A 52762-nucleotide genomic window follows, 5' to 3' on the forward strand; every position below is an offset into this window, starting at 1 on the left:
GGGCCCCCGCGGTCCCGGGGGTGGGCGGGGGGCCCGGGGGGGGGGGGTCCGCGGGGGGGGCCCCCGGGGGCCGCCGCCGCCACAACAAACCCCCCCCCCCCCCCCGGCTGCGGTTGGAGGTGGCTTTCCAGGATTCACGCCACGCTGAATGGGCGCTCTGGCAGCTCGCCACGAACGCGGAAGTCCTGGCCCCGCAGTGGTTGCGCACCTCCCTGCGCAACCGCGCCGCCGCGATCGTCTCCTGCTACGGAGTGTCATCCTGAGAGCATCAGGCTGGGAACGGCCGGCAGGTGCCCAGCAGGGTTTTGGCGCCTCCGGATGCAGGGTCCGCTCCGGCGTTGAATGGTGATAACAGACCCGATGACCGCACCGGGCCCGAAGAACTGATCCGGATCCGAGGAGCGAGATGATGCCGACATCCCAGCCCGAAACGTCGGGGCCGTCCGAGGATCGCGTCACCCCGGACGACCTGCTCCACGCCCGCACCGGCACCGAAGTGTCGCCCGAGGACATAGTGCTTGCCTCGGGCAAGGACATCACCCCACGCAACCTGGAATGGGCCAAGCGCAAGCTGGAGGCAGAGGGTCCCTCCGCGCTCGACAGGCTGCTTCCCTAGACAGGCTGGTTCCCCAACCACCCCGGCCATGATTCGCACAGGTCGCCTCGGGTGCGGGTCGGCACCCGGGGCGGCCGGGTGCGGTGACTGGCCCATTCCTCATGGCGCCTGCGGCCTTACCCGGGGTCGCCCCCGGCCCCAGCCCCGTCCCGGTCCGCATCCCCGCCATCGTCTGTGTCCAGGCACAGCACCGGCACCCGCTGTACGAGATTGTTGGCGAAGCCCCCGCGGTTCCAGGGCTGCACCAGTGGCTGGGTGTGGCCCTCGGCGTCGGCGGCCCGGGCGCTCAGCACATGTTCGCCCGGGGTCGCCGTCCAGCTGTGCCCCCAGCGGCGCCATGCCCACCGGTGGCCGGTGTCCGGCTCCAGCCCGGCCTCCCGCCAGGTGCGCCCCGCGTCCGTGCTGACCTCGACGCGCGTCACCGGCGCATGCCCTGACCAGGCACGTCCCTCCAGGGTCACCGTGCCGGGCCGGACGACACGGGCCCGGGACATGAAGTCCGGGAAGCCAGGTGGGACGAGCAGGGCGCGGGGTGCGATACGGGTGACCGGGTCGCCCTCGTCCTCGGGGTTGCGGCGCAGCCGGTAGGCCACGGTCTGCTGGAATCCCGTGAACGGCACATCCGCGACGGTCACCTCCCGCAGCCACTTCACCTGCGCCATGCCGTACCAGCCGGGCACGACCAGCCGCAGCGGACGGCCGTGCTGCGGGGGCAGCGGGGCGCCGTTCATCGCGTACGCCACCAGTACCTCGGGATCGCTGCCCGTGGCCACGTCCAGGGGCAGCGCGCGCTGGTAGTCCTGCTCGACGCCGCGCTCCACGCCGTGGTCGGCGCCGGTGAAGACCACGTCGACCGCGCCGGGCTCGACTCCGGCCTCCGTCAGCAGCAGGCGCAGCGGTACGCCCGTCCACTCGGCGGTGCCGACCGCCTCGACGAGCCAGGGCTGGCTCACCGGCCGGGGTGTCAGCAGGGCCCGGCCGTTGCCCGCGCACTCCAGTGTGACCCGGGTGGTGACCTGCGGGAACGTCCGCAGGTCGGCCAGGTCCAGCCGCAGCGGGCGGCGGACGCGGCCGCCGAGGGTCAGCTGCCAGGGGGTGTCGTCGGGGACGTACGGGATGTCGTAGTGGGTCAGGACGTAGTGCAGGCCGGGCGGGGTGAGGTCGTGGCGGAGGGCTTCGAGCGGCAGGCCGTGGTTGCGGGTCGCGAGCGCCAGTTCGTCCCGGCCGATGCCCTCCTCGGGGGCGGCCAGCCGGGCCGGTGCGCTCGTGTCGGCGAGTCGGTGCCCCATAGCCGCATTATCGACCCATGACGGCGTGTTTGAGCCACGCTCGCAGGATCACGCCACTCCGCCGCAACCGATCACACCACTCCGCCGGAACGGCCCGGACCGGGCACGGGCGCCGCGGCCGTGGCCGGGAGGCGGCCAGGAGGCGGCACAACCTCCGCTCCGCCCGCGGCACTTCACCCGCCGCCGATGGTTTCCCGCTCACCCTTTCGTAAGAGGTCTTCCGGCTGTCAGACTCCGGAGGGTGCCCGACTTCGACATGCTCGTCATCGGATCCGGTCCGGGTGGCCAGAAGGCCGCCATCGCCGCGGCCAAGCTGGGCCGCCGGGTCGCCGTCGTCGACCGCCCCGACATGGTGGGCGGCGTCTCCATCCACACCGGGACCATTCCCTCCAAGACCCTGCGCGAGGCGGTGCTGTACCTGACCGGTCTCACCCAGCGCGATCTGTACGGCCAGAGCTACCGGCTCAAGGACGACATCACCGTCGCCGACCTCACCGCGCGCACCCAGCACGTGGTCGGCCGGGAGGTGGACGTCATCCGCAACCAGCTGTCCCGCAACCATGTCGCCCTGTACGCCGGGACCGGCCGCTTCGTGGATCCGCACACCATCGCGCTGCGCGAGGTCACCGGCCATGAACGGCTGCTGACCTCGGAGCACATCGTCATCGCCACCGGCACCCGGCCCGCGCGGCCGGGCAGTGTGGAGTTCGACGGGCGGACGATCATGGACTCGGACAACGTCCTGGCGCTGGAGCGGGTGCCGCGTTCCATGGTCATCGTGGGTGCCGGGGTGATCGGCATGGAGTACGCCAGCATGTTCGCCGCGCTCGGCAGCAAGATCACCGTGGTGGAGAAGCGGGCCGGGATGCTCGACATGTGCGACGTCGAGGTGATCGAGTCGCTGAAGTACCACCTGCGGGACCTCGCGGTGACGTTCCGCTTCGGGGAGACGGTCGCCGCGGTCGAGCGGCATCCCCGCGGGACGCTGACCATCCTGGAGAGCGGCAAGAAGATACCCGCCGACGCGGTGATGTACTCGGCGGGCCGGCAGGGGCTCACCGACGAACTCGACCTGGACAAGGCCGGGCTGACCGCGGACCCGCGCGGCCGGATCACGGTCGACGAGCACTACCGCACCGACGTGCCGCACATCTACGCCGTCGGCGATGTCATCGGCTTCCCGGCGCTGGCCGCGACATCGATGGAACAGGGCCGGTCGGCGGCGTACCACGCCTGCGGGGAGCCCGTGGGCCGGATGCACAACCTCCAGCCGATCGGGGTCTACACCATCCCGGAGATCAGCTTCGTGGGCCGGACCGAGGACCAGCTCACCGAGGACCGGGTGCCGTTCGAGGTCGGCATCTCCCGCTACCGCGAGCTGGCGCGCGGGCAGATCATCGGCGACTCGCACGGCATGCTGAAGCTGCTGGTCTCCCCCGAGGACCGCACGCTGCTCGGGGTGCACTGCTTCGGTACGGGGGCGACGGAGCTCATCCACATCGGGCAGTCGGTGATGGGGTGCGGCGGCACGGTCGACTATCTGGTCGACGCGGTGTTCAACTACCCGACGCTCGCCGAGTCGTACAAGGTCGCGGCTCTGGACGCCACGAACAGGCTGCGCCAGATCGACCGGATCGGGGACTGAGCCCCGCCCATCCCTCCTCCTGCCCACCCCCGTGGTCAACCCTGTGGTCACGGGGGCTCTTGAAGCCTCAAGAATGTGGCTATCATCACTCGCGCACGCGGCGTGACGGCGCGGCGACGCAACGGCGTACAGTGTCCGCCACCCCTTTCGGCCGCCCCTGCCCCGAGGTCATCCCTCTCCGGTCCGTGGCGTAGTACCACCCGCGTAGTACCACCCACGAAGTACCCACCCGCGTAGTACCACCCCACCCCCCATACGCCGTCGGGGCCAGGTTCGCCTCGCGTCGTGCACGACGAAAGCAGCGCATCCATGAGCAACAACAGGGGCAGAGGGCTGCAGGCCAATGTCCTCGGCACATTCGACACGGTGGTGATGGCGGTCGCGGGCAGCGCCCCGGCGTACTCGCTGGCCGCTACCACGGCGGTCCTCGTCTCGGCGGTGGGGCTGGCCAGTCCGGCCGCGCTGCTGTACTGCGCGATACCCATGCTGGGCATCGCCCTGGCCTTCAGCTATCTCAGCCGCATCGACGTGAACGCGGGCGCCAGTTACTCGTGGGTGGGGCGTACGCTGCACCCTTTCCTGGGGTTCGTCAGCGGCTGGGCGCTGGTGATCTCGGCGACGATCTTCATGGTGGCGGGTTCCCTGCCCGCCGGATCGATGACGCTCGCCCTCTTCGACCAGGACCTCGCGGACAACACCGCGCTGTCGACGCTGGTCGGCGCCGGCTGGTTCCTGGTCATGCTGTTCGTGGTGCTGGGCGGGGCTCGGCTGACCGTGCGGGCGCAGCTGGTGATGTCCGGTGTCGAGCTGGCCATACTGGCGCTGTTCGCCGTACTCGCCCTCTTCCACTCGGGCAGTGCCCGCGCCTTCGACTGGTCCTGGCTCGGCTTCGGGCACTTCGACGGGGTGACGGGGTTCGCCTCGGGGGCACTGATCGCCGCGTTCTACTACTGGGGCTGGGACGTCACCAGCAATCTCAGTGAGGAGACCCGCAACAGCCGTCGTACGACGGGTCTCGCGGGCCTCATCGGGGTGGGCATCGTGTTCCTCCTCTTCGAGGTGTTCACGATCGCGGTGAGCGTCATCCTCTCCTCGACGCAGATCCAGCAGAACGAGGCCAACGTGCTGGCCGTGCTCGGTGAGGAGATCTGGCCGGGCTGGGGCGGCAAGCTGCTGATCGTGGCGGTCATGCTGTCCACCATCGCCACCCTGGAGACCACGCTCATCCAGGTCACGCGCTCGCTGTTCGCGATGGGCCGGGACCGTACGATGCCGTCCGCGCTGGGCAAGGTGCACCGCCGGTGGAACACACCGTGGGTGGCGATCGCGGTGGTCGGCGTGGTGGCGCTGGCGATGTTCATCGCCTCCAACGCCCTGGGCTCGGTGGGCGACATCCTCTCCGACGCCATCTCGGCGATCGGGCTGCAGATCGCCGTCTACTACGGGCTGACGGGCCTCGCGGTGGTCGTCGCCTACCGCCGGATGCTGCTGAAGTCGGTGGGCAACTTCGTGCTCGGCGGGCTGTGGCCGCTGTTCGGGGCCCTGTTCATGTTCTGGATCTTCGTCGAGTCGCTGAGCGAGCTGAGTACGTCCGCGATCGCGATCGGCATCGGCGGCCTTGCGGCGGGGCTGATCCCGATGTTCTGGTACTGGCGGCAGGGCAGTGACTACTACCGGCCGGACAAACTGGATGCCTCCCGGACCGTCCAGGCGGACTACGTTCCCGACGGCGCCGGCGGCCCGAACTCCCTTGTCCACGAGGGTCTTCCCACCGACTTCTGAGGGAGACCGCGATGGCGAGAGACCGCTTCGCTCCCGACTTCGATCCCGACTGCGGGGACGCACCGCTGACCCGTGCCCGCCAGGACATCGTCATCGGCCGCTGGCAGGGGCTGCGGGAGCTGCTGCGGGCCACCGGTCCGGACTGGACGGTGCGGGGCCACCGGGTCCGGTTGCTCGCGCAGGTCTGTGCGGGCAGTTCGACGGTGGAGTCCTGGCTGGCCGCCGAACCGCACAGCGGCGACGCGCTGGTGCTGCGGGCGGCCACGGAGACGGCCCGGGCGTTCAATACGGCCATCGCCGCGGGCCGGGGCGTGCCGATCGAACAGCAGCGCATCGACACCGCGGTGCTGTCCTGTCTGAAGGCCGCGGACTCCTACCCGGACGACCCGACGCCGTGGGTCTCGCTGATCTCCGTCGCACGGCTGTATCAGTCGGGCGTACGGCGGCAGGAACTGGGCCGCTGGTGGGACGAGTTGCACCAGCGCGACCCGTACAGCGTGGAGGGGCATCTCCAGGTCCTGCACTACTACTCCTCGCGCTGGCACGGCACCCACGGCCTGATGTACGACTTCGCCCGTGACGCCGCCGGGGTCGCTCCGCCCGGCTGCCCGCTGCCGGTGCTCGTGCAGTACGCCCGCGTCGAGGAGTACCGCTACGCCCTCGACGCGGCCAAGGGACAGCACGCCTCCATGGGGCTCGGCCAGCACTGGAGTCATGACGGCGCCGTCAGCGACGTAGGCCGGACCTGGGAGCGCTGGATCATGAACCGCACCACCGACGCCGTGGCCCCCGGCGAGCTGCGCGACTTCAACTACCTGGCCCACGCGGCGTGTCAGGCAGGGGTCCACGATGTCGCCGCGTCCCTGTTCCGGATGCTGGGACGCCGCGCCACGCGCGCTCCGTGGACGTACACCGGCGATCCGGAGAAGCAGTTCGTCAGATGGCGCGGGGAGGTGGGGCTGCGTCGGTGACCGGCTCAGGCGCCGGCGGCCGGACTCAGACCCTCGACGGCCGGGCTCAGGCCTTCGGCGGCCGGGCTCAGGCCTTCGGCGGCCGGCGGGGCGAACCCGGCCTCCGCCAGCACCGTCGCCGCGACGCCGCGGCCCACACCGGCGAGGCCGATCAGCAGGTCGGCGCAGTCGATGTGCGCGGACCCCTGCTGCTCGGAGCGGACCTCCGCGAGGGCGATCGCCTTGCGGGAGTAGGGAGTCCAGGCGATGCGCTCGGCGGCCTGGGAAGCTCCCCTGCTGAGTCGGCCGGCCACGGTGCGGTGGACCGTGTCGGGGGAGACTCCGGCGGCTTCCAGGAGCCGGGTGGCGCTGTTCGCCTCCGCCGTCAGCCCCCACAGGAGGTGTTCGGTGCCGATGTAGTTGTTGCGGTGGGACACGGCGGCCTCCTTCACCTGGGTCATCGCCCGGCGCAGGTCCTCGGACATCGTCTCCGGCCCGTAGCGCTTGTGCGGTGCGTGGAAGCGCTGCTGCACCGCCTGCCGGGTCACCCCCAGGGCGGCCCCGATGTCGGTCCACGAAACGCCGTGCATCCGGCAGTGCTCGACGTAGTCCTCGACCAAGTCGTCCGCCAGGGCCTGCAGTTGGCCCGCCAGACCGGCCGCGGTCGTCAACAGGGCCAGCCAGTCCGGCTGTTCCTGCCCGCCGCCGGGGCGGTGCGCGGTCACGCAGGTGCGGTCCACTTCCGCGATGAGGTCGTCCAGATCGGGAATCGCCATGAGGCAAGTACGCCTTGACACTTTGGAATTGTCAAGGCGTACTTGCCTCATGACGGTTCGGCGCCCCGACCGTCCGCCCACTTGTCCTCGATCCGGCCGAGCCGCCACACCAGCAGGGCCACGGCCCAGGTCACGATGAAGACGCCCACGACGACGAAGCCGGCGGTGTTGAGGTCGAGACCGGTGATCCAGTCCCAGAAGGGGCCGTGCAGGGCGAGGCGGTCGGCGAGGAGGGCGAGGAGTTCGACGGTGCCGATGAGCAGGGCGACGGCGACGGAGAGGCCGGTGACGGTGAGGTTGTAGTAGACCTTGCGGACGGGCTCGGAGAACGCCCAGCCGTAGGCGAAGTTCATGAACGTGCCGTCGATGGTGTCCAGCAGTGACATACCGGCGGCGAAGAGGACGGGCAGGCACAGGATCGCGTACCAGGGCAGCCCGGAGGCGGCGCCCGAGCCGGCCAGGACCAGCAGGGCGACCTCGGTCGCGGTGTCGAAGCCGAGGCCGAAGAGCAGGCCGAGCGGGTACATGTGCCACGGCTTGGTGATCGACCTCGTCGCGCGGCCGAGGAGGCGGTTCATGAAGCCGCGGTTGTCGAGGTGCTCTTCGAGGGCCGCCTCGTCGTAGCCGCCGGTGCGCATCCGGCGGAACACCTTCCAGATGCCCGCGAGGGCGACCAGGTTGATCGCCGCGATCAGATAGAGGAAGGCCCCGGAGACCGTCGTACCGATCAGGCCGGTGATGTCGTGGAGGCGGGAGTCGTCGTCACGGACCGGACCTGCGAGGGTCTGCACGCCGAGCGAGAGCAGCAGCGCCAGGGCGAAGACGACGCGGGAGTGGCCGAGCGAGAACCAGAACCCGACCGACAGCGGCCGCCGCCCCTCCCCCATCAGTTTGCGGGTCGTGTTGTCGATGGCCGCGATGTGGTCGGCGTCGAAGGCGTGCCGCATGCCGAGCGCGTACGCGGTGACACCGATGCCGATGCCGAACGTCTGCTGTCCGATGCCGTAGTGCTCGGGCGCCACCACGAAGACGAGGGTGAACCAGCCGATGACATGCAGCGCCAGCACGAACGCGGCCATGCCGCCGACCCTGCTCCACTCCTGCCGCGTCATGGAGCCGCGGACGCGGTGCCAGGCCGTGCGCTGCGCGGGGGCCGTGGCGGGGAGGGTCGGAGTGGAGTCAGGGGCAGCCGTCATCGGGGAGGGAGGGTCTTTCTCGTGGAGGGCGACTGCGCTGTACAGCCTGCGGCCATCCTCCGGTACTTGCAAACCATGTGCAGTAAAGCCCATGGCAGTTCTTCGCCATGGAAGCCAAAGCTCCGGTCATGGCGAGGGAAAAGCGCGGAGGCAGAAGCCGCCGAAGCCGAAGGGTGGGGAACTCCCTGTCAGGGCGCGGCGTTCGGGCCGTCCGGGCGGCTGAGGCGCTGTGCGACCACCTCTCGCGTCAGCTCCTCCGTCTCCGAGTCGGCCAGTCGCTCGAAGCCCTCCTCCGTGACCACCGCGACGCTGGGAAAGATCCGCCGGTTGATGTCCGGCCCGCCGGTCGCCGAGTCGTCGTCGGCCGCGTCGTACAGGGCGTGCAGCGCGGCCAGGACCGCCTCGCGCCGGGACATCCCCGGGCGGAACAGCTTCTTCAGCGCGCCTCGGGCATAGGGCGATCCGGAGCCCTCGGAGTGGAAGTCGTACTTCTCGTACGGCCCGCCGGTGACCTCGAAGTCGAAGATGCGTCCCCGTGCGCCCTCGGGTGCCCTGACGTCGTAGCCGACGAGGAGCGGTACGACGGCGAGGCCTTGCATGGCCTGGCCGAGGTTCTGGCGGATCATGCCGGCGAGACGGCTCGCCTTCGCCTTGAGGGTCATCGGGATGCCCTCGATCTTCTCGAAGTGCTTCAGCTCGACCTGGTACAGCTTCACCATGTCCACCGCGAGTCCGACGGTGCCGGCGAAGGCGACGGCGGTGTGGTCGTCGGCGGGGTGGACCTTCTCCAGGTCGCGCTGGGCGATGAGGTTGCCCATGGTGGCCCTGCGGTCGCCGGCGATCAGCACGCCGTCGCGGTAGGTGAGGGCCAGCACCGTGGTGCCGTGCGGGAAGCGGTCGGCGGCGGCGCGGACGCCGTCGGGGAAGGGGCGGCGCATGGGCAGCAGGGCGGGCCGGTGTGCCGTCAGGAACTCGGTGAAGGACGAGGTGCCCGGAGTGAAGAACTCCTCCCCCAGCCGCCCCTCGTGCTCACTGCCCGCCATGGCGATCCCCCTTCTCCGTCCGGCTCCCGCGTCCGGCCGACAACCGGAGTCCTACCTGAACAGGCCGCCCGGGAAACGCCTTCGGCGCTCACAGGGCCCGGCGCCGGACGAGCACGGCGAGGACCAGCAGGCCGGGCAGGAGCGGCAGCCACACCGTCAGCAGCCGGTAGCCGAGCACGGCGGAGGCGGCCGCCGCGCCCGGGGCGCCCACGGCGGTGAGCGCGAAGGCGAGGGCCGCGTCGAGGGAGCCGAGACCACCGGGGGTGGGCAGCAGGGCGGCCGCGGTGCTGGCGGCGAGGTAGAGCAGCGCGACGCGGGCGGGTGCGAGCGGCAGGGCGACCGCGCGGGTGACGGCGACGAGTACGCCGCAGTGCAGCGTCACGAAGGCCAGCGAGCCGCCCCACAGGGCCGTCGCCCGCGCCGGTCGCCCGTGCACGGCCGCGATGTGCGTCCGCACCGGGGCGAGGGCCGGGCGGCACCGGCCCCACAGCGGGCCCGCCAGCACAGCGACCGCGCAGGCGGTGAAGGCGCACCCCGCGAGCAGGTGTCCCGCGCCGACGTACGGGAGGTGCAGCACTCCGGGGCAGGCCGTGACGAGTACGGCGATCAGGGCGCCGCGCATGACCGCACCGGCCGTGCCCTTGACCGCGAGCGCGGTGGCCGCGCCGGAGAGAGATAAGCCGCAGCGCATCAGGAAGCGCAGGTTCACCGCGCCCGCGCCCAGGCCGGCGGGCAGCATCTGGTTGGCGGCGGAGGAGGCGAACTGCGCCGCCACGAGCCGCCCCCGCGGCAGCCGGTGGGGCACCGCGCCCTGCTGGGCGAGCGCCGCGCACGGCCAGGTAGCCAGGGTGGCCGCGGCGGCCACCAGCAGCCAGCCCTGGTCGGCGACGGCGAGCCGGACGGCGCCCGTTTCGAGCACCGGCCAGTGCCGGCGGGCCAGGCAGGCCACGGCCACCAGCACGGCGAGCGTGAGAGCCGTGTGCCAGTAGGCCCGTCCGCGCCGGGGCTCGGCGAGTACCTGATCCGGTGTCATGCCGGTCCGCCCGCGCCCGGCGTCGGGGCGATGCGGACCTCCAGCCGGTCGAGGCGGTGCACTTCCCAGCCGTCGGCGTACCGGGGCGGTTTGCGGCCGGGCGCGCTGAGGGCGCCCACCGGGATGCTGCGGGCGGTCCGCAGGATCTCGGCTCTCGTGGTGTTGGCGTTGTGGCCGTGGGTCGCTCCGGACGCGCAGCCGGTGTAGTGCGCGACGGGGATGGCCTCGTGACCGGTGAGCAGACAGGGCGGGCGTACACCGAGGCGGTGGAGCTCGGCGGCGGAGCGGGTCCAGGCCCGGCGCTTGGCGGTGGTGCGGTCCACGGTGCGGTCCAGGACGGTGTACTGCACGGCCAGATGTCCGATCAGCCCGACCGCGAGGACGGCGGCGACCGCCGGGCGCCACCGGCCGTTCGGCTTGGTGGCCGCATGGAGCAGCGCGTCGGCGACCGGGACGGCGAGAAGCGCGTAGGCGGGCAGCAGGAAGCGGGGCGCGGCGTATCCGATGAGGAACAGGTAGGGGAAGGCGGCCGTCGCGGCGCAGGCCAGCGGGACCAGGGTGCGGGTGGTGCGCCCGGACCAGACGGCGACGGCCAGGGCGTAGGCGGCGAGCAGGGGCAGGACGAACCACCAGGCGTACACGGCCGGGTCGGGCATCTCGCCGTCACAGGGCCGGCACAGGGTGGTGCCGACCAGGCTGCGCAGCTGGTCGTCGACGGCGAGGTTCCAGCCCAGGTCGCCCTGGATGCGGGAGGCCTGGTTGAGCCGCTCCCGCAGTCCGCCGTAGCTGACGAACGCCTCGATCACCCACTCGGCGCCCCCGGCGACGAGGCCCGCCACCAGGGCGCCGCCGAGCCGCCGGTGCCGTACCGCCACCGCCAGGGCGAGCAGGGGCAGGGTGACCCATACGGCGTCGGTGGGCCGCATCCACGCCATGACCGCGGCACCGGCCAGGACGCCGCACAGGGCCCGTGCGTCGAAGCGGTCCGCGTGGGCGCGCAGGGAGCAGCCGACGCAGAACAGGGCGCCGTAGGCGACCCAGAGGTTGGGCATGGCCTGCGGGCCGTAGAAGAGGGTCACCCACAGGGTGGTGAACAGGGTGCCCGCACCGGCCAGGACGCGGGCCGGGAACAGTCCGCGCCAGGCTCGCAGGGCCAGATACAGGCCGAGTCCGGACAGGACGGCGAGGTAGACACGCAGCAGTGTCGTGGACGACGACCAGGAGGCGACGGGCCACACCAGCAGGGGCACGCCACGCGCGCGTGGTGCGCTGAAGAAGGCGGCCGGCGCCTCGCCGGCGACCTGGCTGACGTAGACCACCTCGTCCCAGCCCAGGCCCATCGAGGGCGGGACGAGGAGGAGTTGGGCGAGGGTGAAGGCGCCCGCCACCGCCATGAGCGAGCCGGTACCGCGTGACCGCCAGGCCCCGTCGGACACGGTCGCCGTGCCGTACCGCTCGGCACTCACGAACATGGGCTTCGTGCCGTGGGCCATCGTCCACCCCTTACCCCTGTGACCAGTACTCAGAAGGAATAGATGCCCCATAAAGCACATAAGACGCAAAAAGCACGGACAAAGTAACCCGCAAGGGAGGGGTGTGCGGTGCGGAGTTCGGCCAGGCGCCTGACCCGGGGACCTTCACCGGCGGGGGGGGGATCGGCGCCGACCGGGTGACAGACTCTGCTGTGTGACCCCGAGCTTCGACGACCTCCTCGCCCGCGCCCGCTCCCTCCCCCGCGACGGCCGCCGTGCCGTGCTCGGCATCGTCGGCAGTCCCGGTGCGGGCAAGACGACGCTCGCCGAGCACCTGGTGCGGGAGCTGAACGGGGCCGGGGATCCCTGGGTCGCGCAGGTGCCCATGGACGGCTTCCACCTCGCCGACGTCCAACTGGACCGGCTCGGCCGCCGGGACCGCAAGGGCGCGCCGGACACGTTCGACGCGGCGGGGTACGCGGCGCTGCTGCGGCGCCTGCACGAGGCCGGCGGTGACACCGTCTACGCGCCCGGCTTCGAGCGGGTCCTTGAGCAGCCGATCGCGGGCGCACTCGCCGTGGAGCCGACGGCCCGGCTGGTCGTGACCGAGGGCAACTATCTGCTGCTCGACACGGGTGCGTGGGCGCGGGTGCGGCCGCAGCTGGACGAGGTGTGGTTCTGCGAGCTCGACGAGCCGGAGCGGCTGCGGCGGCTGATCGCCCGGCACGAGCGGTTCGGCAAGTCGCACGATGAGGCGGTGGCCTGGGTGATGCGCTCGGACCAGCGCAACGCGAAGCTGGTCGCCGCGACCCGGGACCGAGCCGACCTGGTGGTGCCGGGCACCGCCCTGCCCGCCGCGCAGGAGCCGCCGACCGCCCGTGCGGGAACCTGACCGGCGCAAGTGCGGGCTGCTCGGCCCGCCGCGGTGAGTCCCCCCCGCCCCTAGGGCGCCGTCAGCGCGAGCTCCGGCTCCCCGTGCGCGTCGCCCGACGCCTCGCCGATCACGGCGGTGAAGGCCTCGGTGCGGACCGTCAGTCCCGTGCCGTCGTGCCTGAACGTGGGCGCGAACGGGCCCGCCGGTCCGTAGCGGACGGCGAAGACGTGCAGGTCCTGCGGGGCGCCGGGGGCCGGTCCGGCCTCCAGGGCCGTCGAGCTGACCAGGTGACGCCAGCCCTCGTCGGGGTTGCCGTAGCCGCGGGGGTCGGCCGCCAGGGCGAAGGCCGCCTCTTCCTGGGTCCTCTCCGCGCGGGCGTCGAAGTGGTCCACGCCCTCCGACTCCGGGTGAGTGAGGCGCAGTTCACCGGCGGACGTGACCTGGCCCTGCGAGACCCTGCGCACCCGGTCGCCGTCGTCGGCGGCGTACGGCAGGCCGGCCAGCAGGTACGGCGTGCCGGGGAGCCGTTCCACCGCGACCGTCACCCACAGGCGCGTGCCGTCGGTGACGTACAGGGAGCGCACATGGCGCAGGACGTGGTCGCGGCCGACGACCGGCTTGGTGACCAGCTTCGCCGTGAGGCCGTCGGCGCCGAGGTCCCGGACCCGGACCTCGCCCATGGGGCGGCAGTACAGGAAGCCGTCCGTCACCGGGCCGAAGCCGTGCTGCCGGTTCACCGCGGCCGGGAGGTAGTAGGTGCCCGCGGCCTCCACCAGCGACGGCGTCATATGGCTGTCGAAGGCCACCGAGACCGTGCCCGCCCGGAGTTGGTGGCGGACGGGAGCGGGCGAGGGGCTGCGGTGCCAGCGCGTGGTGTCCTGGATCTGCCAGACCAGCATCCAGGCGAAGTGACCGTCGACCCCGCCGTCGGCCTTGACCGCGTGTCGGCCCCACCGGGTGTCGCCCCGGTAGCGGCCCAGGTCGGAGCCGATCCGGGCGCTGAAGTAGCGCAGGCCGAGCACCGACTCGAAGCCGGAGTGCTGCTCGCTGTAGCGCGGTCCGCCGTTGTCGAAGCCGCCGCCCGTCAGCCGGGCGTCGATGTAGCGGGCGAGGGCGTCGCCGTCCTCGGCGAAGATCTCCTCGCCACTGACCAGGTGGGCCTGGGCGAGGAAGGACAGGGAGATCGGGCCGTAGTTGTTGTCGTAGGCGCCGCCGTGCTCGGGAGGCAGCAGGGCGCCCCGGTCGGCGACCCGGTGGGCGCGGATCTTGTCGGCGTACAGGGCGATCGCCCGGGCACGCACCGCCGCGCCCTGGCCCGGCGGGAGATGGCGGGCCAGCATGAGCCCGCCGACCACGCAGCCGATGGCCTGGTTGCCGGCCTCCTGCGGATTGAAGAAGGTCGCCTCGGTCAGCCAGCGCCAGTAGCCGTGCGCCACCGCGACGAGTTCGGCGCGCTGCCCGTCCTCGACAAGACCGTCCGTCAGGTCCAGCACGTCGACCGCCTGGAGCAGCGCCCACACCGTGCTCGGCCAGTCGCCGATCGGGTGCGCGCCCGCCGCCAGGGTGTAACGGGCGTACGGCAGACCGGAGTCGCGCACCTTCAGGTTCGGGTAACCCGGGTTGTCGTCGGTGTACACCCGCTCGCGCAGATGGAAGGCGAGGCTGCGGCCGACCGCCTCCGGCAGCCTCGGGTCCTTGCTCCGCTGCCAGGCGAGGGCGAGCAGGGAGGTGATGCCGAGGGAGGTGTCTCCGATGTCGTCGACGCAGTCGGGGTGTTCGAGGTTGCCCTCGGGCGTGAGGCGGGCGAGGGCCTGCTCGACGACGTCGGCGAGGACGTCGTCGTACGCATGCGCAGTGTCCGGCAGGTCGTGCAGCGGCCCGAGCTGGCGTGGGAGGTACAAGGAGATCAGCCCTTCATGCCCGAGATGTGGCGCGCAGTGTGAGAGTCAGTGTCTGCGGTCCGTGCCCACCGAGGTAGACGCGGTTCCCGGCCGTCGCGTCGGTGCCGCCGACCACGGTGTAGTCCTGCCCCGGGTCGTAGCGCAGCACGTCGGTGCGGTCCGGTCCGGCGAGCGGTTCGCCCGTCTCGACGGCGGCCTCGACCCGGATCTCGTCGTCGCCGACGCGGTAGGTCAACGGCTCGGTCGTCAGGCACCAGCTTCCGTCGCCGAGCGGTACGGCGCCCTGCGGCTCGCCGCCCGGCCGGAAGGTGAGTTCGAGGGCCCAGGGCACCGATGGTCCGCTGATGTCGATACGTAGGTCGGCGCCGTCGTCCCGCAGGTCCACCTCGACGCGGGTCGTGTGGGAGACCTCGTCCTGGGGCCGGTCCGGGAAGGACATCGCGGCGGAGAAGCGGCCCTCGTCCACCAGACGGTAGGCGCCGTCGTCGCGCCTTTGGTCCTTCGGGAGCGGCTGGTAGTAGGCGGTGGTGAGGGTTTGGGTGAGCCGGTACCGGTGGTCGGCGAGCTGTTCCATGTCGGCGGCGCGGAACGGGCCCAGGTCGAAGAACACCCGCGAGAGACGGACCGCGTCGAGGACGGCGGCACCGGCGAACAGGCGCAGGAAGGTGGGGTTGCAGGCGAGGCCCGAGCGGATGCGCCGGTGCTCGGGCACGTCGGAGCCGCCGTACACCACGGTGTGCGCGGTGGCCGAGGCGTGTGCGGCGAGGCGTGCGGTGGGGAGGTACCGGTCGCGCGGGAGCTTCTCCGCGTCCGGGGCCGGCAGGGCGCGGCACAGATCCGGGGTGAGAAGGGTCTGGGCGAGCAGGTCGGGGTCGTCGATGCCGTCGGCGGCCGCCAGCCGTGCCGCACGGGCGAAGTCGCCCCGGCCGGTGCGGATCGCGAGCAGCCGGTAGTGCGGCAGGTAGGGCCACAGCGCGAACGAGAGCTTCTGGTCCTGGCGGCGCGAGTGGACGGTCTCCACCGTGCCGTCCGGCCTGATCAGGTCCAGGGTCGTGGCGAGGTTGCGTTCGACGGCGTCCAGCAGGTCGGTACGCCCGAGCACCTCGGCCAGCAACAGCAGCGACGGGTTGGTCACGATGGACGCGTAGACGGCACTGCGTTCCGAGTACAGGCCCTCCGCGTCGATGTCGACGCCCTCGGCGAGCCACTCCTCGACGCGGTCGAGGAGCCGGTCGTCCGGGAACGACCGGTGCAGCCGGGCCAGCGCCGCGCACAGCTCCCAGCGGTGGTTCGGGGTGTGCACCCCACCGGTCAGCAGACTGCCGGTGGCGGCGTCGGCGATCTCGGCGAGCGCGGCCGTGACGTCGCGCAGTTCCGGCCCCGCGCCGGCGGCGAGGACGTGCGCGTCGCACACGTCGTTGACGGTGAACGCGGAGTCCGGCGGTGACTGCACGTTGTCGCCGCCGGCGAAGAGGCCGGAGGCTGTCTGCACAGCCCGCAGGGCACGCAGGTGGGTGGTCGCGGCGGCGACGGCCCGCCCGCTGCCGTGCAGTGCCGAGTCCGCGGAACGGTAGGCCGCGACCAGGGTCTTCACCCGCCGCGCCAGACCACGGTGCGGCACACCGGTGGGTTCCTCGTCGGGGTCGGCCGTCAGCGGGACGGCCGGCCGGTCGGCGGCACGCGCCGCCGCGCGGACGAACTCGTGGTCCGGCGGGGTGGGCAAGGTCAGTCCTTCAGTCCGGCGTTGATGTCGGCGTTCATGACGTAGCGCTGGAACACCAGGAAGACGATGATCAGCGGAATCATGGAGATGACCGATCCGCCGAGCAGCACCGACCAGTTGATGTTCTGTGCGCCGACGAGGCTCTGGATGCCGATCTGCACGGTGAACTTCTCGGGGTCGTTGAGCATCAGCAGCGGCCAGATGTAGTCGTTCCACCGCCACTGGAACGACAGGATGGCGAGCGTCAGCATGATGGGCCGGGAGACCGGCACCATGATCCTCAGGAAGATCGACAGCTCACGCGCCCCGTCGATACGGGCGGCCTCGATGAGCTCGTCGGGGACCGTCAGGAAGAACTGGCGGAACATGAAGCACCCGGTCGCGGTGAGCACGGCCGGGAGGATGATGCCGGCGAGGGAGTTGTAGAGGCCGAGGTCGCGGACCACCAGGAACTGCGGGGCGAGCATGACCTCGGACGGCAGCATCGTGGTGGCCAGAATGCCGACGAAGAAGACCTTGAGCCATTTGTTGTCGTACTTGGCCAGCGCGTACCCGGTGCAGCAGCTGACTCCCACCGTGAGGATCGTCGCGATCACACACACGATGGTCGTGTTGATGAAGTACTGGGAGAAGTTGGCGCTGTCCCACGCCGCCTTGTAACCCGACACGGTGGGGTTGTGCGGGAACAGAGTCAGCGGAAGGGAGAACAGGTCTCCCGCCGGTTTGAAGGAGCTGAGGACGAACCACAGCACCGGCACCGCGTAGAGGGCCGCCAGGACCCACAGGAGTGTCGTCGCGGGTACCGCGCGCCGAAGCCCACCACCGGCCGCGCCGCTGGGCCGCTTCTTACGGACAGCCCGTCCGGGCTCGGCGCCGACCTTGCGCGGCATGTCTGTGGTTGTCATCGGTTCTCCACCCGCCGGTTGACCATCATCTGGATGATCGCGACGACCATCAGGATGAGCATGAGCACGAACGACGCGGCGCTCGCATAGCCGATCTGGCCCGTCTTGAACCCGGTCTGGTAGATGTACTGGACAAGCAGGTTGTTCGACGTGCCGGGTCCGCCGTTGTTGAGGGAGGCGAACAGCGGATATTCCTTCATCGCGTGGATCGTGTTGAGCAGGATGACGATGAAGGAGGTGGGCGCGATGCTCGGCAGTGTGATGCTGATGAACTGGCGCCACGGACCGGCGCCGTCGAGCGCGGCCGCCTCGTAGTACGACGTCGGTACGTTCTTGATCGCCGCGATGAACAGCAGCATGGAGAAGCCCGTCCAGGCCCAGGATGCCGCCACCACGACCACGATCAGCGACAGGTCGGCGTTCGACTGCCACGGAACGGCACTTCCGCCGAGCTTCTCGATGAGGTAGTTGACCAGTCCGAAGTTCTCACCGAACAGCCACCGCCACAGGACACCCACGACGATGGGCGACAGCAGCCAGGGGATGAAGAAGAAGACACGGGCGACCGACACGCCCTTGGCGTGCTTGCTCACCAGCACGTTGGCGATGAGCAGCGAGAACACGAAGTTCAGCGGAACGAAGAGCACGGTGTACAGCAGCGTCCGGGACAGCGCGTCGAAGAAGGTGGAGTCCCCGAACAGGTTGCTGTAGTTGTCCAGTCCGACGAACTGGAACGCCCCTACGCCCGTGTAGTTCGTGAAGGAGTAGACGAGCCCGATCACCGCCGGCCAGAGGAAGAACAGCGCGAAGAGCACGACATTGGCCGCGATGAGGACGAGCGGCGCAAGCGTGTACTTACTGCGTCTCCTGGGCGGGCTCGCGGTCACGTCCGAGGCGCGTTTTTTCATCTTCCTGACTCCGTGCTGGTGGATTGGGTCGCGGTGGGCTCACGCCATGAGCCCGGCATCACGTGGGAGTCCAGGGCCGGGCGGCGGCGTCGCATCCCGCCGCCCGGCCCTGTGGCCTACGATGCGCCGCCGACCTGCTGGTTGTAGCCGGCCACGATGTTCTCCAGGGCCTTGTCGGCCGACTGCTGGCCGTTGATCGCCTTGCCGAGCTCCGTCTTGGTCGGGTCCTCGGTGAGGCTCTTGCCCTTCAGCACCCAGTTCGTCTGCGCGCTGTTGAAGTAGCCGGAGATCGGGTCGTAGAGCGGGATCGACTCGTTGTACAGCTTGAACGCCGCCTGCGCCGCCTCGGACTTGAAGGGGTACTTCGGGGTCAGACCGGTCTCGACCGGCAGGAACCCGGACGCCTCGCACAGCGCCTGGTAGTGGGCCGGCTCGTACAGCCAGGACAGGAACTTCTGCGCTGCGGTGGCCGCGTCGGCGTTGTTGTTGAAGCCCACCGTCATGCCGCCGCTGTTGACGTCGCTGGCCTGCACCGGCTGGGCGGGAGTCGGGACGCTCGCCCAGTCGAACTTCTTGATGCTCTCCGCGAAGGCGGGAACCTGCCACACGCCGGACCAGTAGGCGACCACGTCACCGCTCTGGAACATGGCCGACGGGTCGGCGCCGCTGGTCCACACCGACTTCGGCATGGTCTTGTCGTCGTTCCATCCGACGAAGGTGTTCACGGCCTTCTTGGTCGCCGCGTCCACCGAGAACTTGCCGGAGTCGTCCGCGTGGACGTACTTCCCGCCCATCTCGTACACCATGGCGCGCAGCCGGGACGGCGACTGGTCGAAGGTCAGGGAGTACTTGGCGCCGGTCTTCTCGCGGACCTTGTTCGCCGCCGCGATGAATTCCTTCCAGGTCCAGGTCTTCGAGGGCGAGGTCGGGAAGGAGACTCCGGCCTTCTCGAAGAGCGACTTGTTGATGAACATGCCGGACGCGGTGACGTCCGAGGGGATGGACAGCACCTTCCCGGACGAGTCCTTGGCGACGAAGTTGGCGTTGATCTTGTTGGTCTTGTTGTTGGCGATGTCGCTGAGGTCGATCAGCTTGTTCGACCAGATCGGGTCCAGCGCCGGCACGGTCGCCACGTCGGGCAGGGAGTTCGCCTGCGCGGCGTTGTGCAGCTTCGTCGTGTAGCCGTCGTAGGGGATGTTGACGAGCTTGACCTTGACGCCGGTTTCCTTCTCGTACTGCGCCACCATCTTCTTCCAGCCCGCGTCCTGGCCCGGCACCGTGGAGATCCAGAACGTCAGCGACTTGGAGGTACCGCCGGAGTCGGATCCCGACCCGCAGGCGGAGAGGAGCAGGGCACCTGCCGTGGCCACGGCAGCGAGGGGAACCAGGCGGCCTATGGCGCCGCGGCCGAGTCGGCGGGAGCGCCGCACACCCACAGTGGTCATCTTCGATCCTTCGTGGTTGGGGACGGAGCACGGCGCCGACCAAGGCGGCACGGGTGCATTTTGCAGGAAAAATCACTTTCCGGGGGCACGGCCTCGCCCGGCCGCGTCATCCACGCGGGGCGAGATCCCCGGCCTCCTGGCCGTCACCGCACGGGCACGCCCTCGTGCGGCCCCGTACGTCGAGTACGGGCGGGATGTTCGCCCCAAGCCGGCGTCCCGGCCGACTTAGAAAGCGCTTGTCCGGACATTGGCAGACCGAGTCCGAAACCGTCAATCCTTCATTCGCGCCGCCTCGGTCACGTTTTGGACTCCTCTGGCGACCGCCAGGCGGGCCGCGCCGACCACGGTGCCGAGCTCACCGACCTGGCTGCTGACCACCTCGGTGGGCCAGCTCAGCCGCTCCAGCTCGGCCCGCACACCGGGCAGGAGCTGCGGAAACGCGCCGGTACTGCCGCCCAGCACGAGCAGCCCCGGGTCCAGTACGGCGGTCACGGCGGCGGCCAGCCGGCCCACGTCCACGGCGTGCCGGGAAACGACGGCACAGGCCGGGGCACTGCCCTGCCCGGCGAGCGCGAAGAGCTGCTCGGCCGTACGGGGGCCGGCGCCGTCGGCATCCGGCCATGCCTCGGCGGCCCGGCGCAGCAGGGAGCGGGCACCGATGTACTCCTCCAGGGCCTCGTGGCGGGGCTCCACGTCGTCGTCCCAGGGGTAGGGCAGCCGGGCGAGCTCTCCGGCGGCTCCGTTCGCCCCGGCCAGCACCTGTCCTCCCACGACGATGCCGAGACCGATACCGACGCCGATCCGCAGATAGCCGAAGGTGTGACGGCCGCGTGCCGCGCCCTCGTGCAGTTCCGCGAGCGCGGCGCAGTTGACGTTGTTCTCCAGATGGACGGGGACTCCGGGCGGCAGCGCGACGGCCACCGCGTCGAAGACGGGCCCGGCCTTGGCGGTCGCCGGGCGCATGCCGGAGCCCTCCTCGGCCCGGGCGGTGACGTCACCGACGGCCACGACGATGGTGCGCAGCGGGGCGTCGGCGGGCAGCGCGCTCAGCGCGTCGCGCACCACGTCGGCCGCCTCGGCCCGGGGTCCGGTGGCCTCGGCGAGCAGGGTGCCGTCCAGGGCGCACCCGCGGACCCGGGTGAGCGCGGGGCCGAGGTCGACGGCGAGCACGGCACCGGCGGCCGGGCCGAGGCGATATACGGCCGCGTTGCGGCCCGTGCCGCTGGACGCGGTGCCGGAGTGGGCGGCCAGACGGACGCCCTCCAGTTCGGCGACGGCGGCGGAGACCGTCGGTTTGGACAGCCGCGCAAGGCTGGCGAGCTGCGGCCGGGTCGCGGTGCCGGCCTGGGCCAGCACGGCGAACACATGGCTCGCGCTCTCGGTCAGACGGGGGGCTCTTACCACGTCGTGTTCCACAGTTCCCCCAGGTGACAGGCCGCTCTCCCGGACCGGTCGGCTCGACGGAAGGCGGCGATGGGTTGCCTTGGCGGCACGCGTCGCCGACCCGGGCGAAAGGCCCGGGTAGCCGACTGCGGGACGCCTATTGACACGCACTGTACTTCGTTAGTTAACTTCCTAACGAACGTCACGGTACTCGCCTGCCGTGGTCCGTCCAGAGGCCCGTCCCGGGGCTTCCCCAGCTCTTCAACTGTCTTGCCCTCCGGCACGGTTCGCCCGCCGTCGCAGCACTCAGCGCATCGACGAAAGAGGATCCGTGCAGGTCACCCCTTTGTCTGGCCCTCTGGTGGTCGGCATCGACGTGGGCGGCACCAAGACGCATCTCCGCGCGCATGCGGGGGACGCCCTGGTCGCCGATCACATCCGCACGAGCAGCGGCTGGCGGCCGCACGACCCGGTGGCCGCCGCGGGCTGGCTGGCCTCACTGGTCGCCGGCGCCCTGCCGACGGGTGCGCGGCCGTCCGCGCTCGCCGTGGGCGGGCACGCCTGCGAGACACCTCGCCAGTGCACGCAGATCCGCACCGCGCTCCAACTCCACTTCGACGCGCCCGCGTCGGTGGTGGGCGACGCCGAACTGCTCGTCCCCGCCGCCGGGTTGGACAAGGGGGTCGGCCTGGTCGCCGGCACCGGTTCCGTCGCGGTGGGGCGGCTGGCCGACGGCACACCGGTCCAGGTCGGCGGCTGGGGCGCGGTCCTCGGCGACGAGGGCGGCTCCGCGGGCCTCGTGCGCGAGTCCGCGCGGGCCGTGTGGGCGGCGCACGACCGCGGGGAGGAACCCGACCCACTGGCTCGCGGGCTCCTCGACTCCTTCGGTGTCGCCGAAGTGCCCGCGCTCGGCGCGGCGCTGGAAGGCGCCAAGGACGTGTCCGCCGAGTGGGGCCGCCATGCCCCGGTCGTGTTCGAGGCCGCCGAGGCCGGTTCGGAGCTCGCCCGTACGGTGATCGCCGAGGGCGGGCGTTCGCTGGCCGCGCTCGTCACCCGGCTCGCCGCGCGCGGGGTCGCGGTGGACGACGTCGTGGTCGCCGGCAGCACCGTGCTCGCCCAGCCCGTCCTGTACGACGCGTTCGCCGCCGCTCTCGCCGAGAGCGTGCCCGGGGCGCGGCCGCGGCCGTTGCAACTCCCGCCGGTCGAGGGTGCGGTGACCCTCGCCCGTTCACTTGTGTGACACCTGCCGGACGCCGGGCCATCCCGAGTCCGACACGACCCGCCCGTAGATCTTCGCTCGTACGACTCGGCCCCAAGCGCTTTCATTACGTCTCACGCGTCTCACGCGTCTCGTGCGCACCCGGGAGTCGAGTCGATCGTTTCGATCTCCTCCCGGCCGTACGGCCGTAGAGCTCAAGAGAGGCACTCATGCCGTCAACCGCCGGGCGCCACGCCACCTCGTCCCTGAACAGAAGGCGCTTTCTCCTGACCTCCGTCGGCAGCGGCGCGGCCCTGGTGGCCGTCCCCGCGTTCGCCGGCTGGCTTCCCGCCGCGGACGCCAAGGCCGCCGTGAACGCCGCCGCGTTCGTGGACGACTACAAGACCAACGTCGTCGCGAACCAGACGCCCGAGACCAATGCGGTCATCCGCGTCCTCGGCGGCTTCGCGAGGGTGTGGAAGACCGGCGGTGCCTGGAACACCGGCATACCGCTGATGCCCGAGGTGCTGCGCGCCAACATGCGCTACTGCGCCCGCATCACCGCCGCGCGCACGGACGCCCAGGCGAAGGAATCGTTCATCATCGACCGCCAGCACCAGAGCTACTCGGTGATCGCCGGGCTCGGTCCGCTGGCCGAGCTGTACAAGTCGGGTGCCAAGGCGGTCACTTCGATCACCGGCGCGCCGGACGGCACCCCCGCCGGGAAGATCAGCGACGCCCTGCCCGCCGACGCCCCGGCCGGTTCCGCTATCGGCGCGGGGTCGTACGACTCGGAGCTCGGCAAGGTGGCGAAGCTGGTCGACACCGTGCGTGGTCCCTTCGCCTCCGGCAACCCTGCCAAGTTCGCCTTCCAGTACCCGCGTCCGTGGCGGATGAACGAGGACAGCGAGGTCGTCGACACGGGACAGAAGGACGCGTTCGGCTTCCCGGTCTACGAGTCGCAGGTCGTCGTCGCCCCGCAGCTGCTGCGCCAGCGCGGCGAGAACGCGGCCGAGGACGGCGGCTTCCCCAGCGGGCACACCAACGCCCTGCATCTGGCGGCCCTGGCGTACGCCTACGCCGTGCCCGAGCGTTTCCAGGAGCTGGTGACCCGGGCCTTCGAGCTCAGCCACACCCGCATCGTGGCGGGCATGCACTCCACGGTCGACGTCCTCGGCGGCCGCGTCATGGCCACCGCCCTGGCCGCCGCCGCCCTCGCCGACCCGGCCAACGCGGACCTCAAGGCCGCGGCTCGCGCCCAGGCGCTGGCGTACTTCACACAGCGGACGGGCTCGACGTCCGACACGCTCTTCGCGTACGCCCACGCGGCCGGCACCGCCACCGACCCGTACGCCGACCGGGACGCCAACGCCCGTACGGTCGCGCCCAAGCTGACCTATGTGCTGACCCGGCAGGGCCGCGACGAGCCGCTGACCGTGCCCAAGGGCGCGGAGGTGCTGCTGGAGACGCGCCAGCCCTACCTGACCGCCGCCCAGCGCCGCGAGGTGCTGCGGACGACCGCGCTGCCCGCCGGGTACGTGCTGCTGGACGGCTTCGAGCAGTGGGGCCGGCTGAACCTGTTCGCCGCGGCGGACGGGTACGGCGCCTTCGACTCCGACGTGAGTGTCACGCTCGACGCGGCGGCCGGGGGCTTCGGCGCGGCCGACACCTGGCGCAACGACATCCGCGGAGAGGGCGCTCTGACCAAGCGCGGCACCGGCACGCTCACGCTGACCGGCCACAACCGCTACCGCGGCGGCACGGTGGTCGAGGGCGGCGTGCTGGCCGCCGGGTCCGCGAACGCTCTCGGTCAGGGCGATGTCCGGGTCGTGGGCGGCACGCTGCGCGCGGACAAGGTGCTGCGGGTGCGCGGCGCCTACGTCCAGGAGGGCGAGTCGCGCCTGGAGCTGCTGGTGCGCAAGAACCACGGTCCGGCGCTCGAAGTGTCCGGCCGGGTGGTGCTGGGCCGGGGCACCGTGCTGTCGCTGCGGCTGGACGCCGAGCGCCCGCCGGTCGCGGGGACCACGGTCCCGGTCATCGAGGCGCGGCGGCTGCGCGGCCAGTTCGACGAGGTGGAGCTGAACTCCGACACGCTGCGGGCCGTACCCGTCTACACGACGGAAGGTCTGTCGGTACGACTCCTCAAGCGGTAGCGGCGCCCCGGGCGGGAGCTGATGCAGAGTAGCCCTCATGGGTCGGCTCTGGATCAGCTTCCGCGACCGTGGGGCCGACGGCACCGCGGAGCGGATGATGGCGCTCGAACAGCACCCGGCCCCGACCACGGCCTCGGCCCCGGCCTCGGCCCCGGAGACGGTCCCCGACGCACGCCCCGCGCAGCGGCCTCCCAGGCGCTGGTGCGTGCCGCTCCTGGTGGTCGTGCTGCTGGGGCAGATGGCCGTCGCGATGGTCACGACCGCCGTCCAGCAGACGCCGACGATCGACGAACCCGTGTACGTGGGCACGGCGGCCGAGTACCTCCACGAGCACCGCGTGGTCCACAACCCCGAGCATCCCCCGCTCGGCAAGCTGGTCGTCGCCGTCGGAGTGGCGCTCGCCGATCCTCGGGTCGATGCGTCCTTCACCGGCGATCAGGGCCGGTTGGGGCGCCATCTGCTGTACGAGTCGGGGAACGACCCATGGCGCCTGATGCTGTTCGCCCGGCTGCCCGTGATCGCCCTGACACTCGGATTCGGGCTGGTCGTGTTCGCCTTCGCCCGTGAACTGGCCGGATCGTCGGGGGGGTTGGTGGCGCTCGGGCTGTACGCCTTCTCCCCCGACGTCATCGCGCACGGCTCGCTCGCCACGCTGGACGTCCCGGCGGCCGGGTTCGTGCTGACGTCGGCCTGGCTGCTGTGGCGGGCCCGGCACCGGCCCCTCCTGTACGTGCCCCTGGCCGGGGCGGCGCTGGGGGCGGCCCTGGCGACGAAGATGAGCACCCTGGCGGTGGTCCCGGTGCTGGTCGCGCTCGCCGGGCTGTCGGTGTGGAGCGCGCGACCGCCCTCCGGGTCCCGGCGCCGGGCACTCGGGCGGGCAGCCGCCGGGGCGGGTGTCGTGGCGCTGGTCGCGATCGCCGTCGTATGGGCGTCGTACCTGGTGGTCGACCCGCGGCTGCGCTGGGCGCCGGAGCAGCCGGTGCCCGATGTGCACGGGCTGCGGGGGCTCGCCGTGGATCTGCTGCCGTTCCCGGAGGCGTACCGGGACGGGATGCGGGTCCAGTTCGACTTCGAGGACTACCCGTGGCAGGGCTTTCTGTTCGGTCGGCTCTACACGGGATCGCTCTGGTACTACCTGCCGGCCGCACTGCTGGTGAAGACGCCGCTGGGCATGCTCGCCCTGTGGGCGGCGGGGGTCGTGGCGCTGGTGGCGGTACGGCGGCTGTGGCCGGTGGCGCCGTATCTGCTGGTGCCCCCGGCCGTGCTGCTGGCCGCGGCCATGCTCGGGTCGCGGGACTTCGGCACGCGGTACGCGGTCTTCGTGCCGATGTTCCTGGCGGTGGCGGCGGGTTGTGTGCTCGCGCTGCGCCGGCGGTGGGCGCCGGTCGCGGCGGGCGTGCTGGTGCTGTTCGTCGCGGTCAGCTCGCTGCGCACGTATCCCTACTACCTGCCGTACTCCAACGAGGCGTTCGGCGGGCCGGAGAAGACCCATCTGCGGCTGCACGACTCCAACGTGGACTGGGGACAGGACCTCGGCCGGCTGGCCGACCGGCTGCACGAGCGGTACCGGGGCGAGCGGGTCTGGCTCGTCTACAAGGGCAGCGGGGTGCCGTCCTTCTACGGCATCCACGGCGCCGATCCGCGCAGGGTGCCCGTCCGCGAGGTGCGCGGGCTGCTCGTCGTGTCGGACTCCGCGGCGGCCAAGGCGACCGGGCGACTGGCCGAACTGATCGACAGCAGCCGTCCGGTCGACACGGTCGGACATTCGATGACGATCTATCGCCGCTGAGCCCGGCCCGGGGAACAGCCCTGGTCGGCAGGGTGTGTGAGCTATGTTGAAGCACTGTGGGAGACAAAGAAGGCGCACCGATGTCGTCGGCTCAGCAGGCACGCGCACAGGCATCCGCCATCACCTCGGGAAAGTCGGTTCCGGAGGCCGAGGCGTCCCCGACCTCCCAGCTCAGGGCGCTCTTCGACCAGCCGAGGCTGTCGCCCGGGCAGCGGCGTATCGCCCAGTACCTGATCGAGCACATCACCGAGGCCGCGTTCCTTTCGATCACCGATCTCGCGGAGCGGGTCGGCGTGAGCCAGCCGTCGGTGACACGTTTCGCCGCGGCCGTCGGTTTCAGCGGCTACCCCGCGCTCCGGGAGAAGCTCCAGACGATCGCGCTCGGCAGCTTCGCCGGGGGGACGGCGGCGGCCGAGGAGAACGGCGCCAATGAACTGCAGGCCGCCGTGGACGCCGAGATCGACAACCTGGAGAACCTGCGGCGCGACTTCGCCGACCCCGACCAGGTGATCGACATCGGCCGCAAGCTGTCTCAGTCGACGCCGCTGACCATCCTCGGGCTGCGTATCTCCGGGTCCCTGGCCGAGTACTTCGCCTACGCCGCGCGCCGTATCCACCCGGACGTGCGGCTGGTGACCCGGGGCGGCAGCGTCGCCTACGACGCGCTGCTGCAGTCGCGCGAGGCCGGCGGCACCTGGGTGCTGGCGTTCTCCATGCCGCGGCACGCGCAGGAGACGCTCACGGCCGTGCGGGTCGCGCGCAGCGCCGGACTCAAGGTCGCCCTGATCACCGACCTGGCGCTCGGTCCGGTGGCCGACACCGCCGACGTCGTCTTCGCCACCGGCACCGGCTCCCGCCTGGTCTTCGACTCCTACGCGGCGCCCGGCGTGATGGCCGCCGCGCTGCTGCAGGCCATGACCGACGCCGACCCGGAGCGGACGCAGGCACGGCTGGAGGAGTACGAGCACATCTCCGACCAGCACCAGTTCTTCCTGCGGGACTGATCCTTCGCGCCGTCCGGCGGCGCGGGCCTGTCGCACGCCCTGCAAACCGGGCCACAGAGGCACCATTCAGATCAAAGCACGCATGAATGTTTTCATGCGCCTTGCAAAGCGGACGGCATATATAAATACTGCTCACGCGTCACCCCGGACACCCGAAGCCGCCGTCTCCTACCCGCGTCGGCGCCCCGGTTGTCCGGTCGGGCCTCGTTCCGTGCGATGGCCCTTGGCGGCCCCGGTCATCCCCTAGGCCGGGGCCGCCCGCCCCTGTCGGACACCCTCCCGACGCCGCACACCGGAAGCGACGATCCATGCAACTGACGACCACGCGCATCAGCCCCGACTGGCCGTGCCAGGTCAAGCAGCCCGGTTCCTACGACTGGGAGCGCTCGGCGGCCAAGTGGCTGCGCGAGCTGGTGCCGGCCCGCTACGCCAGTTACCCCGCGCTGATCCGCCACCCCGTGCTGCTCGCCCGCCACGCCCAGATCCAGGTCCAGAACGAGATCCGGGTCGCCCGCACCGCGCTGCAGACCGCACGGGCCGACCTGCCGGCGCTGGGCATGCCGGAGTCGGTCATCGAGCACACGATCAAGCTGTACGCGGCCGAGGTCATGCAGTTGCAGCACATCGCCCGCAGTGTGCGCGCGGTGTCCCAGGCGCTGGTCGAACACGGGCGCTGAGCCCTCGCTCCGCCCCTGCCCCTCACTCCGCCCCGGCCGTCGCCGCGCAGGTGACCTTCGCCGACGGTTCCCCGGCCGAGTCCGAAGTGGCGGCGAGGAAGCCGAAGGTGACGCTGGCTCCGGGCGCGAGGGTGCCGTTCCAGGACGCGTTGGAGACCGTCGCCCTGCCGTCCGGGGTGTTGGAGAGGGTGCCGTCCCAAACCTGGGTGAGGCGGGCTCCGTCGGGCGGTACGACGGTCGCGGTCCAGCCGGAGGCCGAGGACGCGGGCGCGTTGGTCACCGTCACCTCGCCCTGGAAGCCGCCCTGCCAGCTGTTGACGGTCCGGAAGGCCGCCGTGCAGAGGGGAGAGTCACCCGGCTCGTCCTCCGCACCGGGTGCGTCCGGCTCGGTGGGTGCGGGTTCGGCCGGTGCGGACGCGGTCGCGGACGGCGCCGGGTCCCGGGCCGCGGAGTCCCGGGCCGCGGAGTCATCGTCGCGGCCGGTCAGCAGGAGGGCGCCGCCGAAGCCGACGACCGCCGCCGCCGTCACGGCGACCGCGATGGCGGTCCGGCGGAATCCGGGTCCCGGTGCACCCGGGCCGGGGCGGGCGCCGCCGTTCCACGCGTTCCCCTTGTCCTCGGCGACGGCCGGGAGTTCCTGGGTCGCGTCCTCGACGACGGGCAGCGCACCGGGCACGGCCACGGTCTCGTAGCCGGCGTTGTCCTCCTCCCACTCCCGGAACAACTCCGCGAGGGCGTCGGTGCGGCGTGGGCGCAGGACGTGGATCGGTTCCAGGGCCGGACTCTCGTCCGGTTCCTCGGGGTCGGGCCGTGTGGGCACACCGCTCTCCTTCCGTCCCCGTCGGCACGGGGCTTCGCCAATCCCCGGGGAGAGATACGGGGTTGGCGTCCCGCCGGTTCAGCGGGGCGCGGTGAGCGTGCGGCGCGGTCAGGCCCCGGCGGCGAGGAAGCCGTGCAGGGACGCCTTCAGCGCGGCGACGAAGCCGTCGCGTCGTGCGTCGTCCAGGGCGTCCAGCGACAGATACGGGTTGAGGTCCTCCAGCTCGACCAGCAGGAGTTCGCCGCCCGGCGCACGGCAGGCGTCGACGCGCTGGATGCCGTGGGCGATGCCGTTCCAGTCGATGAAGCGCCGGGCGAACTCCAGGTCGGCGTCGGTGGGTTCGTAGGGTTCCAGCTGCCAGCGCCGGTCGGGGTACGGCGCGTACAGGGCGTACTGGAAGTCGTGGTCGACGAAGCAGAACGACACCTCGTAGGCGAAGTCCACGCACGGCTGGACGAGGACGTCCCCGTCGGCCGAGGCGCGCGCACCCTCTTCGGAGACGATCCGCAGCCCTATGGAGTCGGCGCCCAGTCTGGGCTTGACCACATAGCGGTCGCTCTGGGGCAGCAGGCTCAGATCCTCGGCACGGTCCACGGTGGGGATGACCGGGTACCCGGCGGCGGTCAGATCGAGCAGGTACTGCTTGCCGGCCATGTCGGCCTTCCCCGTGAGCGGGTTGTACACACGCGTCCCGGCGGCGGTGGCACGCCGGCGGAACTCGTCGTACGCCTCCTGGTACGCCAGGACCGGACCGCTGTTGCGGACGACGACCGCGTCGAAGGCGTCCATGAGCGCGGCCGCGTCCCGGGGATGGCACAGGGCCAGGTCGAAGTCGTCGCGCAGCCGGGAGGTGAGGAAGATGTCCTCGTCGCAGTAGCGGCGCCCGCGCGCCTGGTAGGCCAGGTCGGTGACGTACAGGATGCGGGGGCGGGCGGACGGCATACGGGACTCCTCGGCTGCGGGCGGCAGCCGAATCGTACGGGGACCGGCGGCACCGGACGATCGCCGGGTCGACGGGCGTGCGGGCGCGGTCCGGTCAGCTGCTCGGGTCGGTGAGTTCTCCGCGCAACCGGCGTGTCCGCAGGACCAGTTCGAGTTCGAAGCGGCGGTCGGGGTCGTCCAGTTCGTCGCCCCACAGATCCCTGATCTGCCGCAGGCGGTTGCGTACGGTCTGGGGGTGGACGCCGAGCCGGGCGGCCACCTCGGGTGCGCCGCCCTGGGTCTGCAGCCAGGCGAGCAGCGTCTCGGCGAGGCGGCGGGCCTGCTCCGGTCCGGCCTCGGTCAGCCGGGCCAGCCGGCGGCGGGCGAGGTCGTCGATCAGTGCCTCGGCGGGGAGCAGCACGAGCGCCTCGGCGTGTTCGCTGCAGCGCAGGAGGCGGCCCTGGGGAAGGAGACCCTCCTGGATCATGCGGGCGGCGGCCGTCGCCCAGTGCAGCGACGTGGCGGCCCGGGTCACCGGAACGGCGGGGCCGATGGCTCCGGACCAGCCGGTCATGGCGCGGTGCAGCCGGTCGACGCGGCCGGGCGCGTCGGGGTCGGCGAGCACGAGTCGGGGCTGTTCGCCGTCCATGTCGAGCAGGACCTCGTCACCCAGGGCCGGTGTGACGTGCTGCTGGGCGGGGCGGAGCAGGACGGCCACGGCGACCTCGTCGGGCAGGGGCCAGTCGACGGCGGCGGCGCGTTCGGTGAGGGCGGCGGACGGGTCGGTGCGGTGCTCGGTGAGGAGGAGGTCGACCAGCAGGCGCTGACGGCGGATCCGCTCCCCCGCCTGGCCGGCGGCGACCTCGGCGTAGCCGTGCAGGGAGTGGGAGACGAGTTCGTCGAGATACTCGAACGCGGACTCGGCGAGTTCGTACATCGCCGGTGGCGGGATCTCGACCTTCTGCCCGATCTCGGCGAAGCTGCGCCAGGCCAGCCTCACATTCAGCCGGTAGATCGCCTGGAGGGAGTCCAGACGGCGGCCCTTGAGGGCCTGGTTGCGCCCGAACTCCCGGAAGACCTCGGGGAGTTCACGGGGCCGCTCGATGTCGGTGGTCAGCTGTGCGACGAAGCTCTCCAGGGCGAGCCGGGTCGCCACGAGTGCCTTCGGCTCGCCCGTTTCGCCGGCCGTCAGCTCCAGGTTGGGGAACTCCTGGCGCATGGCCCGCAGGATGTCCTGCGCGATCTCCGGCACCCGTTCCATGGCCAGATCGGCGAACCGACGTACCTGGTCCGGCGGGACCCTGTGCCAGGCGGGGGGCGCGGGCACGGCACGACCTCCTAGTGTTCCGCGGCCGGTGCGGGCGGCGCGGACGGGGCGGGCGCGGACCGGTCGGCGGCCTGGTCGGGGAAGGTGACCAGCGGCACGTTCGGCTGCTCGGGAGTGGTGTTCAGGGCGGCGACGAGGCCGAAGGCGGCGCCCGTGGCGAGGGCGGCGGAGAGTAGGCACGTCAGCAGTGCTGCGAGGGTTCTGGGCATGGGGACGAGGAGCCTCTCGGTCGATGAGGTTGTCACCCAGCGTTCCGGCCCGGACCGGCACGATCAGTATTAGGTCACTGTTGACACCGGGTCAATAGCGGCCTAATTTCGCCGTTCATAACTACTTACTCCCCGGTAGGCCATCTTCGCCCCGGGTGACCCGGACTGCCCGACACCGTGCGCACAGTCCGTTTCTTTCCGCTGCCACCGGAGTGCCCTCATGCGCCGTACAGCTTCCGTTCTTCCGCTGATTTTGCTCGGTTTGGGCGTGTTCGCGCTGGTCTTCGGCCAGCTGCTCGACCGGTATGTGGAGCCACGGGTCAAACGCACGCCGGTCGACGTCCAGACGGACTCGGTACTCACCGGGACAGGTAGCTTTTTCGACACCGGTGCCCTGGAGACCGTGCACGGGAAGCGGATCACGGTCACCCGCCGGATCGTGGGCGACGTGGCCGCCGCCGAGCGCAGCGGGAACGCGGTGTGGAACGTCTCCACGCAGATCGACACCCCCGCCACGCTGGCGCTGCGGGACCCGCGCAGGTCGCTGCAGTGGACCACCGAGCGCTGGGTCACGGACCGGCGGACCAACCAGCCGGTGCACTGCTGCGGCGAGCAGCCCTCGTTCCGGGGCGACGCCTATCTGAAGTTCCCGTTCGACGTGCAAAAACGCACCTACCGCTGGTGGGACGGCGTGCTCGGCGCGGCCGTGCCGCTGAAGTACTCCGGGACCGAGAAGGTGCTCGGGCAGGCGGGCTACCGGTTCACCGGAAGCGTGGCGCCCAGGCGGACGGAAGTCACCCGTGAGGTGCCCGGCACGCTGGTGGGGCGGCCGAAGCAGCGGCAGGTGACGGCCGAGGAGTGGTACGCCAACGGCCGGATCGAGCTGGTGGTGGAGCGGCGCACGGGCCGGATCATGAACGCCCGGATCGCGCCGAGGATCACACTGCGCGCACCCGGGGCCCAGCTGGACGCGGTCACGCTGCTGGCGAGCGACCGGCTGGAGTTCACCGAGGCGACCCGCCGCACCCAGGTGGCACAGACCGCGCGGGACAGCCGCCGACTGGAGGTGCTGGGCGAGACCGCGCCCCTGCTCGCCACGGCCGCGGGCGGTGTGCTCACGGCCGCGGGACTGGCCTTCCTGGTCCGTGAGCGTCGGCGGCGGGCGGCGACGGAGGACCCACAGTGAGCCGACAGTGCTCACACAGGTGACTGCTCCGGGGGCATGAGCGGGGAGAAATTGTCACCTTCGTGCGTAGTCAGATGGAGCCTTCCATCCGAAAACTTACGTTACCAACCAGTACCTCCGCGTTCTCCCGGAACCGGCCCAACCGTCACACAACGTCCCCGCCCAGCGTGTCTCCCCCGGACGCCCGGCTCCCGCCCCCCCTCGTTCGACGAGTTGGAGCAACGATGCCCCCGCACGCTTCCTCCCTGCTCTCCGGCCTCGTCCCCGGCCTCGTCCCCGGCCCGGTCCGCGGCCAGGTCTCCGGCCAGGTCTCCGGCCAGGAGGACATCGCCCCCGCTCATCCCCGCACCGCTCGCCGCCGTGGCCCCGGCGCCGATGTCACCACCTCCGGCTCGTCCCCGTCCCCGTTCCCGCGCCGGATCGTGTTCCTCGCCCGCCGCGATCTGGGCAACCCCGCCGCCGGCGGTTCCGAACTGCTCATCGACCGCATCGCCGACGGACTCACGGCGGCCGGCCACCAGGTCACGCTGCTGTGCGGCGGTCCGGCCGCCCACCGCGACTACCGCGTGGTCTCGGCGGGCGGCGACGCCGGTCATTTCCTGCGCGCCAAGCGGGCGTTCGCCCGTCAGGTCGGGGACTGCGACCTCCTGGTGGAGGTGTGCAACGGCATGCCGTACCTGGCTCCGCTGTGGCATCGCGGTCCGACGCTGTGCCTGGTGAACCATGTGCACACCGACCTGTGGGACATGCGCTACCCGGGCCCGATGGCCCGGCTCGGCCGCAGGCTGGAGCACTGGGCGCTGGCCGGCCCGCACCGCGACAGCCTGACCGTCGCCGTGTCCGACTCCACGGCCGCGGCACTGCGCGCCATCGGTGTCGGCCCGGACCGGATCAGGGTGGTCCACAACGGCGTGGACGCGCCCGGTCCGCTGCTGCCCAAGGCCGCCGAGCCACTGTTCGTGGCGGTGGGGCGGCTGGTCGAGTACAAGCGGATCGATCTGCTGCTGCGGCTGTGGGAGCGGGTGCGTCCGGTCACCGGCGGGCGGCTGGTCATCGTCGGGGAGGGCCCCGAACGCGGTCGGCTGCAGGCCATGGCCGGCCCCGATGTGGTGTTCACCGGCCATGTCTCCGAGGCGGAGAAGCACCGGCTGCTGTGCCGGGCGTGGCTGCTGCTGCATCCGTCCCTGGTGGAGGGCTGGGGCCTGGTCGTCACCGAGGCCGCGGCGCGCGGCACCCCGTCCGTCGGCTTCGACATACCCGGGCTGCGGGACTCCGTCGTGGACGGGGTGACGGGTGTGCTGGCCGGGGGCGAGAGCTCGTTCGCCGCGGCCTGGTGCGCGCTCGCGCTCAGCCCGGAGCGCCGGGGTGTGATGGGCCGTGCCGCCGAGGCGCGCGCCGAGAACTTCCGGTGGAGCAGCACGGTCCGGCAGTTCCGGGAGGTGGCCGCGGAGGCCTGCCGTACGGCACGGTCCGCACCGGGCGCCGCGCCCGGTCTGCCGCACCCCCGCGTGGCGCCAGGACCGGCCGTCCCGTCGGTGGCCGCCACCACCCTGCCGCCGCCCGCCCCGCCCGTGCACGAGGTGACCGCGCATGACTGAGGTCCTCGGAACCGAGATCGCCGAACGCCTGCTCAGGGACCCGTCCCTGCGCCGCTCGCTCACGCTGTTCCGGGCCTTCCTGCGGGAGCAGTCGGACCCCGACCGGTGCTACTCGCTGCTGGCGCGGGACGCGGTGGCCCAGGTGGCCCGCCATACGGACCTGCGGGGCCGGACCGTCTTCGACGTCGGCGGCGGACCGGGGCACTTCACCGAGGAGTTCCGCCGCCGGGGCGCCCAGGTCTGTCTCTTCGAGCCCGACGCCCGGGAGTTGGGGGCGCGGGGCCGCCCGCCGGAGGGCGCGGTGGTGGCCGACGGCTATCTGCTGCCGGTGGCCGACGGTGTCGCCGACGTGTGCTTCTCGTCGAACGTGCTGGAGCATGTGGCGGACCCGCAGACCTTCCTCAGCGAGATGGTCCGGGTGACCCGGCCCGGCGGACTGATCTACGTCTCCTTCACCAACTGGCTCTCCCCGTGGGGCGGTCACGAGACCGCGCCCTGGCACTACCTCGGCGCGGACCGGGCCCGTGCGCGCTACCGGCGACGCACCGGCCGCGAGGCCAAGCACACGGTGGGCGAGAACCTCTTCCCGCTGCACATCGGCTCCACCCTGCGGCAGGTGCGCGCCCGCGAGGACGTGCACATCGTCTCGGCCCGCTCCCGCTACTGGCCGTTCCTCCCGGGTGCCGTCACCCGGGTCCCCGTACTGAGGGAGATCGCCACCTGGAATCTGCTGCTGATCCTGCGTACCGGTCCGGCACCCGCTAGCGAGGCACGCTCATGACCACCACCATCCAGGCTCCCGCGCATGCCGCCCCCGCACCCGCGCCGACGGACCCGCCCGTGCGACGGCGCGGACGACGCCTGCTGTTCGGGTTCTGGGCGGCCGTACTGACGGCCTTCCTCCTGGTGTCGCCGGGGCGGATGACCTTCGAGACGAAGCTCGGCGTGGCCGCCGATCCACTGCGGTTCCTCGGCGACCTGGGGCAGTTGTGGCACGACCGGGCGGGCTTCGGCGGCATCTCCGACCAGCACGTCGGTTACGCCTTCCCGATGCTGCCGTACTACGCCCTGACGGACCTGCTGCAGCTGCCGGTGTGGCTGGCCGAGCGGCTGTGGCTGTCGATCGTCGTGACCACGGCGTTCTGGGGTGCGCTGCGGCTGGCGGAGCGGCTGGGCGTCGGTTCGTCCGGGACCCGTGTCCTGGGCGCGGTGGCCTATGCGCTGTGGCCGACCTTCACGATCGTCGTGGGCTCCACGTCCGCCGCCGCGCTGCCCGGGGCGCTTCTGCCCTGGGTGCTGCTGCCGCTGACCTCGGCGACGCTGAGCCCGCGGATCGCCGCCGCCCGTTCCGCGCTGCTCGTGCCTTTCATGGGCGGGGTCAACGCCGCCTCGACTCTGGCCTCTCTGCTACCGGTCGGGCTGTATCTGCTGAGCCGGCCGAAGGGTCCCCGGCGCCGGGCGCTGCTCGGCTGGTGGCTGCCGGGTGTGGTGCTGGCGACCGCCTGGTGGACGGTGCCGCTGCTGCTTCTGCGCGCGCACGGCGAGGACTTCATGCCGTACGTGGAGCAGGCGGACACCACCACCGCCACCATGTCGGCGACGGAACTGCTGCGCGGTGCGGGCAACTGGGTGGCGTATCTCAACTTCGGCGATGCCTGGCTGCCGGCCGGCTGGACCGTCGCCGCGTCCGTCGTCACCGTGCTCGGCTCGGCGTTCGCCGCCGCGCTGGGCCTGGCCGGGCTGGCCCGACGGGACGTCCCCGAGCGGCGCTGGCTGCTGCTGACCGTGCTGGCCGTCACGCTGATCGCCCTCGCCGGATACGGCGGCACGCTCGGCGCGCCCTTCCACGGCACCGTGCAGGGGTGGCTCGACGGCACGCTGCGGCCGTTCCGCAACGTCTACAAGTTCCAGCCGGGACTCGCCCTCGCGCTCGCCCTCGGCCTGGCACACCTGACGGCGGTCCTGGCCGAGCGCCGGGGCACCCGGGCCTCGCGCGGGCGCCGGTACGTCCCGGCGATCGCCGCGCTGCTCGTGCTGCCGGGTCTGGCGTGGCCGTATGTGAACGGCACCGTCCTGCAGCCGGGCGCGTTCACCAAGCTGCCCTCGCACTGGGAGCAGGCCGCCGGCTGGCTGGACGAGCATGCCGCGGACAGCCGTGCCCTCGTCGTACCGGCCACCGCGCACGGCGTCTACACCTGGGGCTCCCCCGTCGACCAGCCCTTCGACGTGCTGGCGAAGACCCGGTGGGCGCAGCGGGACTTCGTGCCCTTCGGCACGGCGGGTTCGCGGCGGGCGCTGGACGCGGTCGAGCAGTCGCTGCTGTCGGGCGGTGAGGTGCCGGGCCTGCGCGCGTATCTGGCCCGGGCGGGGCTGCACGAGGTGGTCGTGCGCAACGACCTCGACCCCGACCAGATCGGCTACGTGCCGCCGCAGACGGTCAGGCGGACCCTGGAGGCCTCCGGCTACCGCAAGGCCGCCGGCTTCGGCCCGCTGGTGACCGCCGGGCGCATCCCCGCCGACACGCCCGTCCAGGTGCAGGGCCTCTACCCGCGCCTCCAGGCGGTCGAGATCTACGAGCCCGAGGGGGCCGCCGAGCGGCCAGGGCGCGTCGGGATCGCGGCGGCCGGTGACACGGCCGTGGTGAGCGGCGGCCCCGAGGCACTGCTGCAGCTGTCCGCCGACCCGGCGCTGCGCGACCGGCCCGCCGTGCTGGCCGGGGACGCCCATCCGGGAGTCGACGCCCCCGCGGTCAAGGCCGAGGCCGACGGACTGCGCCGTACCGACACCCGGTTCGGCCTGGTCAACTCCAACACCTCGTACACCTACACCGCCACCGAGCGGATCCCCTCCGGCAGCCTCCAGGACCCGGGCGAGCAGCCGAAGCAGATCCTGCCCGTGCGGGGCACCGGCCACCAGACGACGGCCGTACTGCGCGGCGCCGCGTCGGTGACCGCGTCCAGCAGTGGCAACTGGCTGTTCCCCCTCCCGCAGTACGACCCGGTGAACGCCTTCGACGGCGACCCCGACACCGCCTGGGCTGAAGGCAGTCCGGGCCGGCCGTCCGGCCAGTGGCTGCGGGCGGAGTTCACCCGGCCCGTGGACGTGCCGTCGACGCTCCAGCTCACACCGCTGCCCGCCGACGCCACCCGGCCCGCCCCCACCGGGGTGCGGATCGAGACCAACCGGGGTTCGGCCGACAGCACGCTGCGGACGGACGGTGAGCGGCAGTCGGTCCGCGCGCCCGCAGGCCGGGCCAAGTGGCTCAAGGTGGAGATCCTGGGCGCCGAGTCGGCGCGGCCCGGGCTGTCCGGCGCCGGGTTCTCGGAGGTGTCCGTGCCCGGGGTGAAGGTGACCCGGCTGCTGGCACTGCCGACCGACGCGGAGAGCATCGACGCCGACGCGCAGGTGTACTCGCTGCATCGCGGCATCGACCCGGGCGGCCTCGCTCCGGCCTCGGCGGAGGCGGGACTGCACCGGCAGTTCCACACCCGGGGCGACACGAGCGCGTACGGCGTCTCGGCCCAGGCCTTGGCCGTGCCCGGCGACGAACTGGACCGCCTGCTGGACCGCGTCGCGCCGCAGCAGCGCGCACGGATCACCGTGTCCGCCGACTCCACCAGCCGCAACGGCATGGCGCTCGGCGCGCGGAACCTGGTCGACGGCGATCTGACGACGGCCTGGATCGCCGGGGACCGGCCCGTGATCCATCTGAGCTGGCCGGGCGAGCGGAAGATCGACGAGATGGTCCTCGGGGCCGCGGGCGGCCTCTCCGCCCGCCCCGAGGAGGTGCGGATCAGCTCGCCGCACGGCACGGTGACGGCCGCCGTGGACTCCGACGGGCTCGCGCGGTTCGACGCGATCACCACGGACCGCCTCGACATCACGGTCACCAGGACCGCGCCCCTGACCCTCTACAACCCGGTGGCAGACGAACGGCTCCGGCTCCCGGTGGGCCTGAGCGAGGTGTACGTGCCGGCGCTGGCCGATCTGCGGGCCCCTCGTCCGAATCCGGACGCCCGCTTCTCGCTGCCGTGCGGGCAGGGCCCGGCGCTCGACGTCGACGGCACGCTCCACGCGACGAAGGCGTCCGGGCTGGTCAGCGATCTGACGGAACGTCGGCCGGTGACCGTCGAGCTCTGCGGCAAGGAGGCGCGGGGCGGCAGCCTGGAGCTGGGCTTCGGCAGGCACCGCGTGGACGCCGCCGACGCCGGGCCGCTCGCGGTCACGGACGTCACGCTGTCCCGGGGCGAGCCGCGCGCCCTCTCCGGTACGGCGGACCGCGCCGTCACCGTGCGGGAGTGGAGCGGCGACAGCCGGACCGTCTCCGTGTCCGCCGGGTCGGGCGAGGCGGCGTATCTGCGGACGTACGAGAACGTCAACGACGGCTGGAAGGCCACGCTGAACGGCCGGGACCTCACCCCGGTCCGGCTCGACGGCTGGCAGCAGGCCTGGCTGATCCCGGCCGGCCAGTCCGGCACCGTGCGCATGGAGTACGAGCCCGCGGGGCTGTACCGGGCCGGGCTGATCGGCGGCGCGGTCGGTGTCGCCGCGCTGGTGGCACTGGCCTTGGTGAGGCGTCGGCGGGCCGTGTCAACTGCCGTCGGGGACACGGGAGTTCCGCCCCAGCCCGGTCCGGTCCTCGGCACGGTGGCGCTGACCGCGGTCGTGGCGCTGGTGGCGGGTCCGCTCGCCCTGGTGGTGCCGGTGCTCGCGCTGGTGGCCCGGCGGTGGCCCGGCGCCCTGGTGCCGGTCGCGGCCGCGGCCATGGCGGGGGCGGGTATCGCCGCGGCCATGGGCGCGGGCGTGCCGGTCGCGGCGGATCGCGGCGCGTTCGGCGCGGTCGCACAGGTGCTGGCGATCGTGGCCCTGTCGGCGGCCGTGGTGACGACCGGCGCGAGTTGGCCGGGATCGCGCGGCCGTGAGCGGGCGGACGGGCCAAGGACCCGCCCCGGCCGGAAGGGGGGCGAGCGGTGACCGCGCTTCCGGCCGACCCCCGTGTCGGGCGCGGCAGGGTCCCGTTGCCGACGCGGCTGGCGTTCCCCACCGTCGACGAGGTGTCCCGGCACTTCCTCAGCGACGACGAGCCGGAGACCGTCCATATCGAGGTCCATCTGCCCGGCCGGCCTGAGCCGCGGCGGCTGCGGGAGGCGTTCCACCGGGCGCTGCTCCTGCACTCCCGGATCCTCGTGCGCCAGGCGCCGCACCGCTGGTACCGGCGGTCCTACGAGTGGGAGCTGACGGGCACACCGGACGTGGACCCGGTGACCTTCGCCGGGCCGGGCCCGGACGCGCTGGCCCGCGCCCGCGCCCGGGCGCTCGCGCTGTGCCCGCCGCTGTCGCAGTCGCCGCCGGTGCGGCTGGAGGTGGTGGCGGTGGACGGCGCACGGTCCGTGCTGCTGCTCACCGTCCACCACACCGCGCTCGACGCACCGGCCGCGCTGCGGGTGCTCGCCACGACGGCCGCGCTCTACGGAGGGGAGAGCACGGCCGCGGGGCGGATCCCGTCCCCGCGCGGGGCGTACGACGTGCCGCAGGGGGACGGCCGGATGCGCTGGGCCCGGCCCGCACGGCTCGCCGCCTACACCGTCGCCGCCCGACCGCAGCGCGCGGGCACCGCGGCCAACGGCATGCTGCTGCGGGAACTGCCGCTGCCGCAGCCGGATCCGGCGGCTCCCTGGACCGTGAACGACCGGCTGCTGGTCGCCGCCGCCCTGATGGTGGGCCGCTGGAACCGGTCCCACGGCAGATCCGGCCGCCCGGTGCGGATCACGATGCCCGTGGACGAGCGTTCCCGTGACCTCGCGATGCCCATCGGGAACGGGACGCGGCTCGTCGAGGTGCCGGTGACCCCGCAGGACCGCTCCGACACGGAACTGCTCCTGGCCCGGCGCCCCGATCCGGCGGCCGTGGCCCGGCTGCTGCACACCACCGCGCGGCGCACCCGGGTGCTGAAGTCACAGTCGCGCGCACAGCTCGGCGGGGGGGCGTCCCTGCTGACGGCGCCCGTGCTGCCGGTCGGGGTGCGCGGCGCGCTCACCCGTGGGGTGCGCCGGGCCGTCGCCCCGTGGACGTCGACGCTGCTGCTCAGCAACATCGGGCGGGTGCCGTATCCGCTGGACTTCGGCGATGCGGGGCGGGCCCGTGCGGTGTGGTTCTCGGCACCCGCGCGCATGCCCCGCGGACTGAGCCTCGCGGCGGCCTCCACCGGCGGCCGGCTGCATCTGACGCTGCGCTGGTCGCACGACCTGCTCGACGACGCGGCCGGTGCCGCACTGGCCCGCCTCTTCGAGGAGTGCCTCTCCCTGACGTACGGCCTTCGGAGCGAGCCATGACCACCTCCCCCACGACCGCGCCCGCCCCCGCCACGGGACTGCGCGACTTCTACGAGGACCCCGCCGTCCCGGTCGCCTCCGGTGAGGAGCGCAGCCTGCGGCAGGCCCGGATGCTGGCCCGCGCACTCGGTCCCGTACGGCCGGGCCACCCGCCCGCCGTGGTGCTCGACGTGGGCTGCGGGGACGGTTCGGCGGCGGCCGTCGCGGCGCCGGTCCTGGACGGGCACCGGATCGTGGGCGTCGACTGGTCGCAGGACGCGCTGCGCCGGGCGGCCCGGCGACTGCCGCAGGTGGTGCGGGGCGAACTGGCGGGCGGCGGGCTGCCGTTCGCGTCGGGCAGCGCGGACGCGGTGCTCTTCAGCGAGGTCGTCGAGCATCTCGTCGACCCCGACGGCGCCCTCGACGAACTGCGCCGGGTGCTGCGGCCGGGCGGCCATCTGATGCTCTCCACGCCGAACCTCGCCGCCTGGTACAACCGTGCGCTGCTGCTCGGCGGCGTCCAGCCCGTCTTCTCGGAGGTGAGCCTGCGCCGGGTCCACGGCCGACCGGGCAGCCAGGTGGTGGGCCATCTCCGGCTGTTCACGGCGCGCGCCCTGCGGGAGTTCGTGACCGCGTCCGGCTTCGCGGTCGTACGGCTGGAGGGCGCCCCCTTCCACGGGGTGCCGGGCCCGCTGCGCCCGCTCGACCGGCTGGCGTGCCGGGTGCCGTCGCTGGCCTCCATCCTGCTCGTGCACGCGCGCCGGAGGTAGCGCGATGGTGTGGGGAGTGGCCGCGGCGCTGCTGGCGAACGTCCTCTACAGCACCGGTTTCGTGCTGGAGAAGCGGGCGCTGGCCGGGCTGCCGCCGCTGCGCGCCGGACGGCCGGGCCGGGCGGTGCTCCTGCTCGCCGGCAGTCCGCTGTGGATCGGCGGCGCGCTGGCCCTGGCCCTGGGCTTCGCCGCTCAGCTGGCCGTATACCGGGTGCTGCCGATCGCGGCCGCGCAAGGGCTGTTCGTCTCCGGCCTGGTGCTGCTGCTCCTGCTGTCCTCGCTGGTGCTCGGCGAGCGGCTGACGGCTGCCGAGCGGCGCGGTGTCGCCGTCATCGGCGTCGCGCTGCTGATGCTGGTGGCGTCCCTGTACGACGGCGCCGAGCCGGTCGCCCGCACCGCTGCGGCGGGCACGCTGCTCGCCCTGTGCGTTCCGGCGCTGGTCCTCGGCCTGTGGCTGTTCGGCACCGCCGAGCGGCGGGCCCGGCGGCGTCACCGGCCGTCGCCGACGGGTGTGGTGTACGCCGTGGCGATCGGGCTGCTGTACGGGGTGAGCTCGCTCGCGATCAAGGGTGTGTCGGGACGTCTCACCACCGCGGGGCCCGGCGAGGCGCTGCCGGCTCTGCTCGCCTCCCCCTACCCCTACCTCCTGCTCATCACCGGAGCCTTCGGCCTGGTGCTCTCGCAGACCGCCCTGCAGCGCTGCCGGGCCTCGCTGATCGTGCCCGTGTGCACCACCGTCACCTGTGTGTTCGCCGTGGCGGGCGGCACGGTCGCGTTCGGCGAACCGCTCCCGCAGGACCCGCTGCGGCTCACCCTGCGCCTGGGCGGCACCGCGCTCGCCCTGGCCGTCGTACTCACCCTGCCGCGGCACGACACCGACCGCCCCGCCCCCGAAGGGAACCGCTCATGAGGCACGACGACCCGCTGCTGAGGATCCTGGTCTGTCCGCTCGACAAGGGCCCGCTGGTCCTGGACGCACCGGGTTCCGCGCTCTACAACCCCCGGCTGCGGCGCCGTTATCCGGTGATCGACGGCGTCCCGCAGCTGCTGCCCGGTTCCGGGGAGCCGGTCACGGACGAGGAACTCGCAGCACTCAGTACCCTGCCTGGGGCGCACTGAGTGCCATCGGCTTCGCTCGGGTGCTACGTTCCCGTTCATGAGCTCCAGCAGTGCGGCGCCCGGCCGTGACGAGAAGACGGAGGCCGGGACGGCGAAGCCCCCGATGCGGGAGGCGCTGATCGCGGCGGCCTTCCAGCTGTTCCTGGAACGGGGGTACGAGCAGACCACCGTCGACGACATCGTGGCGCTGGCCGGTGTCGGCAGGCGGTCGTTCTTCCGCTACTTCCCGTCGAAGGAGGACGTGGTCTTCCCCGACCACGAGCGGTGCCTCGCCGACATGACGGCCTTCCTGGCCGCGAGCGACGAGGAGCACGAACCGGTGCGGCGGGTCTGCGACGCGGCACGGCTGGTGCTGGGCATGTACGCGGAGAACCCGACCTTCTCGGTGCAGCGCTACCGCCTGACCAAGAAGGTGCCCGGGCTGCGCGCCTACGAGCTGTCGGTGGTGTGGCGCTACGAGCGTGCCCTGGCCGAGTATCTGCGCGGGCGTTTCGCCGGCCGGCGGGACGGGACGCTGCAGGCCGACGTGATCGCCGCGGCCGTGGTGGCGGCGCACAACAACGCGCTGCGCTCCTGGCTGCGCTCGGCCGGGAAGGCCGACGCGAGCGCCGGGGTGGACCACGCGCTCGGCTATGTGCAGTCCACCTTCGGCGTCGCCCCGCCCGCACCCCCCGCTCCCGACGGGCCCGCCGACGACGTGGTGGTCGTGGTGTCCCGGCGCGGTGCGCCGCTGTGGCGGGTCGTCCAGGAGATCGAGACCACGCTCGGCCGCGACTGACCCGCGCCTGCGCGGCGGGCCTCGTCGCGAGATCCGGAAATGATTCGGAAATCCAGGGAACGCAGTGCCTTTACGAGTGGCACTCAGTGCCATACGCTGAGGCCGTGCGCGGTGGCACCAGGAACCGGGCATGTGCGTGCACGGACGACCCGAGCACGTGGGATTCCGGCCGAGCGCAGGGAGTTGACCAGCGTGTACCACCACTCAGGAAGCGTTGCTCGTCCGACCACCGGTTTCGCGGCCGGCCTCCTCGAACCCACGGCCCCGGACACCGAGGCCATGCTCTTCCAGCGCTGCACCTGGTGCGGCACCGCCATGTACCACCGGCTGCTGTGCCCGGTCTGTCAGGGCAGCGAGCTGCGCACGGAGCGCAGCGAGGGGGTCGGGACGATCCGCCACGCCACGGTGGTGCACCGCAACACCCCCGCCGCGCGCAATGTGTCGCTCGTCGAGATGACCGAGGGGTTCGTCGTACGCGGCAGGGTCATGGGCCCGCTCATCGGCATCCACAGCGGGGACCGGGTCCGGCTGTCCACGGCACAGGACCCGGTCCGGGGCGAGCCGGTGTTCCAGCTGGTCGACGAGCCCTACCGGGCCTGGACCTGAGCCGCCCCCTGCCGGCCGTCTGAGCCCTCCCACAGCCCCGGCACCAACTCCCGTACAGCGACGGGCAGTCCGGTCTCGAAGCACCGGTTGGCGGCGAGCCCGACGGCCAGGGCCAGCGCGCCGTCGCGTTCGGTCGCCGTGGGGTGCAGCGCCGTACGTCCCCCGGTACCCGCCCCGTCCGGGTGCGCGGGATCGACGGGGCCGAACAGGGCGTCGAGCATGCGGGGGTCTCCCCCGCCGTGCGCCTCGTGGGCGGTCACGAGCGGGACGTCCACCGGAGGCCGCCACAGCGGACGCAGCGTGAGCCGTGCCCCGCCCGCGTGTTCGGCGGCCGTGTCCCCGTGCAGCGCCCCGCTCGCGGCGCTGATCCGGGTCGTGGGCCGCTGCCAGCGGCTCTCCTCGACCTCCAGTTCCAGCCGTCCCGCGCTGCCGTTGAACATGACCCGGTAGCCCTCCCACGGGGAGTATGCGGTGAGGTGGTACGTCATCGTCGCGCCCTTGGCGTAGCGCACCAGGACGGCCATGTCGTCCTCGATGGTGACGGGCCCGCCGAAGACGTTGCGGTCGCGGACGTACCCGTCGTCGTGCTCGGCGTCCAGGTAGAGGGCGCGCAGGGTGGCGTTGGCCGACAGGTCCAGGGCGAAGGGATCGTCGGCGGCCTGGTCGGCGCCGTGGGCGCGGTCGTAGTCCCGGCGCAGTCCGTGCCGTTCGCCCGCCGCACGGCCGTAGAACCCGAGCCGCCCGTAGCCGAAGACGTCCCTCGGCTCGTCCGCGAGCCACCAGTTGACCAGGTCGAAGTGGTGGCTCGACTTGTGCACCATCAGCCCGCCGCTGCGGTCCTTCTCCCGGTGCCAGCGGCGGAAGTAGTCGGCGCCGTGCCGGGTGTCGAGCAGCCACTCGAAGTGGACGGAGAGGACCTCGCCGACGGCGCCGTCGGCGAGCAGTGCGCGGACCGTCTCGTGCACCGGGTTGAAGCGGTAGTTGAAGGCGACGGTGAGGGAGTTGCCCGTCACCCGGACCGTGTCGAGGATGCGGGCGCAGCGCTCCGCGTCGACGGTCATCGGCTTCTCGGTGACCACCCGGCAGCCCGCCTTGAGTGCCGGGACTATGTAGCGGTCGTGCTCGGCGTCGACGGTGGTGACGACGACCTCGTCGATGCCCTCCTGGGCGAGCATCTCGGTGAAACGGTCCGGTTCCCACTGGGTGGCGGCGGGTTCGCCGGCCTCGGCCAGCAGCCGGTTGTGGAAGGCCATGCGGGTGGGGCTGGGGTCGCAGAGGGCGGCGACGACGTGGCCGGGGCGTTCGGCGAGGGCGTGGGTGAAGGTCCGGGCGCGGTGGCCGGTGCCGACAACGGCGGCGCGGTGGCGGGGAGTTCGGCTCCTCGGGGTGCTCATGGGAGTGGTCATTGGGGTGGCCTTTCCCGTCGGACGTCCGCCCAGTCCTGTCCGTGGCCGGTTCGGCACGGTCGCCATCCCCTTTCTCTTTCGTCACAGGCAACGCACAACTGACCCCTTCCGTCCTCTCGCAGTGAGAGCCCGGGACCTCCCGTCCCGGAGCGAGCGGAAGGGAGGGGCATGTGATTCGTGCCCGTCGAATATGGGCCACCGCCGTGGCGGTGCTCGCGATCGTGGGGGCGTCGCCAGGGTGGGCCCAGGCTCAACCAGCCTCCGAGACACGGCCGCCCGCGGCCGACCGGGGTGAGGGGCTGCCGCCGGACTGGAGCATCACCGGCGAGGGAGCGGCGCGACAGCTGGTGTGGCGGTCCGACGAGCGGGTGCCCATGGGGGACGCCCGGGTCGAGTTCTACGCCGGTGACCGGCTGCTCGGCCGGCCTGCGCAGGCGAAGGACGGGCGGACGTTCCGGCTCGGCCTCGACGGGGTCCGCCTCGACTCCGTGCGGGATCTGCAAGTACGGGCCGCGGGGCGCCGGCTGGACGCGCCCGGCACCGCCCCGGGCGCTTCCTCGGGCGCACGCTCGGGGGTGACCGTCCCGGAGCGGCTGCCCGCCAACCCGGTCGACCCGGGCAAGCCGGGCGCGTACCGGACCGTCACCGGCGAGTACGACCTTCCCCCGGTGCGGCTGCCCGGATTCGCCCAGCCGGTGGAGATGCGGGCCGTGGTGGTGGCGCCCAAGAATGCCGACGGCCGGCGCCCGCTCGCCCTGTTCCTGCACGGGCGGCACTTCACCTGCTACACCCCGCAGGGCGAGGTCACGGGCGACTGGCCCTGCGCCGCCGGCGCCGAACCGGTGCCGAGCCACCGGGGCTATCTGCGGGACCAGCGGCTCCTGGCCTCCCAGGGCTATGTGACGGTGTCGATCTCCGCCAACGGCATCAACGGCCAGGACTGGAGCGCCGAGGACGGCGGCGCGCAGGCCCGCTCCTCGCTCGTACGCCAGCATCTCGCGCACTGGGCCGACTGGTCCGCGCAGCCGGGCTCGGCCCCGGCGGCCGTACGGCAGGCGCCCCGCGCCGATCTGTCCCGGGTGCTGCTCGTGGGGCACTCGCGAGGCGGCGAGGGCGTCAACCGGGCGGCGATGGACAGCCTCTACCCGCCGCCCGCCGACCAGGACGGCTACCACGGCCGGGTGCGCTGGCACATTCGCGGCACCGTCCTCATCGGCCCGACGATCTTCGGCCAGAATCCCGTCCCGGACGTGCCGTCGATGACGATCCTGCCGGGGTGTGACGGCGACGTCTCCGATCTGCAGGGCCAGGTGTACGTCGACGGCACCCGCCGGGTCAGCCGGGGCGCCGCCCTGCACAGCGCGGTCTACGTGGTCGGCGCCAACCACAACTTCTTCAACAGCGAGTGGACGCCGGGGCAGGCCGAGGCGCCCGCCGACGACGACTTCTACAACGACGAGGAGCAGCCCGACCCGGTCTGCTCCCCCGGCACCCGCACCCGGCTCACCGCCGACCAGCAGCACAAGGCGGGCGCAAGCTACATCGCGGCGGCGGCACGGCTGTTCGTCGCCAAGGACGACCGGGTACGCCCGCTGCTCGACGGCTCGGGCCGCCGCGCGCCCTCGGCGGATCCCGCGCGCGTCCTCACCCACGCGGTCGGCGCGGGCCGTGGCGCCGGGTTCCTGCCGGACGGCAAGGTCACGGTGAGCGGCGGCCGGCTGTGCTCGGCGGTCGATCCCTCCGCGGCCAAGGCCTGTCTCTCGTCGGAGACGACCGGTGGCTCACCGCACTTCGCACAGTGGGAGACCGACCGTGAGCCCGGCCGCCGCGCGGTCGCGCTGAGCTGGTCCTCGGCGGGGTCCGCCGCGAGGATCCGCCCCGACCGGCCGCTGTCCCTGGCGGGCGGCAAGGCGCTGGCGCTGCGTGTCATCGTGCCGCCGAACACCACCGGCACCCAGCTGGACGTGTCCGTCACCGACAGCGCCGGGCGGCACCGGACCCTCGGCCGTGTGAAGGCCGACGGGCTGCCCGGGTCGGACCGCACCGCCTCGTACTGGGCGCACGAGGTGCGGGTGCCGATCGGGTCGGACGACGCGGCGGCGCTCGACCTCAAGCACATCAAGTCCCTTGAGCTGACGCCCCGTTCACGGTCCGGGAAGGCCTGGCTGATGGACGCCTGGGCCTGGCGGCCGGGCACCCCGGTGGTGCGGGAGGCTCCGCTGCCCCGGGTCGACATCGGCCGGCTGACCGTCAAGGAGGGGAACTCGGGCGTACGGAACTACCGGGTACCGGTGCGCGTCGCGGGACAGGGCGACGGGCAGGTACGGCTGTTCGTCTCCGACCCCGTCACGGGCAGGGTCACGGACCGGCTGGTGACGGTCCGGCCGGGCACGCACGCACTCGACGTACCGGTGAAGGTCGAGGGCAACCCCCGCTTCGGCAACGACATCGAGCACGACGTCTTCGTGAAGGCGGTCCGCACCGCCGTCGTCGGCTCGCACCGTGGCGGAGTGACCGTGGAGAACGACGACCCGATGCCTTCGCTCTCCATCGCACCGATCGCCGACCGCGTATCCGAGGGCAAGCCGCTGAAGTGGCGGGTGTCGCTGTCCGCGGTGGCCGACACGGACCTCGGAGGGACGTTCACGCTGCTGCCGGTCACCGACGGCCCGGAACTGTCGACGAAGGACGTCGACCCGCGCTGGCTCCTGGAGAACTCGGGCCAGTCCCCGGATCCGGAGCGCCCGTTGTCCAAGGTGGACGGCCTCTCGCCGGGGGTGTCCATCCCGGCGGGCAGGACAACCGCGGAGCTGGTGGTGCCGACCCTCAGGGACGGCGTGGCCGAGCAGCCCGAGTCGGTGCGCCTTCGCCTGGACGACGACTCCGGTGAGCCCCAGCCCGGCGCTCCCGTGGTGACGGGCACGGTGGTCGACACCCCGTGACCCGTCACCGGGCGCCCTCGACCCGGGTCAGGGCGTCAGTGTGATCCGGATGCCGACCGTGCCGTTCACGCCACGGCGCAGTCGGCTGCCGAGCAGTGTGAGGCGGCCGGTGATCCCGTACTTGCCGGCGATGAGCCGGCGGTAGCGGGCACCGGTCGCCTGGTCGCAGATCTCGGCGGTCGCCGGGACCTGCCCACCGGTGGGCCTGCCGCGCAGGTCACAGGGCCCGACCAGGACGTCCCCACGGGCCCGGATGCGCTTGACCTTCCAGGAGTCGGCGACGGTCCACACGCCCAGCGCGTCGCCGTCGCGGACCACCCACACCGGCGTGGGAACGCCGGTGCCGTTCTTGCGGTAACTGGTGACGAGCAGGTACTTGCCCGCTCCGAGCTGCTCCAGCGACGTGTCGTCCATGGCGGGAAGTGTAGGCACCGGGGCGGGGCGCAGACGCACCCGGGCCGTGTCGGCTCCCTCGGCGTCAGCGCAGGTAAAGGGAGCCCCAACTCCCGTGGTTCGCGCATGTGTTCGCGTAGGCTCCGCGTGTCTTCTGATGCCGAAGTTACACAGGGACAACAAGGATGAACACGGTCATAGGTGCTGCGCATGATGCGGTACGGCGAAGAAAGATCTGGGGTGATGCGTGTGCACGGCATACGTAGATGGGGCCCGGCGGCGGCTGCCCTGACGCTGCTGGCCGGAGCCTTTCAGGGGATTCAGGCGTCCCCGGCGACCGCGGCCGACTGCTGGCGGGCCACCTGTTCGGGCAAGGACCCCATTCAGATGGGGTGTGACGACGACGCCGAGATCCTCCAGCAGGTGACCGAGGAGGACAAGTCGGTCGTGGTGCGGCTGATGTGGTCGCCGAAGTGCCAGGGGGTGTGGGCGAAGATCTCACGCGATCTCGACACGTCCCCCGACTACGTGTACGGGACGCTGTGGACCACACGTGATCCCGACGGCGGCATCCAGGACTACGACACCACGAGCCTTCTCACCGACGGTGTGGCCGGCGCCTACACCAAGATGCAGAACTGGAAGACCACGACCGCGAAGGCGTGCTGGAACGACGTCAACGCCCAGTACGACCCCGCGCCGCTGAGGTACGTCAAGAACAACAACGACGCGAGCCTTCCGATCGTGCACGGCATGTGCACGGACTGGATGTGAGGAAGATGATGCGCACAAGAGGGCTCCGGAGATACTTCGCCACGAACCCGCTGATAGCCATGAGCGTGGTGGCGGCATCCGCGGCGTTAGTCCCGCTGGCCTCCTCGGACACCCCGGCGCAGACGGCCCCTGCCGCCGCCGACGCCACGACGCCCCGCCTCTTCTCCGCCCCCGGCAAGGACCTCGGATCGGGCTACGCCTCGTCGTCGGACGCGATCGTGCAGGCCACCGGCGACGCCGAGGGACTGCACATCCTGGCGGCGCGGGAGAGCGACGGCTTCTCCTTCTACGAGATCGCCCGCCTCAACCGCAAGAACCTGTCCGACGTGGGCCCATGGACGGGCTACGTCTGCACCACGGGATCGGGGAACTACGCGGCGGCGGTCTACGCCCCCTCGGCCTGGGCCAACGAGCCCGGCGCGTACGAGAGCGGCGCGTTCGCCGCGGTGATCCGGCTCTCCGACGGCAAGGTCACCGAGGTTCCCGACCGGGTCCAGCTGGCGTACTTCACGCCCGGCTGCGGAGCGGACGACGAGGTGGCGTTCACCTCCAGTTCGGCCACCGACAGATCCGCCGGCTCCACGACGGTGATCTCGGTCGACGCGGCCACCGGATCGGTCTCCTCCCGCCGTGCGGTCGAGGGCTATCTGACGCACGTCACGCCCACGCAGAAGGGCACCGTCGGGGTGCTCGGCGGCAACCTCGTCGACCTGAAGGGCAGCGGAAGGAAGCTGTCCGCCCGCAAGCTCGCCGCGCTGCCCGGCCCGATGTTCGCGCTGACCGCCTCGAAGAACGGCACGGTGGACGTCGGCACGGTCGACGACAAGAGCAGCGTCATCTCCCGCTTCAACGGCAAGGACTTCACCGAGCTGGGCCGCGCCCCCAAGGGGAAGGTCAAGCTCCTCCCCGTGGCCGGCGGCGACGCGGTCGTCGGCGACGTACAGGGAATCGACACCGGCAAGGCCCCGGGGCTCGCCAAGCACGCGGTGGACGGCCGGGTGGCCGGGATCTCCCGCCACGGTCATCTGGTGACCAACTCGGTGTTCTCCGAGCAGATGAAGGGCATCACCACCCGCATCGGCGCGGCTTCGAAAGAGGGCGCCGGAACGCTGACCGTCAAGGCGACCGCGCTCAGGAGCGGTGCGAAGGCCACCACGCTCGTGGACGCCGACCGCAAGCGGCCCAAGCCGGACTCCTCGCTGCCGCTGGACCCGGCCGCGTTCGCCATGGCCGATGACGACGACCCACTGACCTGCGGTGAGGGCGGGCCGGAATCGCAGTGCCTGTCCGGATCCGGCGCTGCCGTCTACGGCAAGGTCGGGACGATGGAAACCCCCTGCATCGTCAAGCGCAACGATCCCAAGCGCCAGGCGCTCCAGCCCAGCGCGAACATGGTCGAGTGGGCGGTCGACCAGGCCGTGCACGGCGAGCTGAAGGTGTCCCGCCCGCAGAACTGGCACGACACCGGCCTTGCCGCCTACACCCCGCAGGGCCTGTTCCCCAAGCCGCCGCTGACCGGCGGAGGTGACATTCCCGCACAGGTCATGCTGGGCATCCTCGCCCAGGAGTCCAACTTCAAGCAGGCGTCCTGGCACTCCATGAACGGCGACTCGGGCAACGTCACCAAGTCCGACTGGTACGGCAACGCGAACGGCATCCACGGCTACCCCAACCGGGAGAAGGCCGACTGCGGCTACGGCATCGCCCAGGTCACGACCGGCATGTCGGAGAAGCACGCCGAGCAGCTCTCCCCGCTGCGCGCCGGTGCCGTCACCACCGACTACGCGGCGAACATCGCCGCCGGGCTGGGCATCCTGGCCGAGAAGTGGAACCAGCTCAAGGCCCTGGGCATGAACATCAACAACGGCAGCCCGGCCTACATCGAGAACTGGTACACGGCGCTGTGGGGCTACAACTCCGGCGTCTACACCTCCGGCGCCGTCGGCCTGGGCTTCTTCAACAACCCGATCAACCCGCGCTACCCGGCCGACCGGCAGCCGTTCCTGCGCTACAGCTATGACGACGCCTCCCACCCCGGCGACTGGAACTACCCGGAAAAGATCTTCGGCTGGGCGGAAGTCCCGCAGATGACCTGGGACGGCGAAGCGTCGTACTCCAAGCCGAACATGCCGTTCGGCGGCATCAAGGCCGCCCCGCGCACCCTGTTCTGCGACCCGTCCCTCAACTCGTGCAACCCGAGCGCGGCCGACCCGTGCCCGAGCTGGGACTCGAAGTGCTACTGGGACGGCAGCGTGGACTGGATGGGCTCACAGAGCACCGGCAACTCCAGTACCGAGAAGCTCAGTTACTCGCTCGGCTCGGGAGAGCCCGAGCTCAAGAGCAAGTACGGTCACGGCCCGTGCATCGACCACCCGAGCGTCTACCCCAACGCCATCATCGTCGATGACCTCGGCCAGCACGAGGACACCTACGGATGCGGGGACTTCGAGGGAGCCGACGACGGCAAGTTCACCCTCCAGGCCGGTGACAACATCACCATGCTGAGGGACAACGGCACCTTCCGCGCGACCCCCTACCTCGCCCCCATCGACCTCCACCAGCTCGGAGCCGGGTACGACCACCACGTCTACTTCACGCACAGCTACCCGGACACCGACTACTTCCACAAGATCACCGGTCGGTGGCAGGTCAACCAGGCCAAGCTCCCCTCCGGAGACCAGCCGGGCCAGCGCTACAAGATCTATCTCCATCTGCCCAGCCATGGCGCGGAAGCGATCGTCCGGTACAACTTCATCCCGGGCGACAACACGGCCGGCGCCAAGCCCGACTACTGCCGGGTCAACCAGGCAACGCGCAGCGCGGGCAAGGACACCTGGTTCGAGATGGGCACCTTCAGCTTCTGGAAGGGCGGCCGGATCGAGGCGGACAACCTGCACGACGCCGGCACCGGAGACGACAACGTGGTGTTCGACGCGATCGCCTTCGTTCCGTTCAACTACGCCGAACCCGGTGCGTGCAACCTCGTCGACGGTGGCCTGTGATGCGCGCCGCCCTCCGCGTTCCCGTCGTGCTGATGACCGTCGTCATCGGCGCGGCGGGAGCCGTCTCCTGCAGCCAGAGCAGCCCAGAACCGGCGGCGTCCGAGCCTGCTCGGGCCGCGGCGCCTCGCCCCGAGCCGTCCAAGACACGGACCGCGCCGCGTGCCGCCGATCTGCCGAAGCACGCGGTGGCCGGCGACAAGCGGCCCAGCTTCGGCGCGGCGGGGGCGATGGCCGACGGATACACCGGGAAGAGCTTCCTCACCGGGCTCGCGAAGTCCTGGAAGCTGAAGCTGGACAAGCCCGTTGAGCAGGAGATGCCCGACGGGAAGAAGAGAACCTATGTCCACGGGCGCGGCGGGAACGGGTTGACGGTTTCGGCCGGATACGCCGATCACGAGAACCTGTCATCCCTGCTGTGCCGAACCGGCACGAAGCAAACCGGTGGTTTCGGCTTCCTCGCCGCCTGCACCGGCCTGAACGTGGCCGGAGTCGACCACGGCAAGGCTTCTTCGTGGCTCAAGCAGGCGAAGCAGGAGACCGATTCCCTGTATGCGAGGCAGGTCGCCAAGACCGGCAACAACAAGGAGTACGTGGTCAGCGGGGTGTTCACCTCGGGTCCGGTGACGATGATTCTGCACCGGGCGCATGACAAGTACTCACTGCGGATCCTCGGAGGCGCGGTGGCGTAGCACAAGCCAACCGGTCTACGGAGCGAAGGTCCCCGCTGTCATCGGCGGGGTCCATAGCCGCGGCCAGTTATGATTAACCAAACTGTGTCGTATAAACAAATGACGCTGCCCAACACAATTGAAGTGTTTATAAAGGTGGGGTGCGCTTA

General features: G+C 71.9%; 42 protein-coding genes and 1 pseudogene. 25 read left to right on the forward strand and 18 right to left on the reverse strand.

The features are described 5' to 3' along the window. Positions 1 to 104: 104 nt before the first annotated feature. A pseudogene (locus ACFWYS_RS42065) lies at positions 105 to 263 on the forward strand (WYL domain-containing protein); the annotation flags it as partial. A gap of 146 nt (positions 264 to 409) precedes the next feature. Beyond that, positions 410 to 616 (forward strand): hypothetical protein, encoded by a 207-nt coding sequence (locus tag ACFWYS_RS42070; protein WP_384781558.1) that lies wholly within the window; start codon positions 410 to 412, stop codon positions 614 to 616. Between the two features lie 116 nt (positions 617 to 732). On the opposite strand, the gene ACFWYS_RS42075 is transcribed toward ACFWYS_RS42070, so the two are convergent. Continuing rightward, the gene (locus ACFWYS_RS42075; protein ID WP_384781478.1) at positions 733 to 1905 is read right to left on the reverse strand and encodes a sulfite oxidase; all 1173 of its coding nucleotides are present in this window, start codon (positions 1903 to 1905) and stop codon (positions 733 to 735) included. Positions 1906 to 2146: 241 nt separating this feature from the next. On the opposite strand from ACFWYS_RS42075, the gene sthA reads away from it, so the two are divergent. The 3 genes from sthA (at position 2147) to ACFWYS_RS42090 (ending at position 6303) form a co-directional block, all read left to right on the forward strand. Next, on the forward strand, positions 2147 to 3550 hold the full coding sequence (gene sthA / locus ACFWYS_RS42080) for a Si-specific NAD(P)(+) transhydrogenase (protein WP_384781480.1): 1404 nt from the start codon (positions 2147 to 2149) through the stop codon (positions 3548 to 3550). A 309-nt stretch (positions 3551 to 3859) separates the two neighbouring features. Continuing rightward, positions 3860 to 5332, forward strand: a complete 1473-nt coding sequence (locus tag ACFWYS_RS42085; protein WP_384781482.1) for an APC family permease — start codon at positions 3860 to 3862, stop codon at positions 5330 to 5332. Between the two features lie 11 nt (positions 5333 to 5343). Continuing rightward, entirely contained in the window at positions 5344 to 6303 is a 960-nt protein-coding gene (locus tag ACFWYS_RS42090; RefSeq protein WP_384781483.1) for a hypothetical protein, read from the forward strand. Between the two features lie 5 nt (positions 6304 to 6308). Here the strand turns inward: ACFWYS_RS42090 and ACFWYS_RS42095 are convergent, their stop codons facing one another. From ACFWYS_RS42095 to ACFWYS_RS42115, 5 genes are all read right to left on the reverse strand, one after another. Beyond that, positions 6309 to 7058, reverse strand: a complete 750-nt coding sequence (locus ACFWYS_RS42095; protein WP_384781485.1) for a Clp protease N-terminal domain-containing protein — start codon at positions 7056 to 7058, stop codon at positions 6309 to 6311. A gap of 47 nt (positions 7059 to 7105) precedes the next feature. Continuing rightward, entirely contained in the window at positions 7106 to 8254 is a 1149-nt protein-coding gene (locus ACFWYS_RS42100; protein WP_384781487.1) for a HoxN/HupN/NixA family nickel/cobalt transporter, read from the reverse strand. A gap of 188 nt (positions 8255 to 8442) precedes the next feature. After that, on the reverse strand, positions 8443 to 9297 hold the full coding sequence (gene prcB / locus ACFWYS_RS42105) for a proteasome subunit beta (protein ID WP_384781489.1): 855 nt from the start codon (positions 9295 to 9297) through the stop codon (positions 8443 to 8445). A gap of 88 nt (positions 9298 to 9385) precedes the next feature. Next, entirely contained in the window at positions 9386 to 10330 is a 945-nt protein-coding gene (locus ACFWYS_RS42110) for a YbhN family protein (RefSeq protein ID WP_384781491.1), read from the reverse strand. Next, a complete protein-coding gene (locus tag ACFWYS_RS42115) occupies positions 10327 to 11823 on the reverse strand; it encodes a hypothetical protein (RefSeq protein WP_384781493.1) in 1497 nt (498 codons plus the stop codon). The genes ACFWYS_RS42110 and ACFWYS_RS42115 overlap by 4 nt, the downstream gene beginning before the upstream one ends. A 193-nt stretch (positions 11824 to 12016) precedes the next feature. Between ACFWYS_RS42115 and ACFWYS_RS42120 the strand changes: the two genes are divergently transcribed. Then, complete coding sequence (locus ACFWYS_RS42120) at positions 12017 to 12694, forward strand: nucleoside/nucleotide kinase family protein (RefSeq protein WP_384781495.1); 678 nt, start codon at positions 12017 to 12019, stop codon at positions 12692 to 12694. Between the two features lie 50 nt (positions 12695 to 12744). On the opposite strand, the gene ACFWYS_RS42125 is transcribed toward ACFWYS_RS42120, so the two are convergent. The 6 genes from ACFWYS_RS42125 to ACFWYS_RS42150 all read right to left on the reverse strand — a co-directional run bounded on the left by ACFWYS_RS42125 (position 12745) and on the right by ACFWYS_RS42150 (position 20962). Further along, positions 12745 to 14577 carry a hypothetical protein gene (locus tag ACFWYS_RS42125; protein WP_384781497.1) on the reverse strand — a complete coding sequence of 611 codons (1833 nt, stop codon included), beginning with the start codon at positions 14575 to 14577 and terminating at the stop codon, positions 12745 to 12747. Between the two features lie 13 nt (positions 14578 to 14590). Then, positions 14591 to 16300 carry a hypothetical protein gene (locus tag ACFWYS_RS42130; RefSeq protein WP_384781499.1) on the reverse strand — a complete coding sequence of 570 codons (1710 nt, stop codon included), beginning with the start codon at positions 16298 to 16300 and terminating at the stop codon, positions 14591 to 14593. A gap of 2 nt (positions 16301 to 16302) precedes the next feature. Continuing rightward, complete coding sequence (locus ACFWYS_RS42135) at positions 16303 to 17205, reverse strand: carbohydrate ABC transporter permease (RefSeq protein WP_384781501.1); 903 nt, start codon at positions 17203 to 17205, stop codon at positions 16303 to 16305. After that, positions 17202 to 18113, reverse strand: a complete 912-nt coding sequence (locus ACFWYS_RS42140) for a carbohydrate ABC transporter permease (protein ID WP_384781503.1) — start codon at positions 18111 to 18113, stop codon at positions 17202 to 17204. The genes ACFWYS_RS42135 and ACFWYS_RS42140 overlap by 4 nt, the downstream gene beginning before the upstream one ends. A 116-nt stretch (positions 18114 to 18229) precedes the next feature. Beyond that, positions 18230 to 19558, reverse strand: a complete 1329-nt coding sequence (locus tag ACFWYS_RS42145; protein ID WP_384781505.1) for an extracellular solute-binding protein — start codon at positions 19556 to 19558, stop codon at positions 18230 to 18232. A 270-nt stretch (positions 19559 to 19828) separates the two neighbouring features. Continuing rightward, positions 19829 to 20962 carry an ROK family protein gene (locus ACFWYS_RS42150; protein WP_384781507.1) on the reverse strand — a complete coding sequence of 378 codons (1134 nt, stop codon included), beginning with the start codon at positions 20960 to 20962 and terminating at the stop codon, positions 19829 to 19831. 325 nt (positions 20963 to 21287) lie between these two features. On the opposite strand from ACFWYS_RS42150, the gene ACFWYS_RS42155 reads away from it, so the two are divergent. The 5 genes from ACFWYS_RS42155 to ACFWYS_RS42175 all read left to right on the forward strand — a co-directional run bounded on the left by ACFWYS_RS42155 (position 21288) and on the right by ACFWYS_RS42175 (position 27762). Next, positions 21288 to 22181, forward strand: coding sequence for an N-acetylglucosamine kinase (locus ACFWYS_RS42155; protein WP_384781509.1), 894 nt, complete (start codon positions 21288 to 21290; stop codon positions 22179 to 22181). A gap of 188 nt (positions 22182 to 22369) precedes the next feature. After that, positions 22370 to 24292: a phosphatase PAP2 family protein gene (locus ACFWYS_RS42160; protein ID WP_384781511.1), complete on the forward strand. Its 1923-nt coding sequence runs from the start codon at positions 22370 to 22372 to the stop codon at positions 24290 to 24292. Positions 24293 to 24530: 238 nt separating this feature from the next. Further along, positions 24531 to 26081, forward strand: a complete 1551-nt coding sequence (locus ACFWYS_RS42165) for an ArnT family glycosyltransferase (RefSeq protein ID WP_384781560.1) — start codon at positions 24531 to 24533, stop codon at positions 26079 to 26081. Positions 26082 to 26161: 80 nt separating this feature from the next. Then, on the forward strand, positions 26162 to 27085 hold the full coding sequence (locus ACFWYS_RS42170) for a MurR/RpiR family transcriptional regulator (protein WP_384781513.1): 924 nt from the start codon (positions 26162 to 26164) through the stop codon (positions 27083 to 27085). Between the two features lie 308 nt (positions 27086 to 27393). Beyond that, complete coding sequence (locus ACFWYS_RS42175) at positions 27394 to 27762, forward strand: hypothetical protein (RefSeq protein ID WP_384781515.1); 369 nt, start codon at positions 27394 to 27396, stop codon at positions 27760 to 27762. 22 nt (positions 27763 to 27784) lie between these two features. Here ACFWYS_RS42175 and ACFWYS_RS42180 read toward each other — a convergent pair whose 3' ends face one another. From ACFWYS_RS42180 to ACFWYS_RS42195, 4 genes are all read right to left on the reverse strand, one after another. Then, positions 27785 to 28582, reverse strand: a complete 798-nt coding sequence (locus tag ACFWYS_RS42180; protein WP_384781517.1) for a cellulose binding domain-containing protein — start codon at positions 28580 to 28582, stop codon at positions 27785 to 27787. A 108-nt stretch (positions 28583 to 28690) separates the two neighbouring features. Next, positions 28691 to 29524 carry a hypothetical protein gene (locus tag ACFWYS_RS42185; protein WP_384781519.1) on the reverse strand — a complete coding sequence of 278 codons (834 nt, stop codon included), beginning with the start codon at positions 29522 to 29524 and terminating at the stop codon, positions 28691 to 28693. A 94-nt stretch (positions 29525 to 29618) separates the two neighbouring features. Then, positions 29619 to 30830, reverse strand: a complete 1212-nt coding sequence (locus ACFWYS_RS42190; RefSeq protein WP_384781521.1) for a helix-turn-helix domain-containing protein — start codon at positions 30828 to 30830, stop codon at positions 29619 to 29621. A gap of 11 nt (positions 30831 to 30841) precedes the next feature. After that, a complete protein-coding gene (locus ACFWYS_RS42195) occupies positions 30842 to 31039 on the reverse strand; it encodes a hypothetical protein (protein ID WP_384781523.1) in 198 nt (65 codons plus the stop codon). 220 nt (positions 31040 to 31259) lie between these two features. Between ACFWYS_RS42195 and ACFWYS_RS42200 the strand changes: the two genes are divergently transcribed. The 10 genes from ACFWYS_RS42200 (at position 31260) to ACFWYS_RS42245 (ending at position 43407) form a co-directional block, all read left to right on the forward strand. Continuing rightward, on the forward strand, positions 31260 to 32225 hold the full coding sequence (locus ACFWYS_RS42200) for a DUF3068 domain-containing protein (RefSeq protein WP_384781525.1): 966 nt from the start codon (positions 31260 to 31262) through the stop codon (positions 32223 to 32225). Positions 32226 to 32449: 224 nt separating this feature from the next. Then, positions 32450 to 33823, forward strand: coding sequence for a glycosyltransferase family 4 protein (locus ACFWYS_RS42205; RefSeq protein WP_384781527.1), 1374 nt, complete (start codon positions 32450 to 32452; stop codon positions 33821 to 33823). Further along, positions 33816 to 34604, forward strand: a complete 789-nt coding sequence (locus tag ACFWYS_RS42210; protein ID WP_384781529.1) for a class I SAM-dependent methyltransferase — start codon at positions 33816 to 33818, stop codon at positions 34602 to 34604. The genes ACFWYS_RS42205 and ACFWYS_RS42210 overlap by 8 nt, the downstream gene beginning before the upstream one ends. Then, entirely contained in the window at positions 34601 to 38797 is a 4197-nt protein-coding gene (locus ACFWYS_RS42215) for an alpha-(1->3)-arabinofuranosyltransferase family protein (protein ID WP_384781531.1), read from the forward strand. Before ACFWYS_RS42210 ends, ACFWYS_RS42215 begins: the two co-directional genes overlap by 4 nt. Then, positions 38794 to 40155: a condensation protein gene (locus ACFWYS_RS42220; RefSeq protein ID WP_384781534.1), complete on the forward strand. Its 1362-nt coding sequence runs from the start codon at positions 38794 to 38796 to the stop codon at positions 40153 to 40155. The genes ACFWYS_RS42215 and ACFWYS_RS42220 overlap by 4 nt, the downstream gene beginning before the upstream one ends. Then, on the forward strand, positions 40152 to 40904 hold the full coding sequence (locus ACFWYS_RS42225) for a methyltransferase domain-containing protein (RefSeq protein WP_384781536.1): 753 nt from the start codon (positions 40152 to 40154) through the stop codon (positions 40902 to 40904). Before ACFWYS_RS42220 ends, ACFWYS_RS42225 begins: the two co-directional genes overlap by 4 nt. A gap of 4 nt (positions 40905 to 40908) precedes the next feature. Next, entirely contained in the window at positions 40909 to 41814 is a 906-nt protein-coding gene (locus tag ACFWYS_RS42230) for a DMT family transporter (RefSeq protein WP_384781538.1), read from the forward strand. Continuing rightward, entirely contained in the window at positions 41811 to 42023 is a 213-nt protein-coding gene (locus tag ACFWYS_RS42235) for a Trm112 family protein (RefSeq protein ID WP_384781540.1), read from the forward strand. The genes ACFWYS_RS42230 and ACFWYS_RS42235 overlap by 4 nt, the downstream gene beginning before the upstream one ends. Before the next feature lie 37 nt (positions 42024 to 42060). Then, positions 42061 to 42801, forward strand: coding sequence for a TetR family transcriptional regulator (locus ACFWYS_RS42240; protein WP_384781542.1), 741 nt, complete (start codon positions 42061 to 42063; stop codon positions 42799 to 42801). 192 nt (positions 42802 to 42993) lie between these two features. After that, positions 42994 to 43407 (forward strand): Zn-ribbon domain-containing OB-fold protein, encoded by a 414-nt coding sequence (locus tag ACFWYS_RS42245; RefSeq protein WP_384781544.1) that lies wholly within the window; start codon positions 42994 to 42996, stop codon positions 43405 to 43407. Here the strand turns inward: ACFWYS_RS42245 and ACFWYS_RS42250 are convergent. Continuing rightward, positions 43389 to 44801, reverse strand: coding sequence for a Gfo/Idh/MocA family protein (locus ACFWYS_RS42250; RefSeq protein WP_384781546.1), 1413 nt, complete (start codon positions 44799 to 44801; stop codon positions 43389 to 43391). The two genes, ACFWYS_RS42245 and ACFWYS_RS42250, sit on opposite strands and share 19 nt — an antisense overlap. 182 nt (positions 44802 to 44983) lie before the next feature. On the opposite strand from ACFWYS_RS42250, the gene ACFWYS_RS42255 reads away from it, so the two are divergent. Continuing rightward, on the forward strand, positions 44984 to 47755 hold the full coding sequence (locus tag ACFWYS_RS42255; RefSeq protein WP_384781548.1) for a hypothetical protein: 2772 nt from the start codon (positions 44984 to 44986) through the stop codon (positions 47753 to 47755). A gap of 27 nt (positions 47756 to 47782) precedes the next feature. Here the strand turns inward: ACFWYS_RS42255 and ACFWYS_RS42260 are convergent, their stop codons facing one another. Beyond that, positions 47783 to 48169 (reverse strand): PPOX class F420-dependent oxidoreductase, encoded by a 387-nt coding sequence (locus ACFWYS_RS42260; RefSeq protein ID WP_384781549.1) that lies wholly within the window; start codon positions 48167 to 48169, stop codon positions 47783 to 47785. A gap of 228 nt (positions 48170 to 48397) precedes the next feature. Between ACFWYS_RS42260 and ACFWYS_RS42265 the strand changes: the two genes are divergently transcribed. Genes ACFWYS_RS42265 through ACFWYS_RS42275 form a run of 3 tightly spaced genes read left to right on the forward strand, consistent with a single transcriptional unit; the run spans position 48398 to position 52613 of the window. Further along, complete coding sequence (locus ACFWYS_RS42265; RefSeq protein ID WP_384781552.1) at positions 48398 to 48922, forward strand: DUF2690 domain-containing protein; 525 nt, start codon at positions 48398 to 48400, stop codon at positions 48920 to 48922. Positions 48923 to 48981: 59 nt separating this feature from the next. Beyond that, a complete protein-coding gene (locus tag ACFWYS_RS42270; RefSeq protein ID WP_384781554.1) occupies positions 48982 to 51924 on the forward strand; it encodes a hypothetical protein in 2943 nt (980 codons plus the stop codon). Continuing rightward, complete coding sequence (locus ACFWYS_RS42275) at positions 51924 to 52613, forward strand: hypothetical protein (RefSeq protein ID WP_384781556.1); 690 nt, start codon at positions 51924 to 51926, stop codon at positions 52611 to 52613. Before ACFWYS_RS42270 ends, ACFWYS_RS42275 begins: the two co-directional genes overlap by 1 nt. Positions 52614 to 52762 lie beyond the last annotated feature (149 nt).

This window comes from Streptomyces sp. NPDC059010 (assembly GCF_042740355.1).
In the GTDB taxonomy this organism is placed as follows: domain Bacteria; phylum Actinomycetota; class Actinomycetes; order Streptomycetales; family Streptomycetaceae; genus Streptomyces.

Coding starts and splice junctions, on each gene's coding strand:
- ACFWYS_RS42070 (WP_384781558.1), top strand. CDS start 410: ATGCCGACATCCCAGCCCGAAACGTCGGGGCCGTCCGAGGATCGCGTC.
- ACFWYS_RS42075 (WP_384781478.1), bottom strand. CDS start 1,905: ATGGGGCACCGACTCGCCGACACGAGCGCACCGGCCCGGCTGGCCGCC.
- ACFWYS_RS42085 (WP_384781482.1), top strand. CDS start 3,860: ATGAGCAACAACAGGGGCAGAGGGCTGCAGGCCAATGTCCTCGGCACA.
- ACFWYS_RS42090 (WP_384781483.1), top strand. CDS start 5,344: ATGGCGAGAGACCGCTTCGCTCCCGACTTCGATCCCGACTGCGGGGAC.
- ACFWYS_RS42095 (WP_384781485.1), bottom strand. CDS start 7,058: ATGGCGATTCCCGATCTGGACGACCTCATCGCGGAAGTGGACCGCACC.
- ACFWYS_RS42100 (WP_384781487.1), bottom strand. CDS start 8,254: ATGACGGCTGCCCCTGACTCCACTCCGACCCTCCCCGCCACGGCCCCC.
- prcB (WP_384781489.1), bottom strand. CDS start 9,297: ATGGCGGGCAGTGAGCACGAGGGGCGGCTGGGGGAGGAGTTCTTCACT.
- ACFWYS_RS42110 (WP_384781491.1), bottom strand. CDS start 10,330: ATGACACCGGATCAGGTACTCGCCGAGCCCCGGCGCGGACGGGCCTAC.
- ACFWYS_RS42115 (WP_384781493.1), bottom strand. CDS start 11,823: ATGGCCCACGGCACGAAGCCCATGTTCGTGAGTGCCGAGCGGTACGGC.
- ACFWYS_RS42135 (WP_384781501.1), bottom strand. CDS start 17,205: ATGACAACCACAGACATGCCGCGCAAGGTCGGCGCCGAGCCCGGACGG.
- ACFWYS_RS42140 (WP_384781503.1), bottom strand. CDS start 18,113: ATGAAAAAACGCGCCTCGGACGTGACCGCGAGCCCGCCCAGGAGACGC.
- ACFWYS_RS42145 (WP_384781505.1), bottom strand. CDS start 19,558: ATGACCACTGTGGGTGTGCGGCGCTCCCGCCGACTCGGCCGCGGCGCC.
- ACFWYS_RS42160 (WP_384781511.1), top strand. CDS start 22,370: ATGCCGTCAACCGCCGGGCGCCACGCCACCTCGTCCCTGAACAGAAGG.
- ACFWYS_RS42165 (WP_384781560.1), top strand. CDS start 24,531: ATGGCCGTCGCGATGGTCACGACCGCCGTCCAGCAGACGCCGACGATC.
- ACFWYS_RS42170 (WP_384781513.1), top strand. CDS start 26,162: ATGTCGTCGGCTCAGCAGGCACGCGCACAGGCATCCGCCATCACCTCG.
- ACFWYS_RS42175 (WP_384781515.1), top strand. CDS start 27,394: ATGCAACTGACGACCACGCGCATCAGCCCCGACTGGCCGTGCCAGGTC.
- ACFWYS_RS42185 (WP_384781519.1), bottom strand. CDS start 29,524: ATGCCGTCCGCCCGCCCCCGCATCCTGTACGTCACCGACCTGGCCTAC.
- ACFWYS_RS42195 (WP_384781523.1), bottom strand. CDS start 31,039: ATGCCCAGAACCCTCGCAGCACTGCTGACGTGCCTACTCTCCGCCGCC.
- ACFWYS_RS42200 (WP_384781525.1), top strand. CDS start 31,260: ATGCGCCGTACAGCTTCCGTTCTTCCGCTGATTTTGCTCGGTTTGGGC.
- ACFWYS_RS42205 (WP_384781527.1), top strand. CDS start 32,450: ATGCCCCCGCACGCTTCCTCCCTGCTCTCCGGCCTCGTCCCCGGCCTC.
- ACFWYS_RS42210 (WP_384781529.1), top strand. CDS start 33,816: ATGACTGAGGTCCTCGGAACCGAGATCGCCGAACGCCTGCTCAGGGAC.
- ACFWYS_RS42215 (WP_384781531.1), top strand. CDS start 34,601: ATGACCACCACCATCCAGGCTCCCGCGCATGCCGCCCCCGCACCCGCG.
- ACFWYS_RS42225 (WP_384781536.1), top strand. CDS start 40,152: ATGACCACCTCCCCCACGACCGCGCCCGCCCCCGCCACGGGACTGCGC.
- ACFWYS_RS42230 (WP_384781538.1), top strand. CDS start 40,909: ATGGTGTGGGGAGTGGCCGCGGCGCTGCTGGCGAACGTCCTCTACAGC.
- ACFWYS_RS42235 (WP_384781540.1), top strand. CDS start 41,811: ATGAGGCACGACGACCCGCTGCTGAGGATCCTGGTCTGTCCGCTCGAC.
- ACFWYS_RS42240 (WP_384781542.1), top strand. CDS start 42,061: ATGAGCTCCAGCAGTGCGGCGCCCGGCCGTGACGAGAAGACGGAGGCC.
- ACFWYS_RS42250 (WP_384781546.1), bottom strand. CDS start 44,801: ATGAGCACCCCGAGGAGCCGAACTCCCCGCCACCGCGCCGCCGTTGTC.
- ACFWYS_RS42260 (WP_384781549.1), bottom strand. CDS start 48,169: ATGGACGACACGTCGCTGGAGCAGCTCGGAGCGGGCAAGTACCTGCTC.
- ACFWYS_RS42270 (WP_384781554.1), top strand. CDS start 48,982: ATGAGCGTGGTGGCGGCATCCGCGGCGTTAGTCCCGCTGGCCTCCTCG.
- ACFWYS_RS42275 (WP_384781556.1), top strand. CDS start 51,924: ATGCGCGCCGCCCTCCGCGTTCCCGTCGTGCTGATGACCGTCGTCATC.